This is a genomic window from Halobacillus alkaliphilus, assembly GCF_900113125.1.
GTDB classification, from domain to species: domain Bacteria; phylum Bacillota; class Bacilli; order Bacillales; family Halobacillaceae; genus Halobacillus; species Halobacillus alkaliphilus.
Window position 1 is genome coordinate 1 of record NZ_FOOG01000027.1, and the last position, 52418, is coordinate 52418.

At 41.3% G+C, this 52418-nt stretch carries 50 protein-coding genes, 1 pseudogene and 1 other annotated feature; of the genes and pseudogenes, 26 read left to right on the forward strand and 25 right to left on the reverse strand.

Features of this window, described 5'->3' with window-relative positions; all coding sequences use genetic code 11:
* Positions 1–448 precede the first annotated feature (448 nt).
* Positions 449–1417: an ABC transporter substrate-binding protein gene (locus tag BMZ06_RS13710; protein WP_089752661.1), complete on the reverse strand. Its 969-nt coding sequence runs from the start codon at positions 1415–1417 to the stop codon at positions 449–451.
* A 195-nt stretch (positions 1418–1612) separates the two neighbouring features.
* Here BMZ06_RS13710 and BMZ06_RS13715 point away from each other — a divergent pair, with 195 nt between their 5' ends.
* Genes BMZ06_RS13715 through BMZ06_RS13725 form a run of 3 tightly spaced genes read left to right on the forward strand, consistent with a single transcriptional unit; the run spans position 1613 to position 4677 of the window.
* Positions 1613–2668: a FecCD family ABC transporter permease gene (locus BMZ06_RS13715; RefSeq protein WP_089752663.1), complete on the forward strand. Its 1056-nt coding sequence runs from the start codon at positions 1613–1615 to the stop codon at positions 2666–2668.
* Positions 2665–3675, forward strand: coding sequence for a FecCD family ABC transporter permease (locus BMZ06_RS13720; protein WP_089752665.1), 1011 nt, complete (start codon positions 2665–2667; stop codon positions 3673–3675). Before BMZ06_RS13715 ends, BMZ06_RS13720 begins: the two co-directional genes overlap by 4 nt.
* A 15-nt stretch (positions 3676–3690) precedes the next feature.
* Positions 3691–4677, forward strand: a complete 987-nt coding sequence (locus BMZ06_RS13725) for an NAD(P)/FAD-dependent oxidoreductase (RefSeq protein ID WP_089752666.1) — start codon at positions 3691–3693, stop codon at positions 4675–4677.
* A gap of 65 nt (positions 4678–4742) precedes the next feature.
* Here BMZ06_RS13725 and BMZ06_RS13730 read toward each other — a convergent pair whose 3' ends face one another.
* From BMZ06_RS13730 to BMZ06_RS13755, 6 genes are all read right to left on the reverse strand, one after another.
* Positions 4743–5075, reverse strand: a complete 333-nt coding sequence (locus tag BMZ06_RS13730) for a hypothetical protein (RefSeq protein WP_089752668.1) — start codon at positions 5073–5075, stop codon at positions 4743–4745.
* A gap of 83 nt (positions 5076–5158) precedes the next feature.
* A complete protein-coding gene (locus tag BMZ06_RS13735; RefSeq protein WP_089752670.1) occupies positions 5159–5605 on the reverse strand; it encodes a DUF4385 domain-containing protein in 447 nt (148 codons plus the stop codon).
* Positions 5606–5621: 16 nt separating this feature from the next.
* The gene (gene glsA, locus BMZ06_RS13740) at positions 5622–6566 is read right to left on the reverse strand and encodes a glutaminase A (protein WP_089752672.1); all 945 of its coding nucleotides are present in this window, start codon (positions 6564–6566) and stop codon (positions 5622–5624) included.
* A 173-nt stretch (positions 6567–6739) separates the two neighbouring features.
* On the reverse strand, positions 6740–7765 hold the full coding sequence (locus BMZ06_RS13745; protein WP_089752760.1) for a cytochrome d ubiquinol oxidase subunit II: 1026 nt from the start codon (positions 7763–7765) through the stop codon (positions 6740–6742).
* Between the two features lie 33 nt (positions 7766–7798).
* The gene (locus BMZ06_RS13750) at positions 7799–9127 is read right to left on the reverse strand and encodes a cytochrome ubiquinol oxidase subunit I (protein ID WP_089752674.1); all 1329 of its coding nucleotides are present in this window, start codon (positions 9125–9127) and stop codon (positions 7799–7801) included.
* A 117-nt stretch (positions 9128–9244) separates the two neighbouring features.
* On the reverse strand, positions 9245–10015 hold the full coding sequence (locus BMZ06_RS13755) for a class I SAM-dependent methyltransferase (protein ID WP_089752676.1): 771 nt from the start codon (positions 10013–10015) through the stop codon (positions 9245–9247).
* Positions 10016–10224: 209 nt separating this feature from the next.
* Positions 10225–10453, forward strand: a binding site (T-box leader).
* Positions 10454–10557: 104 nt separating this feature from the next.
* Here BMZ06_RS13755 and ileS point away from each other — a divergent pair.
* The 4 genes from ileS to BMZ06_RS13775 all read left to right on the forward strand — a co-directional run bounded on the left by ileS (position 10558) and on the right by BMZ06_RS13775 (position 18422).
* The gene (gene ileS, locus BMZ06_RS13760; protein ID WP_089752678.1) at positions 10558–13647 is read left to right on the forward strand and encodes an isoleucine--tRNA ligase; all 3090 of its coding nucleotides are present in this window, start codon (positions 10558–10560) and stop codon (positions 13645–13647) included.
* 255 nt (positions 13648–13902) lie between these two features.
* A complete protein-coding gene (locus tag BMZ06_RS13765; RefSeq protein ID WP_089752679.1) occupies positions 13903–15264 on the forward strand; it encodes a sigma-54 interaction domain-containing protein in 1362 nt (453 codons plus the stop codon).
* Positions 15265–15686: 422 nt separating this feature from the next.
* Entirely contained in the window at positions 15687–17090 is a 1404-nt protein-coding gene (locus BMZ06_RS13770) for a YjiH family protein (protein WP_089752681.1), read from the forward strand.
* Between the two features lie 12 nt (positions 17091–17102).
* Positions 17103–18422 carry an aspartate aminotransferase family protein gene (locus BMZ06_RS13775; RefSeq protein ID WP_089752683.1) on the forward strand — a complete coding sequence of 440 codons (1320 nt, stop codon included), beginning with the start codon at positions 17103–17105 and terminating at the stop codon, positions 18420–18422.
* Between the two features lie 110 nt (positions 18423–18532).
* Here BMZ06_RS13775 and BMZ06_RS13780 read toward each other — a convergent pair whose 3' ends face one another.
* Complete coding sequence (locus tag BMZ06_RS13780) at positions 18533–18796, reverse strand: hypothetical protein (protein ID WP_089752685.1); 264 nt, start codon at positions 18794–18796, stop codon at positions 18533–18535.
* A 678-nt stretch (positions 18797–19474) separates the two neighbouring features.
* Complete coding sequence (locus BMZ06_RS13790) at positions 19475–20461, reverse strand: hypothetical protein (protein WP_089752689.1); 987 nt, start codon at positions 20459–20461, stop codon at positions 19475–19477.
* Positions 20462–20639: 178 nt separating this feature from the next.
* Here BMZ06_RS13790 and BMZ06_RS13795 point away from each other — a divergent pair, with 178 nt between their 5' ends.
* Complete coding sequence (locus BMZ06_RS13795; protein WP_089752692.1) at positions 20640–21074, forward strand: DMT family transporter; 435 nt, start codon at positions 20640–20642, stop codon at positions 21072–21074.
* Between the two features lie 95 nt (positions 21075–21169).
* Here BMZ06_RS13795 and nadA read toward each other — a convergent pair whose 3' ends face one another.
* Genes nadA through nadB form a run of 3 tightly spaced genes read right to left on the reverse strand, consistent with a single transcriptional unit; the run spans position 21170 to position 24669 of the window.
* A complete protein-coding gene (nadA, locus tag BMZ06_RS13800) occupies positions 21170–22276 on the reverse strand; it encodes a quinolinate synthase NadA (protein ID WP_089752694.1) in 1107 nt (368 codons plus the stop codon).
* Positions 22263–23126 carry a carboxylating nicotinate-nucleotide diphosphorylase gene (gene nadC / locus BMZ06_RS13805; RefSeq protein ID WP_089752696.1) on the reverse strand — a complete coding sequence of 288 codons (864 nt, stop codon included), beginning with the start codon at positions 23124–23126 and terminating at the stop codon, positions 22263–22265. The genes nadA and nadC overlap by 14 nt, the downstream gene beginning before the upstream one ends.
* Complete coding sequence (gene nadB / locus BMZ06_RS13810; protein ID WP_089752698.1) at positions 23107–24669, reverse strand: L-aspartate oxidase; 1563 nt, start codon at positions 24667–24669, stop codon at positions 23107–23109. Before nadB ends, nadC begins: the two co-directional genes overlap by 20 nt.
* Positions 24670–24765: 96 nt before the next feature.
* On the opposite strand from nadB, the gene BMZ06_RS13815 reads away from it, so the two are divergent.
* Positions 24766–25929 (forward strand): IscS subfamily cysteine desulfurase, encoded by a 1164-nt coding sequence (locus tag BMZ06_RS13815; protein WP_089752700.1) that lies wholly within the window; start codon positions 24766–24768, stop codon positions 25927–25929.
* Positions 25930–25945: 16 nt separating this feature from the next.
* On the opposite strand, the gene BMZ06_RS13820 is transcribed toward BMZ06_RS13815, so the two are convergent.
* Entirely contained in the window at positions 25946–27265 is a 1320-nt protein-coding gene (locus tag BMZ06_RS13820) for a TrkH family potassium uptake protein (RefSeq protein ID WP_089752702.1), read from the reverse strand.
* 196 nt (positions 27266–27461) lie between these two features.
* On the opposite strand from BMZ06_RS13820, the gene BMZ06_RS13825 reads away from it, so the two are divergent.
* From BMZ06_RS13825 to BMZ06_RS13835, 3 genes are all read left to right on the forward strand, one after another.
* The gene (locus BMZ06_RS13825) at positions 27462–28280 is read left to right on the forward strand and encodes an ABC transporter ATP-binding protein (RefSeq protein ID WP_089752704.1); all 819 of its coding nucleotides are present in this window, start codon (positions 27462–27464) and stop codon (positions 28278–28280) included.
* Between the two features lie 90 nt (positions 28281–28370).
* Complete coding sequence (mscL, locus tag BMZ06_RS13830; RefSeq protein ID WP_089752706.1) at positions 28371–28862, forward strand: large conductance mechanosensitive channel protein MscL; 492 nt, start codon at positions 28371–28373, stop codon at positions 28860–28862.
* 436 nt (positions 28863–29298) lie between these two features.
* Positions 29299–30540 (forward strand): MFS transporter, encoded by a 1242-nt coding sequence (locus BMZ06_RS13835; RefSeq protein ID WP_089752709.1) that lies wholly within the window; start codon positions 29299–29301, stop codon positions 30538–30540.
* 34 nt (positions 30541–30574) lie between these two features.
* On the opposite strand, the gene BMZ06_RS13840 is transcribed toward BMZ06_RS13835, so the two are convergent.
* Together BMZ06_RS13840 and BMZ06_RS13845 are read right to left on the reverse strand one after the other, a co-directional pair.
* Positions 30575–31003, reverse strand: coding sequence for a BrxA/BrxB family bacilliredoxin (locus BMZ06_RS13840; protein ID WP_089752712.1), 429 nt, complete (start codon positions 31001–31003; stop codon positions 30575–30577).
* A gap of 11 nt (positions 31004–31014) precedes the next feature.
* Positions 31015–32163: a conserved virulence factor C family protein gene (locus tag BMZ06_RS13845; RefSeq protein WP_089752714.1), complete on the reverse strand. Its 1149-nt coding sequence runs from the start codon at positions 32161–32163 to the stop codon at positions 31015–31017.
* Between the two features lie 285 nt (positions 32164–32448).
* Here BMZ06_RS13845 and BMZ06_RS13850 point away from each other — a divergent pair, with 285 nt between their 5' ends.
* The 3 genes from BMZ06_RS13850 to BMZ06_RS13860 are packed head-to-tail and all read left to right on the forward strand — an operon-like array spanning position 32449 to position 34807.
* Positions 32449–33369, forward strand: a complete 921-nt coding sequence (locus tag BMZ06_RS13850) for an ABC transporter ATP-binding protein (RefSeq protein WP_089752716.1) — start codon at positions 32449–32451, stop codon at positions 33367–33369.
* On the forward strand, positions 33362–34339 hold the full coding sequence (locus tag BMZ06_RS13855; protein WP_089752717.1) for an ABC transporter permease: 978 nt from the start codon (positions 33362–33364) through the stop codon (positions 34337–34339). Before BMZ06_RS13850 ends, BMZ06_RS13855 begins: the two co-directional genes overlap by 8 nt.
* Positions 34340–34360: 21 nt before the next feature.
* Positions 34361–34807, forward strand: a complete 447-nt coding sequence (locus BMZ06_RS13860) for a DUF4064 domain-containing protein (protein ID WP_089752719.1) — start codon at positions 34361–34363, stop codon at positions 34805–34807.
* 101 nt (positions 34808–34908) lie between these two features.
* Here the strand turns inward: BMZ06_RS13860 and BMZ06_RS13865 are convergent, their stop codons facing one another.
* A complete protein-coding gene (locus BMZ06_RS13865; RefSeq protein ID WP_175477891.1) occupies positions 34909–35082 on the reverse strand; it encodes a hypothetical protein in 174 nt (57 codons plus the stop codon).
* Positions 35083–35203: 121 nt separating this feature from the next.
* On the opposite strand from BMZ06_RS13865, the gene BMZ06_RS13870 reads away from it, so the two are divergent.
* Both BMZ06_RS13870 and BMZ06_RS13875 read left to right on the forward strand, forming a co-directional pair.
* Positions 35204–36115, forward strand: a complete 912-nt coding sequence (locus BMZ06_RS13870; RefSeq protein ID WP_089752722.1) for a formate/nitrite transporter family protein — start codon at positions 35204–35206, stop codon at positions 36113–36115.
* 73 nt (positions 36116–36188) lie between these two features.
* Positions 36189–36881, forward strand: coding sequence for a Type 1 glutamine amidotransferase-like domain-containing protein (locus BMZ06_RS13875; RefSeq protein WP_089752725.1), 693 nt, complete (start codon positions 36189–36191; stop codon positions 36879–36881).
* Positions 36882–36940: 59 nt separating this feature from the next.
* Here the strand turns inward: BMZ06_RS13875 and BMZ06_RS13880 are convergent, their stop codons facing one another.
* Positions 36941–37411 carry a DinB family protein gene (locus tag BMZ06_RS13880; protein WP_089752728.1) on the reverse strand — a complete coding sequence of 157 codons (471 nt, stop codon included), beginning with the start codon at positions 37409–37411 and terminating at the stop codon, positions 36941–36943.
* 128 nt (positions 37412–37539) lie between these two features.
* Positions 37540–38568, reverse strand: a complete 1029-nt coding sequence (locus BMZ06_RS13885; protein WP_089752731.1) for an AimR family lysis-lysogeny pheromone receptor — start codon at positions 38566–38568, stop codon at positions 37540–37542.
* A 177-nt stretch (positions 38569–38745) separates the two neighbouring features.
* Between BMZ06_RS13885 and BMZ06_RS13890 the strand changes: the two genes are divergently transcribed.
* Positions 38746–39510, forward strand: a complete 765-nt coding sequence (locus tag BMZ06_RS13890; RefSeq protein ID WP_089752733.1) for a MerR family transcriptional regulator — start codon at positions 38746–38748, stop codon at positions 39508–39510.
* Positions 39511–39557: 47 nt separating this feature from the next.
* On the opposite strand, the gene BMZ06_RS13895 is transcribed toward BMZ06_RS13890, so the two are convergent.
* Positions 39558–40613 carry a class I SAM-dependent methyltransferase gene (locus BMZ06_RS13895; RefSeq protein WP_089752735.1) on the reverse strand — a complete coding sequence of 352 codons (1056 nt, stop codon included), beginning with the start codon at positions 40611–40613 and terminating at the stop codon, positions 39558–39560.
* Between the two features lie 267 nt (positions 40614–40880).
* Here BMZ06_RS13895 and BMZ06_RS13900 point away from each other — a divergent pair, with 267 nt between their 5' ends.
* Together BMZ06_RS13900 and BMZ06_RS13905 are read left to right on the forward strand one after the other, a co-directional pair.
* On the forward strand, positions 40881–41660 hold the full coding sequence (locus BMZ06_RS13900; protein ID WP_089752736.1) for a LysM peptidoglycan-binding and 3D domain-containing protein: 780 nt from the start codon (positions 40881–40883) through the stop codon (positions 41658–41660).
* A gap of 743 nt (positions 41661–42403) precedes the next feature.
* Positions 42404–43000 (forward strand): 3D domain-containing protein, encoded by a 597-nt coding sequence (locus tag BMZ06_RS13905; protein ID WP_089752737.1) that lies wholly within the window; start codon positions 42404–42406, stop codon positions 42998–43000.
* A gap of 371 nt (positions 43001–43371) precedes the next feature.
* Here the strand turns inward: BMZ06_RS13905 and BMZ06_RS13910 are convergent, their stop codons facing one another.
* A complete protein-coding gene (locus BMZ06_RS13910; RefSeq protein ID WP_089752741.1) occupies positions 43372–43935 on the reverse strand; it encodes an NADPH-dependent FMN reductase in 564 nt (187 codons plus the stop codon).
* Positions 43936–44054: 119 nt separating this feature from the next.
* Between BMZ06_RS13910 and BMZ06_RS13915 the strand changes: the two genes are divergently transcribed.
* The 4 genes from BMZ06_RS13915 to BMZ06_RS13925 all read left to right on the forward strand — a co-directional run bounded on the left by BMZ06_RS13915 (position 44055) and on the right by BMZ06_RS13925 (position 47301).
* Complete coding sequence (locus tag BMZ06_RS13915) at positions 44055–44549, forward strand: GNAT family N-acetyltransferase (RefSeq protein WP_089752743.1); 495 nt, start codon at positions 44055–44057, stop codon at positions 44547–44549.
* An 84-nt stretch (positions 44550–44633) separates the two neighbouring features.
* On the forward strand, positions 44634–44786 hold the full coding sequence (locus tag BMZ06_RS20765; RefSeq protein ID WP_175477892.1) for a hypothetical protein: 153 nt from the start codon (positions 44634–44636) through the stop codon (positions 44784–44786).
* 262 nt (positions 44787–45048) lie between these two features.
* Positions 45049–45849, forward strand: coding sequence for an SDR family NAD(P)-dependent oxidoreductase (locus tag BMZ06_RS13920; protein ID WP_089752745.1), 801 nt, complete (start codon positions 45049–45051; stop codon positions 45847–45849).
* A gap of 288 nt (positions 45850–46137) precedes the next feature.
* Positions 46138–47301 (forward strand): AI-2E family transporter, encoded by a 1164-nt coding sequence (locus tag BMZ06_RS13925; RefSeq protein ID WP_089752747.1) that lies wholly within the window; start codon positions 46138–46140, stop codon positions 47299–47301.
* Between the two features lie 29 nt (positions 47302–47330).
* Here BMZ06_RS13925 and BMZ06_RS13930 read toward each other — a convergent pair whose 3' ends face one another.
* The 4 genes and pseudogenes from BMZ06_RS13930 to BMZ06_RS13945 form a co-directional block, all read right to left on the reverse strand.
* The gene (locus tag BMZ06_RS13930) at positions 47331–47891 is read right to left on the reverse strand and encodes a cysteine dioxygenase (protein ID WP_089752750.1); all 561 of its coding nucleotides are present in this window, start codon (positions 47889–47891) and stop codon (positions 47331–47333) included.
* 27 nt (positions 47892–47918) lie between these two features.
* Positions 47919–48785, reverse strand: a pseudogene (locus tag BMZ06_RS13935) (DMT family transporter); the annotation flags it as partial.
* Positions 48786–48919: 134 nt separating this feature from the next.
* Positions 48920–49384 carry a GNAT family N-acetyltransferase gene (locus BMZ06_RS13940; RefSeq protein WP_089752752.1) on the reverse strand — a complete coding sequence of 155 codons (465 nt, stop codon included), beginning with the start codon at positions 49382–49384 and terminating at the stop codon, positions 48920–48922.
* 227 nt (positions 49385–49611) lie between these two features.
* Positions 49612–50616: a YeiH family protein gene (locus BMZ06_RS13945; protein WP_089752754.1), complete on the reverse strand. Its 1005-nt coding sequence runs from the start codon at positions 50614–50616 to the stop codon at positions 49612–49614.
* Positions 50617–50733: 117 nt separating this feature from the next.
* On the opposite strand from BMZ06_RS13945, the gene BMZ06_RS13950 reads away from it, so the two are divergent.
* Entirely contained in the window at positions 50734–51630 is an 897-nt protein-coding gene (locus BMZ06_RS13950; protein ID WP_089752756.1) for a LysR family transcriptional regulator, read from the forward strand.
* A gap of 26 nt (positions 51631–51656) precedes the next feature.
* A complete protein-coding gene (locus BMZ06_RS13955) occupies positions 51657–52121 on the forward strand; it encodes a GNAT family N-acetyltransferase (RefSeq protein ID WP_089752758.1) in 465 nt (154 codons plus the stop codon).
* A gap of 47 nt (positions 52122–52168) precedes the next feature.
* Here BMZ06_RS13955 and BMZ06_RS13960 read toward each other — a convergent pair.
* Positions 52169–52418: zinc ribbon domain-containing protein (locus tag BMZ06_RS13960; RefSeq protein ID WP_139205833.1), on the reverse strand; the 250-nt coding region annotated here is incomplete at its 5' end.

The window sequence follows — 52418 nt, forward strand, 5'->3', positions numbered from 1 at the left end:
CTCGAAGAAGTGGCTGAATCGAATTGACTGGTATGTTTTGAAACGTCTAGCTCTGTTTAACAACAAGAAAAGACAGCGCCGAAATCTTCATGGTCATTTGGAGGAAGTAAAGAAACAAACCCAGTATCAACTGGTGTGCTTAGCCAAGTAGGGTAACCGTAATGCCAAAGAAAGAAGAACATCGGAAAGCCGTATGAGGGAGAACCTCACGTACGGTTTGATGAGGGGGAGCTGAAAGTAAAAGGGGAGAAATCCCTTTTGAAATCAGTTCTCTACTCTACCGCGGAAAGCGAGTCGTTCCCTGGAGTCCCTTTTCCACACAATATCTCGAAACTGAGTCTTACAGTAACCGGCCCTATTGTGTAATAACTTTTCTGATTAAAACCAACATAACCTTTAATAGAACCAATAAAAAAGTGTAAACATCTACGTTTACACTTTTTATTATCTATTGTGTTAGTGTCTCTGTAACTTTATCTATAGTCATGCCGTGGGCTATTACGCCATCAATGGTCCAGTGACTAGGTTCGTTCATTTGATAGACTTGATCATTTTCAACAGCGGGAGTGCTTTGCCAAACGGAACTATTTTTAAGAATTTCCAAACCAGCTTCTCCATCTTGAGCAATTAAAAAGACATGGTCGGCATCCATTTGCCCCAATTTTTCTAAGGCGATTGGGTTCCACTGCGCTTCGGCTTCCGGAAGGTTTTTAATAAACTCAGGCTGGGTCACGCCAAGGTCGTTGTATAGAACTTCTGCACCATAACGAGTGTTTTCGAAAACGTAGAATTGTTCACCTGAAGACCATACGAATGCAACTGACTCGTCACCAATGGACTCTTTCAGACTTGCTTTAGCTTTTTTTGCTTTTTGATCAAAATCAGCCAGTGCCTGTTCGGCTTCTTTCTGTTTACCAAGAATTTCGCCCATTTGGGTTAATTGTTTGCGCCAATCCGAACTGTTTTCTTCACTGAATACGTAGGTCGGAGCAATATCACTGTATTCTTCATACGTACCATTTTGCAGAGCGGATGGACTGCTGAATAAGATTAAACCCGGGTCCTGATTAATGGTTTGTTCTAATGGCAGATCCCAGGCTATTTTTGGGAGACCCTCCAATTGAGGCTGCAGATAGTCGAGAACTGTGTCACCAATCGACCACTGTGCCACAGGTTGCTCTCCAAGAGCTACTAAAGGATCTTCTAAGTAAGGGGCGAGAATGCGTTCAGGGTTGGAGGGAATGGTTACTTCTCCCATCTCATGAGTCAACGTTCGCTCTTCGTTTGATTGTTCACCTTGATTTTCGTCTGAAGAGTTTTCTTCTGAGGACGTAGTGTCTTCATTATTATTACATGCCGTTACTGCAATAAGCATAATCAATAGACTGAATAACAAAAGGGACTTTGATCTAAGCATGAATTTCCTCCTAAAAAGATATTCTAATAACTCCGATAAAGGTAATCATTTTCATTGGAATTGTCAAGGTGAAACCTGCCGCACCTGACTTGAACTACTAGAATATTATCGATATAATACGTAGTGATAATGATTCTCAATTTTAATTAAATAGATACATAAAAATGATGCTGGTGATAGAGAGGGTTTACTGCCGTGAGCGAAGAGGTTGAGCAAAATAAAAATATTAAAAAAGATATAGAAGGATTAACCTCTAAGTTCTTCCAGGCTGGACTTGTATTTCTTCTGGCCACTGCTGGATTATTCCTGGCTCTTGGATTATCCGTTTCGTTAGGGGTAACAGATATACAATTAAAAACGGTATGGGAGTCTATATTCGCTTTTGAGCCAGAAGTCACTAATCATCAGGTCATCCGTGAACTGCGTTTGCCTCGTGCGTTTAGTGCGGCTCTAGTGGGCAGCTTTCTTGCTGTTTCAGGAGCTGTCATGCAGGGGTTAACTAGAAATCCGCTGGCTTCTCCTTCCATTATGGGTGTTACGCACGGGGCTGCTTTTGCTCTTATAATTGCGTTAGTTTTTTTCCCATCTATGACGAATCTGGGGATGACCATTTCAGCTTTCATAGGGGCGGGACTCGCCGTACTTATTGTATTCGGTGTAGGGTCTTTTTCAAAAGGCGGATTGACTCCTGTAAAACTTGCCCTTGCCGGTGTAGCTGTAGGTGGAATGCTGAGTTCTCTATCTTCTGCCATTTCTCTTCATTTTCAAGTGGCTAAGCAAATGAGTTTTTGGTATGCCGGAGGGCTAACGGCTACAGACTGGCTGTCTGTTAAAATTCTATTAGTTGTTGGAGTTGCGGGCTTAACACTTGCGTTATTTCTTTCAAGAGCGGTAACAATTCTTAGTTTAGGAGAAGACGTCTCCAAAGGGCTTGGGCAAAACACTTTCGCCGTAAAGTCTTTAGGAATTGTGGTTGTTTTTCTTTTAACAGGAGCTGCTGTTTCTGTTGCAGGGACAGTTGGATTTATTGGCTTAGTGATTCCTCACATGACCCGGGCTTTAGTAGGCACGGACTATCGGCTAATTATTCCAGTATCAGCTGTGCTCGGAGGATTGCTTCTTGTGTTATCGGATATCGGAGCTCGGCTCGTAAACGCTCCTTTTGAGACACCTGTAGGAGCCATCACAGCGTGTATTGGTGTTCCTTTCTTTCTTTACCTTGCTCGTGGAGAAGGGAGGGGGATGGAATGAATAAAAAGCAGAGACGCTTTGGCTGGATTATATCTATATTAGGGGCTAGTCTACTCTTGCTATTTCTATTCAGCTTAAACATGGGGGTAGTCAACATAGCTCCCTTAGAAGTCATTCGTACACTTCTTGGGAGTGGAAGCAGCACGCAGGAAATGGTTTTATTTGATATCCGTCTACCGAAAATGATGCTTGCTCTTCTGATCGGTGCGGGCCTCGGAGTATCAGGAGCCATTCTTCAAGGTGTATCCCGTAATGACCTGGCGGATCCTGGAATTCTTGGAATTAATACAGGAGCCGGTTTTGCTATTATTGTCTACATTTTCTTTTTTCAAGGCTCGATGTCCAAATTAAGTGGGCTTGGTATTTACGCCATGCCCCTTTTTGCCCTGGCAGGGGCTTTTCTGGCTGCTTTCCTGATTTACTTATTAGCTTGGAAAAAAGGAATTAATCCTGTTCGGTTAATTCTTGTTGGTATCGGGGTGAATTCGGGCTTCAGCGCAGCTTTAATTATTTTTCAAGTGAAGATGAACCCTCAGGATTTCACTCAGGCTATGGTATGGCTTGCTGGGGATATATGGGGTGGAAACTGGGATTTTGTCGCCGCTTTGGCTCCGTGGATCATTTTGTTGACTGTGTATGCCATGTACAAAGCGTCGGTTCTGAATATCTTGAATCTTGGCGATCAGATTTCTACAGGTCTGGGAGCAGCTGTGGAAAAAGAACGTAGGGTTTTATTGGCACTTGCCGTTGCACTTGCTGGGTTATGCGTAGCTGCTGGGGGCGGTATTGCTTTTCTTGGACTGGTAGCCCCTCACCTGGCTCGAAGATTAGTGGGGCCAAAGCACGAGACGTTAATTCCCGTTACGGCTTTAATAGGTGCCCTGATTTTGCTGGCAGCTGATACAGTAGGAAAGAACTTGATCGCTCCCGCTGAGATACCTGTGGGAATTGTAGTGACCATCGTGAGCACCCCTTACTTTATATATCTACTTATGAAAACTCATTAGAAGAGGAGACCAATTATGAACGAAATGTTTGATGTAACGATTATTGGCGGAGGAACAACAGGTTTATATACATCATTTTACAGTGGTATGCGCGGTTTAAAAACAAAAGTCATTGAATATCACCAGGATCTGGGCGGGAAAGTAGCTTTCTTCTACCCTGAAAAGAAGATTTATGATGTAGGAGGGTTTCTCGGGGTCCGGGGAGAAGATCTCGTGACCGAGGTGGAAAACCAGGCGTTAAGTGTCCAGCCTGTTATCGTGACCGGCGAACAGATTCAGACGATTGATAAACAGGAGGATGGATCCTTTATCCTGACAACAGCCATTGGTGAGCAGCATTTCTCGAAAACAGTTATTGTTGCCTCAGGTTTAGGGACATTCGAGATGGAATCTCTTCAGGTAGAGGGCAGTAGTCAGTATGAGGGCAGGTACATTCACTATACTATTCAAAACGTAAATCAGTACGCTGGAAAAAAAGTAGCTGTTATCTCTCAAAGCCGAGTTGGAATCGACTGGGCACTTGCTCTTGAAAAAGTGGCAGAGGAAGTACATTTAATTAACCGCGGTAAAGAATTTAAGGCGGTATATGAACAGGATATAGAAACTCTTGAACAGTCATCCGTCCACGTTTATAGGAATCATAAGGTAGAAGAGTTAGCAGGGGACGGGCAAGTGCTCACAGGAGTTACTTTACAGGACGGAACCGAATTGGATGTTGAACACATTTTAGTCTATGAAGGACTGAATATAGAGAAAAGCCTGTATGACAGCTGGGGCCTTGAAACAGAAAAAGGGAGGATTCCTGTTGGTACGGATATGTGCACATCTATCGATGGGGTTTTTGCTGCAGGGGATGCGGCTATTTATCCAAGTAAGACGATGTTGATCGCTTCTGGATTTTCGGAAGCAATGACAGCCGTGAATAGTGCAGCCATGTTCCTGGATCCTAAAGCAAAAGCGCAGGTGTATAGTACGGTTATTTATAAGCATGCGAAAGATTAACCCGGATAAAAACCCAAAATGAGAGAAACCTTTTCTCTCATTTTGGGTTTTTAGTTAAGGAGAATTTAATGGCAGATGCCTAGATTATAGGCAGCGATCTTCAATTGGGCACCAATCGTGAGAAGCCAGACGGTAAGGTTAACTAGAGCGATTGCAGACCATTTTCGAGTATGAACAACGGATTTTCGCTTGCTAAAATAATAGGTTAAAAAAGAGATCGTAAGTATCGTAATGATAGAAGTCAATCCTAACAAACCTTTGTATTCATTTGTCCATAGAAAGTTATTAGGTAAGGGGATAATAATAGTTGGCGTATATAAGATGGAGATAAAATAAAACCCTACGATCCAAGAAGTGATCATAAAGAAAAGGCTCACCCAAAGTGAAAGTGGTTTCACTTGTTTCTCTCCTTTGAATAATTATTCCGACCATATTGGTTGGGTTAATGGTATCTTATGTTTCCCCGTTCCAAAAGTCAATATTAACCGTATGATTTCTGGTGTTCTTTTTTCTTCTCCAAATATTCTTCATCTTCTCGGGCCTGGATCCATTTTTCCTCGAAAATCTCTGCTGATTTTGCTTTTTCTTCATCAATATCCCGTTCATTAATCTCACCGTTTTCATCGTACTTTTTACCGCCTTTATAATTTGCATATCGGCGGGAGCGTGTATATCCCATCTGCAGAAATTTCCGGGCCATATCCATGCCGACGAAGTCATCATTTTTCTTGTATTCTAAGAACATTTGATAGATTTTATCTGATGATTGTCTGGCTATTTCAGGAGTTTTAAAGCGCCAGTGGGGGAGGATCTCCCCTTTGTAGGGCTCGACCATCAGGACGCCCTGTTCTCCTCGCCCTACTCTATATTTATCCGGGTTTTTACGGAAATCTGTATTTTTAAAGTCTATGGAATAATCGAATGGCAAAGAAATCTCTCCTTAATTACGTATTTTCAATTCCGAACATATTTAATTCCAGATCCTGAGACAGTTTTTTTATGAGGGCTCCGCCTGCTGTACTGTTGCCTTTTGGGCTGATCGCTGGTCCAATGACACCAACTCCCATGCGGCCTGGAATGGCACCGATAATACTGCCAGATACTCCACTTTTACAAGGAAAACCAGCTTCTACAGCATAGTGTCCTGAAGAGTTATACATACCTGAGGTCATCATAATAGCTTTGACAGTGCGAAGGTGATGAGGAGGAATTAATCGTTCTTCACTTTCGGAAGTCATTCCGCCTCTTGCCAGGAATGCGCCTACGCGCGCAAAATCCTCCGAGCACATCATAACCGAATTCATCCGAAAGTATAGTTCGAGTGCATCATCCACACTGGTAACGAGCGTTCCTGTACTTTGCATAAAATAAGCGAGAGAACGGTTTCGGGCGCTATTGGCACGTTCCGCCTGGTACACTTCTTCGCTCATTTGCAATTCGTTATTGTTTGTAATTTTTTTAAGGAAATCAAAGTAGCGGTTAAAACGGTTTTCTACGCTTTTTCCTTTGATCAGGGCAGCAATAGCGATAGCACCTGCATTAATCATCGGATTAAAGGGTTTGCTTGTATCGTAGGATTCAAGCTGGCTAATGGAATTAAAAAAATCCCCCATCGGCTCCATCCCCACTGTCTGGAAAACACGGTCTTTGCCAAAATCCTGCAGCGCGAGCATTAGCCCGATAATTTTTGAGGTGCTCTGCATGGGAATATAGTGATTGTGATCACCTGCTGAAAAAGACTCTCCTTCATTCGTTATGATGGTCACACCTAGAAGGTCCTTCATCGTTTCATCAAAATTGGGAAGGTCCATGTTTACTTGACCTGAGGAAGCATATGGTTTGCTGTCTTCGATAGCATCCTCAAGATATTCTTCAGTGAGTTTCTGCATTTAATCCTCTCCTTACCTGTTATTCGTCTCTACTTAATTCCCTTATAAATGGAAAGGATAAACTAATTAGCCCTCCTCTAATGCTCAATAGTATGAAAAAAAGGAAATAAAAGGCACCTCAGGTCATCCATTATCTGGATGACCTGAGGTGCCTTTTATTTCCTTTTAGTTGGTTAAGGTTGTTTAAGGTAGCGTCTATCTTTAAGGAACAGGCGCCAGAACAGATAAAAGGCAGGAATCAAAATTCCGAATCCAACCCCATACACAATCAGCATAGGATAGAAGGTTGATGGATTTGTGAATCCTTCTGTAACAGTGAGGTGCGGGTAGACGAGATATGGGAGGTGTGCTGAACCATAAGCATAGATAGCAATTCCATACTGGAGAATGATGGCTGTAACAGCTAGCCGTGACCAGCCGCGCACTCCGTCCTGTTTTTTAATAAATAACAAAGTGTATCCAATGATAAAAAAGAACACAGATAATCCAAACCACAGCCAGTTATCTTCGATGTTCTCTACGATCCAATTTGCTTCTGCAGGGAATGTCCCAATCGTTAACATAGCAATAGCGATGGATACGGGACCAAGCCAAATGGCATGCTTGCGAAATGTCTGATAGGCTGACCAATCATCAGCTTCCTTGGAATAATCCATAAGGAAAACGGCTGAAATAAAAAGCTCGGTGGAAAGACCGAATGCAATATGCATATACAAGGTCGGGTGAGTAAGCAGCTCAGCGTAATGAAGGACCGGTAGATCATTTTCAAAATCCACAAATCCACCGAGTGTGATCGGTAAGATACTTACAAGAAGTGCGGGAATAATTAACCCGGAAAATCCTGAGGTCAGCCGCATAAGTTCCCTGTACTTTTGAGTGTGGTGTTCAAAAACCATAAACGTTGTTCGAATTGTCAGCAGCAGTAACCCAATGCCAACGGGCACAAGAAGAATACTCCCAAGTAAAGTTGTTGCAAAAGGAAAGAACGTAACCACGGAAACCACGAAGATGACCAAAAAAACATTTGTAACTTCCCAGGTAGGGGATAAAAAGCGGTTCGCGATTTGCGAAGCACTTGTCTGATCGTTTCTTCCGTAAATCATTCCCCAAAATCCTGCTCCAAAATCGAGGGATCCAAGGATGGAGTAGATAAAGAGTAAGCTCCATAATATCGTAATGGCGAGCGTCGAGGCTTCCATCATAAATCAGCTCCTTCATAGGTGAACGTGGATTTAATGCACTGCATCCAAGTCCTTGCTTGCAGGGTTTCGCTTGAAATAAGATCGCAATACAAAACCGGTGATAAATAATAAAGTGATATATAGTGTTAAAAATAATCCAAGTAAAAATCCAACACTGCTTGATTTAGTCGCTGCTTCGCCTGTTCGGAGTACGTCTGTGATGGTCCAGGGCTGTCTTCCGATACAGCTGAAGCACCAACCGGTTTCAATCGCAATCATCGCAAGCGGTCCGCTGACTGCAAGAATAGCCAGAAGCCATCCGGGAAATTCTTTTTTTAGTACATGTCTCCAAAATATAGCGAAAAAAGCGACGACAATTAAAAGCGAACCGATACCGACCATGACGTTAAATAGTACATGTACATACAGCGGGGGCCACAATTCCTCAGGAAATTCATTCAGGCCGAGAACTTCTGTATCCAAGCGGTCTCCAGCCAAGAAACTGAGAGCGTAAGGAATTTCCACGGCATATTTGACCCGCTGGTCTTCCAGTGATGTATAGCCTCCAATGGATAAAGGTGCGTAGCGTGTGGTTTCGAATAAACCTTCAGCTGCAGCGAGTTTTCGCGGGTTATATTCGTGCAGCATTTGAGCCGTTTCATGACCGTTTATAGCAGTAGCCAGGGACATGATTGCACCAAAGTACAAAGCGATAGTCAGAGCTTTTTTGTGATAATTACGCTCTTTACTAGACAGGCCTTTTCTCATTAAACGGAGAGCTGCAATGGAAGCAATGATAAAAGCAACCGTCATATAAGCAGATAAGGTCACATGGATGGCAGTCACACCAAAGCTTGGGTTAAAGAAAGCAGCCCATGTATCGACATCCGTAACACTTCCGTCCGGGGTTATGTTAAAACCGGCTGGCGTATTCATCCACGCATGGACGTCTGTAATTAAAATTGCCGAAGCGGTTGCGCCAAGAGCAACCGATATAATGCTGATAAATCTTAAAACAGGCGGCAGCCGATCAGCTGCATATAAGTAGATCGACATGAAAACGGCTTCTATTAAGAATGCGAAAATCTCCATCTGGAAAGGCAGGGCAATCACTTGTCCGACTATTTCCATGAAATTAGGAAAGAGCAATGATATAAGAACACCGACAATCGTACCGGAAGCAATTGAAACCGCAAGTATAATGGCGAAACCTTTGGTCCACCTTCTTGCCATTAGTGCATAATCGGAATCTTTTTTAATGTAATGCAAAACTTCAGCTATGATAATCATCACAGGGAGTCCCACACCGATTGTGGCATAGATAATATGAAACCCTAGGGAAGACCCAAACAGTACACGGGCCATAACAACGATATCCATGAAATATTCCACCTCCAATAACTATCCATCATTTATTTCCTTAATATCTTTTTATATACAAAATAAGGGGATTTCGAGTGGAAAAATAAAAAAAGACACCCACTAAGTTAGTGAGTGTCAGGCTTTTTGACAGAGAACCATCCATTCATCAATAGAAAAAGATTCTACGCTACCTCCTTTAAGTACAATGGAAAAGTAAGAAGAAATTTCAGTTTCCGCTTGAAGGAAATACTCTTCTACAAGCTGCTGACTGGTTTTATCATGTAGTGTTCGCTCCAGCCAATCCCGGAAAGGCAGTGTTTTTTTACGCCTAACTTCTCTATTTACTTGAAACCCTGCAGGCTGAATCATTGTTTTCCATTCTGAAACTTTCCAGGCCCGGTTGTGACTGGAATCACGCATTTGTTCGAACGTGTTGTAGAAAAGGTCGAGGTAATCTTCCTCAGGGGCTATATTGTCGATCATCAAAAACTGTCCCCGCGGTTTCAGTACCCGATAAGCTTCTTTTATAAATTTCTCTGGCTCTGAAAAATGGTGAGGAGCTATTCTGCAGCAGACCACATCAAAGCTTTCATCAAGAAATGGGAGACTTGAAACATCCGCAATAATATAGGAAAGGTTTTTTATACCGCTCAAGTGCCGTGCTGTGTTTTGCAGCATATCTTTAGTGAGGTCGCTTGCCACAACATGATCCATCCACCGGCTCATTTCTCGGGCTACGTGTCCGCCGCCAGTCGCCAGATCAAGCCCTTTCCAATTTGGTTCAGGATCCAGCCATTCCGTAATTAAGTTTAAGTCTTGCTGGTTGTTATGGGTAGCACTGGTTACATAAGATTCTTTGTTTTTAGAAAAGGTAGATTGCACCCTTTTTTTCATTTCTTCAGACATCCCGCCACCTTCTTTCTGGTTTGTTATTAGTGTACTCTCCAGAAGGGAAAAACGGTAATACTGGATTTTAATCCAATCTGATAAGTAAAATAAATCAAAAAACAGTCTCATTGATGGATCGTATAAATTCCCCGAAAAATGGGCAGGATGGTGGGTGAATATCTTTTGACAATTCAAGGATTTCCATGTACGATATGGAGAAACTACGTATTTTTTCGTTGACGAGAAGAGTAGGCTGTAAATGCTGTCCCCAGAGAGTCGCTGTTTGCTGCAAGGCGATGACAGGTTAGAGCTGAAGATCATCTCTGAGAAGTTTCGCTGAAATGAAGTTAGAGTAGGTGAAACCGGCAGACGGCCGTTATCCGTTTTATGAACCGAGAGCCGTGCAATCGCTGCGCGGAATATGGGTGGTACCGCGGATTAACATCCGTCCCTGTTTTTTTGCAGGGGCGGATTTTTTATATTTAAAAAGGGATTTTTCCCTGAAGTCTTTAATTGATGAGTTTATCTAGATAAAAATAAAAGGGTAAGAGGTGGAACGAATGCGCAGTGTTAATACGAAAGAAGCAGCAGTAGACCGCGAGAATCGCGTCAAGGACTATTGGAACGCTGAGAATGTATTCAATCGTTCAATGGATGAACGAGAGGGTTCAGAAACGTTTGTATTCTATGAAGGTCCTCCAACAGCCAACGGACTTCCGCACGCCGGTCACGTACTGGGCCGTGTTATTAAGGACTTTGTAGCTCGCTATAAAACCATGGGAGGTTATCAAGTACTTCGGAAAGGTGGATGGGATACTCATGGTCTCCCTGTTGAACTTGAAGTAGAAAAACAGCTTGGTATCTCCGGAAAACAGCAAATTGAAGAGTATGGTGTGGAGAAGTTTATTGAAGAATGTAAAAAAAGTGTCTTTAACTACGAGAAGCAGTGGAGAGAGTTTACGGAGTCCATCGGCTACTGGCTCGATATGGATGATCCGTATGTAACGCTTCAGAATCGATATATTGAAAGTGTCTGGTATATCCTGAGTGACCTTCACAAACGCGACTTATTAAGCAAAGGGCACCGTGTTACCCCTTACTGCCCAAGTTGTCAGACCACACTTAGCTCGCACGAAGTGGCGCAAGGATATGAGGACGTTAAAGATCTGTCAGCAACAGCTAAGTTTAAAGTGAAAGGATCCGAAAATGAGTTCTTCTTAGGATGGACGACAACTCCTTGGACCCTGCCTGCGAACGTAACGCTTGCTGTACATCCTGAGCTTACGTATGTAAAAGCGAAGCAGAATGACGAAGTTTATATTGTTGCTGAAGCACTGGCTGAGAAAAATATGGGTGAAGACTACGAAGTTCTATCTACTCATAAAGGCAGTGAGTTCACCGGAGTAGAATATGACGCGCCATTCCCATTTGTTAAACCGGAGCGCGGCCACTTTGTGGTAGAAGCAGATTTCGTTAACGCCGAAAGCGGTACGGGTGTCGTACACATTGCTCCTGCTTATGGTGAAGATGACTACGCTTTAGTGAACGAACACAATCTGTCGTTCTTTAACGTTGTAGATGGTCAAGGCCGCTATACGGAAGACATTCCTCCGTTTGCAGGTCGATTCGTTAAAGATTGTGACGTCGATATTGTGAAGTATCTGGCAAACGAAGGACTTCTTTTCCATAAAGAAAAGTATGAACACAGTTACCCGCACTGCTGGCGCTGTGACTCTCCGTTGCTTTATTACGCAATCGAAAGCTGGTTTATCAAAACGACAGAACTGAAAGATCAATTCCTGGAAAATAATCAGCAGGTGGAGTGGTATCCAGACCATATTAAAGATGGCCGTTTTGGTAATTTCCTTGAAAATATGGTCGATTGGAATATTGGACGTAACCGCTTCTGGGGTACACCGTTACCTATCTGGATCTGTGACTCCTGCAATCATCAGTATGCACCGCACAGTCAGGCAGATCTGCAGGAAAAAGCAATAGGTGATATCGGAGACGTAGAGCTTCATAAGCCATATGTCGATCGTGTTCAGCTAAAATGTGATCATTGTGAAGGAACGATGAACCGTGTCCCTGAAGTTATCGACGTTTGGTTCGACAGTGGCTCCATGCCATTTGCCCAACAGCACTACCCATTTGAAAATAAAGAGCAGTTTGAGAAGCAATTCCCGGCAGATGTGATCTGTGAAGGAATTGACCAGACCCGCGGCTGGTTCTACAGCCTGCTTGCTGTTTCGACCTTGTTTACAGGGAAAGCCCCTTACAAGCGTGTGCTTTCTACCGGCCACATCCTGGATGAAGAAGGCCGTAAGATGTCGAAGAGTAAAGGAAATGCCCTTGACCCAATGGATCTCGTGAATAAATTTGGAGCGGATGCTTTCCGTTGGGCTCTCCTTGCAGATAGTGCTCCATGGAACAACAAGCGTTTCTCTGAACGCGTGGTTGTGGAAGCTAAATCAAAAGTGATTGATACGCTTGTAAATACGCACGGCTTCTATACGCTGTATGCTAACATTGATGGTTACGAGTTCGATGCGAAGGAAACAGGAGAAAAAACACTTCTGGATCGCTGGGTGCTCGCCCGTTTAAATAGTGTAACAGCTACGGTTACAGAGGCTCTTGATAACTATGACTTTACGAAAGCTGCAAAAGCGCTGGAGAAATATGTCGATGAGTTGAGTAACTGGTACATTCGCCGTTCCCGTGATCGTTTCTGGCAGGAAGGAATGACTGAATCGAAGAAAGCGGCTTACCATACTTTGCACGAAGTTCTGGTTAATCTAAGTAAGCTGCTCGCACCTTTTATTCCATTTGTGGCGGATGATATCCATCATAATCTAACAGGCCAAAGTGTTCACCTGGCTTATTTCCCTAAAGTAGATGACAATCAGGCAGACAATCAGCTTGAACAGGATATGGATGCCGTACTTCAAGTAGTTGAACTGGCACGCGGTGTGCGTAATACCGAAGCGATTAAGACGAAGCAGCCGCTATCTGAACTAGTTGTCATTCCTGTGAACCCTGAACAAGGAAAAGCACTGGAGCGGTACAACTCCATCATTCGTGATGAAATTAACGTCAAAGAAGTTGTCGTCAAGCAGTCTTCTGATGATCTTGTCCGTTATGAAGTGAAACTGAATTTCCGTGCGGCAGGCCCTGTCCTCGGTAATAATGTAGGGGCAGTGAAAGGCTACCTTGAAAAGCTTTCGGATGAAGAAGCAGCTAAGGTTGTAAATGATGGGAAAGTCGTCGTACCAACAGGAGACGGAGAGGTTGAAGTACCGATGGATCTCCTAAATGTGGAACGCGTAGCTGATTCCGGATTATCCATGGGGTCCAACCAGGACTTCCACGTTATCCTTGATACGACGATCACTGAAGAACTTCGTCTTGAAGGTCTGGCGCGTGAAGTGATCCGTGTCATTCAGGATGATCGGAAACAGCAGGATCTTCCAATTGATCTGCGCGTCGATATCGCTCTTGATGGTGATGATGATGTGAAGAAAGCTATCCAGCAAAATGAAGCACTGATCCGTGAAAATGTACTCGTGAAGAACCTTACTCTAGGAGAAGCGGGTAACATGAAAGACTTTACGGTTGGCGAAAACCAAGTAAGAGTCGCGCTTCAAAAATAAATATGTATAAATAAAAGACCTGGCAGAGGGATCCTCGTGCCAGGTCTTTTTAATAGGACAAAAACGATCTTCCAATCTTATTTAAGTAAAAGGGTAATAAATTTACAAACTATTCGATCATTCTGAGTAGTCTTATGTTAACCTTAGAATAACTATTATTCACATGTGAATAACGATCGACAGCAATTTACTAGGAATGTGTGCGATTTTATTGAAGATGTATTCAAATTTGAATAATGAGGGTGATGTAGTGATATGACAGAGTGGGATGAATATAAAACGATATTTCATTCGCTTCAGGAAGATATTCTCGTCACAAAAACGGACGGGACCATTGTGAAAGTAAGCGAAGGCACAGGGGCAGTGTACGATATTAATGCAGCCGACTTAATGGGCAGGTCCGTCTACGACCTGGAAAGAGAAGGACTCTTTACACCTCTGGCTACGCCAAAAGTGGTAGAGTCGCAAGAGAGAGCAACTTTTGTTCAAACCCTTAAGGGTGGTAAGAAATTGCTGGTTACGGCTTTGCCGGTTTTTAATAATGATGGTGAGCTTGTACGTATAGTCAGTTACTCGCATGACGTAACGGAGTTAATGGAAATCAAGGCCGGAATGGAAGAGATGACGGTTGAGATGGAGCGTGTAAGAGATGAGCTTACACGGTTAAAGCAGCAGAATGAGGGAGAGTTTATCGCTAAAAGTGAACAAATGCGCAAAGTTCTCGCTACAGCCAGTCAGGTTGCGGGTGTAGACGTGAATGCTCTTCTCTTAGGTGAATCGGGGGTGGGCAAGACAGAGCTAGCTAAAATGATACATGAAAAAAGCGAGCGTTCAAGCGGTCCATTTATCGAAGTAAACTGCGGGGCCATCCCCGATTCATTATTTGAAGCAGAACTATTTGGTTATGAAGAGGGCTCCTTTACGGGAGCGACTAAAGGGGGAAAGAAGGGGTTTGCTGAACTGGCTTCCGACGGAACCTTGTTTCTAGACGAGGTAGGAGAGTTATCACTGGCAAATCAAGTAAAGGTATTAAAACTAATTCAGAAAAAAAGGTTCTACAAAGTAGGCGGCCGAAAAGAAATTCATTCCGATTTCCGCCTAATTAGTGCAACAAATAAGCATTTAAAAGAATCTGTAGAGCAAAAGCTGTTTAGAGAAGACCTTTATTTCCGGCTGAATGTAGTTCCTTTAACCATTCCTCCTTTAAGATCAAGAAAGGAAGATATTACTCCGCTTCTCCAATCCTTTCTTGATCATTTTACGAATCGTTACAAAAGAAAAAAAGTGTTAGACCGGGGTGTGCTGCATGAATTGAATAAATTGGAGTGGAAAGGGAATGTAAGAGAACTTATGAATCTGGTGGAAAGGTTAGTCGTTACTGCGCCGGACACTATTATTCTTCCTTCCGATCTCCCTGAATCCTATCAGCAGCTCATTTCCTCTTATTCAGAAATGAATAATTTTGAAGAACCTTTGGCTGTTACAATGGAAAAAGTAGAAAAAGAAAGACTGGAACAAGCGAAACAAAAATTTCATACAACGACTAAAATAGCAGAAGCTCTAGGCATCAGTCAGCCTACAGTAGTTAGAAAACTCAAAAAATACAGAATTAAATAACAAATTGGCACGATACTTGCATGTTAAAAAGGTAAGAGACTATAGTCTTTTGCCTTTTTTGTTTGGTTTTGTTAAACGCAGTTATTGATTTTTCATTACAGTGATCTTCAACTACAGGGGCGTATTCTGTAAGACTCAGTTTCGAGATATTGGTTTGTATTAAAGGTCCTGCGGGGCTGACTCGTTTTCCGTGGCCTAGCACAACGCAGGGGCGTTCGACGTTACCACACGATGTGGCGCACTTAGTCGAACATCCTTTGAGCTGAGCTCTTTCTTAGGCAACGAACCCACTTATCTCGAAAACAAGTCTTCCAAAATCGGGAGCTTAGTGAAAATCAACACGGCGCTTATTAAGGAAACAGAAAGTCATAAAAGACTTTAGCGATTAGGGTTGTTAAAAAACTTTTTAAGGAGTGGAAGCGATGGAGGTTAAGCAAAATGAAAGTTTTCAATTGGAGGAATGGAACGATCAACAGGGAAACGGGAAGCGGCAGTCCGGTCGAAATTATTTTTGGTTTATAGCTCCCTCTCTATTAGGAGTGTTATTGTTTTTATTCCCTATTCCTTACGACGGAAAAATTACAATTGGTGTCGGAATTATGGCAGAAGCTGTACAGGCAAATCTGGAGCCGATTCTCCCAAGTTTAATGACAGGAATTCTAGTGATTTCGGCTATCCTTCCAGTGATAGCAAAAACTTTGAAACCAAAATTTATTATAGATAGACCGTTCATAAAACAACTATTCTATGTGAACACATTTTGGATGGTTACTAGAATGATTGGAGCCATATTTGCTCTGATGACTCTTTTTTCCATTGGACCAGCGTTTATCATTTCTGATGTTACCGGTGGCACTATGCTTTATTCTCTCGTGCCTGTGCTCGCCGCGTGGTTTCTTTTTGCAGGTATATTAATGCCTTTATTAATGGAGTTTGGATTAATGGATTTTATCGGAACCATGCTTCGTAAAGTCATGAGACCAGTATTTAAGCTCCCGGGACGTTCTTCTATTGACGCTTTAGCTTCCTGGATGGGAGCAGGAACCGTAGGTGTCTTAATTACAACCAAACAATATGAAGAAGGTTATTATACAAAGCGTGAAGCAGCCACTATTGCAACGAACTTTTCAATTAACTCGATTGCTTTTAGTTTAGTGGTGATCAGCTTCATAGGTTTAGAAGAGTTTTTTGTACCTTTCTATTTAACGGTAGTGATAGCGGGGCTGGTTGCTGCTTTCATTTGTCCAAGAATCCCGCCATTATCAAAGAAAGCGGATACTTATTATGAGGGTACAGGCATGAGAATCTCAGAAGATACGCCTGAAGGAATGTCCAATTTTCAATGGGGGTTAAATAAAGCTCTCAGCAAAGCTTCAGAAGTTAAGGGCGTTAAATATGTAGCCAGGCAAGGAGTACAAACGGTTCTCGATATATATTTTGCATTGATTCCATTGGTGATGGCACTTGGAACAGTGGCTTTAATTATAGCTGAATTCACACCATTCTTTAACTACCTCTTCTTACCGATTGTACCTGTACTTCAGTGGATGCAAATACCTGAAGCTGCTCAGGCCGCTCCGGCCATGCTCGTTGGATTTGCTGATATGTTCCTTCCGGCGGTTATTGGAGCGGGTATAGAGAGTGAATTAACACGATTCGTCATAGCCGCCATTTCATTAACCCAGCTCATTTACATGTCTGAGATTGGAATACTGCTGGTTAAATCTAAGATACCAATTTCAGTAGGGGAACTTGCTGTTATTTTCTTGCAGCGAACAGTGATTACACTTCCAATTATCGTTATCATTGCCCACTTTATTTTTTAGGAGGAAAAATAGATGAATTCATCATTTGAAAGTCTATATGGAAGCATGTCTGATTTACTAGCCCCGAGTATGGCAAAAGACCATCCGAATCTGCCGGTTGAAAAGGAGGAGGGGTGTTACTATTACGGAACAGATGGTAAGAAATATTTGGATTTCACCTCGGGTATTGCTGTAGCTAATACCGGTCACCGTCATCCGAAAGTGGTTCAGGCCATTAAGGATAGTGCAGATAACTTAATGCATGGTCCTTCCGGAGTGATTATGTATGATTCTATTCTCAGAGTTGCTGATCGATTAAAAGAGAAATTACCTGGAAACCTGGATTGCTTCTTTTTTGCAAACAGCGGTACTGAGGCCATAGAGGGAGCTTTAAAACTAGCTAAATATGCGACTCAACGCCCTTATACGATTTCCTTTACTGGCTGTTTTCACGGCAGATCGCTGGGTGCGCTGGGAGTCAGCACCTCAAAAAGTAAATATCGAAAATTTTTGCAGCCTAATGGACTGACTTATCAGCTGCCTTACGCGGACAGCTCAGGGTGTCCAGAGGGGCAAGATGTAGGGAAGTTCTGTGCGGAAAAACTCGAAAAAGAGGTAGAATTGTTATTTGATCATCAGGTAACGCCGGAAGAAGTCGCCTGCATGATTGTGGAGCCAGTCCTTGGAGAAGGCGGTTATATTATTCCTCCTAAAGCTTGGCTGCAAAAGGTTCGTGAAGTTTGCGACCGCCATGGTATTCTTTTAATTTTTGACGAGGTCCAGACAGGGTTCGGACGAACTGGGGAGTGGTTTGCGGCTCAAACATTTGAAGTTACCCCTGATATAATGGCGATCGCTAAAGGAATAGCTTCAGGCATGCCTCTAAGTGCTACGGTTGCTTCTAAGGAACTGATGAGTAAATGGCCAATGGGGACTCACGGAACCACGTTCGGGGGGAACCCTATTGCCTGTTCAGCAGCACTTGCTACCCTGGATGTAATGGAAGAGGAACAGCTAATAGATAATTCAAGAGAACTCGGAGCATACGCCTTACGAAGGTTAAAAGAAATAAGAGAGAGACATGAAGTCATCGGCGAGGTACGGGGGATAGGACTCATGATTGGAATAGAAATTATCCACCCTGAATCAGGGGATCCGGACGGAGCTGGGATGATGAATATATTAGACACTTCTCTTGAAAAAGGTGTACTCTTCTACTTATGCGGGAAGCACCAGGAAGTTATCCGCATGATTCCACCGCTTATCGTTACCAGAGAGCAAATTGATCAGGGCTTGGCCGTATTTGAAGAGGCCGTATATGAATTCGAACAAAAATTATATGTACAATCGTAATTAAGGAAGCCTGAGCAAATCGCTCAGGCTTCCTTAAATGTGATTAAATATGAAGAATAAATAATAGAATCTAATACAAAAAATCTCTTGAAATATCCATTTCATGATTTTCAGCCAGTCTTCATTTTAAATACCCATCCATAATAACTTCTATCTGGCATACTGATTTGAATAGCTCCCTTTGGAATATGGCCCCAATCGATCTCGTAAATCGAGTCTATTTCTTGAATGGGGAGACGAATCGTATCCCAGCCGAATACTAGACTAAGCTTAAGATTACTATTAATAATTTTATAATTAACCGTTATTAAATTACCGATAACTAAAATGAGAGCAAAAATCAGAAAGAATAAGGATAAATTAACTACAACCATATAAGTTATTCATCTCCCTTCTTTATAAGAATGATTACGATTATATAAGAGTAGGGTTTCATTTTAATTGCTGCTACGACTATAAGAGATGACAGAAAGAGCAGAAATGCTTAAGAAAATTGGATGTATAATCTTGTTAAAGGCCATAACGTTCTCGCTCTTGTTGCGCAGGAAGTTTCAAACACATAAATCGAACTCTTCTCTAAATAATTTATGAATGAGCACCAAAACGGAAGGAATCCTGGGGACTTAAGAGTGAGAAATGTATGAGTGAAACGATAAATATTTTAATAACAATATAAAGTTATGTACATAAATGTAAAGAGCACACCTAAATATTAATGTAGGAATGCTCTATTTCTTTTCGCTAAGATTAAAAAATTAATTGTAAACTTTGAATTTATTTATTAGTTTAACGGAGTAACATTTCACCTGTAAAAGATTGTTTCATTAAAATTTTCATAAAGAGAGGGTTCTGGCTTTATTCCACTAACTGGCGTTTCTGTGTGGCTTTTTGTAATTTGACTCACCTGGGTTTTTTTGGCGCATTTACAATTCTTTTTTTTAGCGGTTTGCTCCATATAATGATGGACCTTTTTTTTCTGCCTCTTCAATCAGTATCCCACCCTTCTACTAGTTAAATAATGTAACTGAAAAGACCAGTTATTTTAAAGGAATTCAACCATTTTGTGTGGAACAATCTGGAAGGTCGACAGTGAAAAGTATCGTAAGAGTCGACTGGCCAGTAGTTGAATCCGTATCAACTGTCGTTTCTGATGGGTTAATTACAACGTTCTCACATGTAGGAAGTGTACAAGGAGGAGTAAAGTCGTCAATACAAGTGAAGCATTGCTTAGTGAAGGTATCATCCACAAGGCACGAAGCTGCAATTGGTGTGTCGCCACATGCATCATCTGAAGGGGTTAAAGGTACGTTAAAGATAATTTCTAGATCTACACTTTGTAACCACTCGTTTACCCTAACGCAACACTCAAGTTCTTGGTCACAAACAATTACAGTTGCTAGTTTTTCACAGTTACCTACTAATTCGCAGTTTGCGTCGCCAATACAAAATCCAGCCATAACATCATCTGCAGTTCCTTCAAAAGAAAAACAGCTAGGTAAGTCAATACTGCATTGGAATACCGAAGGAGTGGCACACTCACAGGCATCTTCACATTCATCATCTACACATACTGGGGCGCAAATTTGGCCACATCTGCCTTCATTTCCAAACTTCAGCTGAAAGCAAGCAGGAGCAAGCTCAAAATCACTTCCAAGGATGATTTGAAATCTTTGAGCAAAACCTTCACTTAATTCTCCAAAATCGTCAAGTTCATCAAACTTTAAACCGGTAATAACTCCGTCACAAGGAGCATCTCCCTCAGGACATGCGAACATTTCATTATTTTGCGAAGGATATTGGCATACCCCTTGCATGAACATGTCTGGGGGACTGTCTCCAATTGGGAATACTTCACTTACAAGACAGTTTTCAAATTCACAGGCATCAAGCTCGATAATCCAATTACTTAACGCGGAGGAGGCTCCTGTATTTCTAATTTCGTAAATTAAATTTTCCTGGTCAATAAGTTCAACTTCAAACCCATCAACACTATCTTCTAATTGACACACATCTTGCGTGGGGCGTGGTACACATCTCATTATTATAATCTTCCTTTCAAATGTTATTCTCTAATAAGATATGTCCGTTTATAGTATTTGGTATAGTTATACATCCCTTTTAATGAAAATTCGTTTGAAATCAATAAGTTGAGCTCCTGCATAGAGTTTGAAATAATTGAGCTTATATCTTGCTTGAGAATGGAGGGAGAAGTAAGCTATGCAGTGGTTATTAATGTTACTGGTTTTTATAGGTGGAATTGGAGTAGCCGTCCAGTCATCTGTCAATGGGGGGCTCGGACAGAAGATTGGTGTATTTGAAGGAGCATTTACATCCTTTTTAGTAGGGACAGTCGTCTTATTTTTAGTCATGCTCTTTTTCGGGAAAGGGAATATAATGAACGTATTTCAAGTGCCGAAATGGCAGCTTCTTGGTGGTGTGCTGGGAGCTTTCTTTGTTTCGACCATGGTTTTAGCTGTACCAAGGATAGGAGTAGGCGCTGCCATTTTTACGCTAATATCGGCTCAGCTTATTGCAAGCTCACTCATCGATCACTTCGGCTGGCTTGGTATGAAACAGATCCCGCTCGATGGTCAAAGAATAGCTGGCATGGCGCTTATGATTATTGCTATTTTGCTTTATACTAAAAATTAATTCTATCATACATAAAGAAAGGCGCTTCTTTGTTTGAAGTGCCTTTCTTTAGTTGTCGACTTTTATTCATTGTACTTGTAAATTTCTTTTAAAAATCAGGCCCTTGCCAGCATACGTTCCAGTGCTTTTTTAGCATCGGCTGCAATGTCAGAATCTACTTTAATTAGATTTTGAGGTTTCCCTTCGGCTAATGATTCCAAAGACCAGGCGAGGTGGGGGAGATCTATTCGATTCATTGTAAGACAAGGACACATCCGCGGGTTTAAAGAAATAATATGCTGGTCCGGATGTTCTTGAATAATTCGTTTCACTAAATTCATTTCCGTGCCAATAGCCCATGAACTTCCAGGAGAAGCGTTTTCGATCTGGCTGATAATATAGTTTGTTGATCCGGCATAATCGGATAAAGCGACCACTTCACGGCTGCATTCGGGATGAACAATGATGTTCATATCAGGATAGTCTTTACGTACTTGCTTAACGTTTGAAACGGTAAAGTTTTCATGAACCGAACAGTGCCCTTTCCATAAAATCACTTTCACTTCTTCGACAGGTACTTCGTGAAGCAACTCTTCTCGTATAGGATCCCATACGGCCATTTGTTCGAGGGGGATGCCGAGGTCGTAGGCGGTATTCCGTCCCAAGTGCTGATCCGGTAAAAACATAATACGCTCTTTCTGAGATAAGGCCCATTCGATCATGTCTGCTGCATTGGAGGAAGTGACTGTCGCTCCTCCGTGTTTTCCTACAAATGCTTTAATAGCAGCTGTGGAATTGACATAAGTAAGGGGAAGTATAGTGTCGTTAAACTTAGTCTTGAGCTTCTTCCACGCTTTTTCAGTTTGCGTGAGGTTTGCCATATCTGCCATCGAACAGCCGGCTCTCATGTCAGGAAGGTACACATGCTGGTCTTCCCTAGTTAAAATATCAGCGGTTTCTGCCATGAAATGTACTCCGCAAAAAACGATAGCTTCTGCTTCGTGCTGAGTTGCTGAGAGTTGAGCCAGTTTCAAAGAATCTCCTCGTACATCGGCAAACTGGATGACTTCGTCTTTCTGATAGTGATGCCCCGGTAGAAAAAGGCGCGCGCCCATTGTCTTTTTGACATTCCAAATGATGGTTTCTAATTCCTTCGTGCTCTTATTTTTGTAACGCTCAGGTAAAGTGGGGCTGGAATGCTCCATCGTTTCAAATAGATTCATAGTTTGGTCTCCTTTGTTTAATCGAAACATTTGCGCTAATATCGAGAGAAGTGGCTGAATGGGTAAGCGCTCCAAGAGATATATAATCGACTCCCGATTCGCGGTAAGCAGCTAAATTATTCAAGTGAATTCCTCCTGAAGCTTCTGTGGTAATGTCAGAAGGGACGAGCTGAATTAAAGTTCTGATTTCTTCTGGAGTCCGGTTATCAAACATAATGCAGTCGGCTCCCGCCAGGACTGCTTCCTTAACCTGAGCTTCATTTTCTGTTTCCACTTCAATTTTAACCATATGACCTAACTTGGCTCTGACTGTTTCGACGGCGTTTAAAATGGAACCAGCAAAAGCTATATGATTATCTTTTAACATGACGGCGTCGTACAATCCAAATCTATGATTTACGCCCCCTCCCATTTGGACCGCGTATTTTTCAAACATTCTTAACCCGGGTGTGGTCTTTCTTGTGTCACAAATTTTCGTTTTTTTATGATTTAGGATTTCGACGGCTTGTGCTGTAAGCGTAGAAATTCCGCTCATTCGTTGAATTAAATTGAGGATCACCCGTTCACCTTTTAGTAGATGCACAATTGGCCCTTTGATAGTTGCAATTGATTCACTTGAATGAATGGTTGTGCCATCCTGAACATTAACTTCTACTTCAATAGACGGGTCAAGCAGCTGGTAACCCTCTCGAATAATTTCCGTGCCGCAAAAAATCCCGGACTGTTTGCTTATAAAGTGAAGCTCACCGTCCAAATCTTGAGGAAAGAGGAAGTCACTGGTTACATCTCGATCCCCTATATCTTCTATAAAAAAATCTTCCAGCAGGCGCCTAACTTTTAATCTGTTCATTAAATGCCCTTCTTTCTAATGATCTTTGTAGGGTAATCTGTTGTTTCTGCCAGTTTTCCCGTTCAATAGGAAAATCACTGCGATAATGTCCTCCCCGGCTTTCCTCCCGTTCCAAGGCAGAGGCAGTTACAATCCAGGCTGTCTGCATCATAAAGAAGCGAGTGATTTGTTCGACAGTGAGCAAGTCAAGCCTGGATTCATGAAACTTCTCAAGTTGGAATGATTCCAGCCATTCCATTTGTTCGGTCAATTCTTGAGCCGAGCGGACAATTCCGACCCGATCCATCATGAAATGCTGGATTAATTCCTTTTCAGGCAATGTGGGGGAGAGGAGCATCGCGTTTTTCTTATTTTTATGAATAGGGATATGCTTTCCAGAATTACAGTTAATGTACTCGGCCAATCTTTTCCCAAAAATGAGGGCTTCCAGCAATGAATTGCTGGCGAGTCGATTAGCACCGTGAACACCGGTACAGGCTGTTTCTCCGAGAGCATAAAGTCCTTCGACGGTGGTTCGTCCAATAGAATCTGTCTGGATACCTCCCATCGCGAAGTGGGCACCTGGGGCTACAGGGATTAGGCCTTTACTTAAATCAATACCGTGCTCTTTACAAAGTACAGTAACGGTAGGGAATTTCTTCTGAAAATCTTTAATAGATGTGATGTCTAAATAAATGCTCTGTCCTTTTCTTAAGTAATCATAAATGTTCTGCGCTACTATATGTCTTGGAGCTAAGTCTTTAAGAGGGTGGACGTGTTCCATAATTCTTTCACCCGTTTCATTAATTAATACAGCCCCTTCGCCTCTCACGGCCTCTGTAATTAGTCCTTTCGTTTCTCCGTTCGAGTATAAAAGGGTCGGGTGAAATTGTATGAACTCCATGTCAGCAAGCTCTGCCCCGGCTATATAAGCTAAAGACATGCCATCTCCGGTAATTGTGTCTGCGTTAGAGGTGAATGAATAAATCTGACCACAGCCTCCAGTTGAAAGAACCACATAGGGAGCTGAAAAGGTATGGGTACAGTTCTCTTGATCTTTGCTTTTAACTCCATAACATCGGCCAAGATCATCAATAAGCAGCTCGAAAACAAATTGATTTTCATAAATAGATATATTAAAAGATAAGTGTTGAATTAGCCCCTCTACAATCCGCTTTCCGGTTTGGTCTCCACCTCCGTGGACGATTCGCCTTTGGTTATGAGCCCCCTCTTTTCCAAGAAGAAGAGCCCCTGTGTCATCAGTATCAAACTGACATCCATCCTTAATAAGTTCCTCCACGAGAGCGGGAGCTTCTTGCACCAATCGCATTACGGCCCGTGGATGATTCAAGTGACATCCGGCTTCGAGTGTATCTAAATAGTGTAGATAAGGAGTATCGCTAGGCCCGATTGCCGCTGCAATTCCTCCTTGAGCATAAGTAGAATTGCTATGTTTCAAAAAAGACTTTGTGAGAACAATCACATTTAAATCTTTGCTTAAGTGTCTGGCTAACTGTAAGGAGGCCAAGCCGCTTCCTACAATAATAACGTCTGCTTTTTTCATAACTTTCCTCCTGTTTTTTACAGGTGTATTGACACTTATATTTACATAGAATTAAACTTATGACAAGTGGTTTACGGAAAAAGGAGGGTAAAAAGAATGTCTAGCTATTTTGACTATGCCGCTACCTGTCCCATCGATGAAGAAGCACTCGAGGCTTATGTCAAAGCTTCACGTGAATTCTATGGGAACACCCGCAGTCTGCACGACTCGGGAACAAAAGCAGAAGTACTGCTATCTCATTGCCGCAAAACACTTGCGAATCTTCTCGGAGTTAATAAAGAAGGAATTTATTTTACGAGTGGAGGTACAGAAAGTAATCTGCTTGCTATGGAAGGTCTAATGAAAGCAGGTAAAGGAAATCATCTGATTACTTCTGCTGCCGAACATTCTTCTGTAAAAAATTCAGCAGAAAAATTGGAAGCAGATGGATATGAAGTCAGCTGGGTTCCATTAACGAAGGATGGAACCATTGACGTAAGCGAATTAGAAAATTTAATGCGCGAAGATACCGTGCTTGTATGTATTCAGCATGTAAATAGTGACATTGGAACAATACAGCCTATAGGAAGAATTCGAGAGGTTTGTGATAAGTGGGGGGCATGGTTACATAGCGACTGTGTGCAATCCTTCGGCAAGGTGGAGTTAAACTCAATTATACCTTGCCTGGATAGCTTTTCACTCTCTAGTCATAAAATATACGGACCTAAAGGGTCAGGGGCTTTGTACATAAGCCCATCTGTTTCTTTCCAGCCATTGCTGCCCAATGGAACTCATGAAGCCGGCGTTCGAGCTGGCACTGTAAATACCCCAGGGATCGCAGCTTTTACAACGGCTGCTGCAAAATCAATTCGAGAACTTCAGGAACGCCAGACTAAAATTAAAGCTTTAAAGCGTGAATTTTTAACTGCTTTGAAAGATATAAGATCTCAGGTCAAAGTAGTAGGCGAGTCCGGGAATTCGGTCCCGATCATTGGGTTATGTATCCATGGTTTTGAAGGTCAGTGGGTAATGCTTGAAGCCAATCGTCGCGGTTATGCATTTTCTACAGGAAGTGCCTGTCAAGTTGGGAGCGAAGGATTCCCTTCTATTCTTACGGCTGTAGGATTGAACAAGGAAGAGGCGAAATCTTTTATCCGTCTATCTTTTAGCCACGATCAGACAAGCGAGGATATACAGGGAATCGTCGAATGTCTTAAAGAAATAGCAGCCGAATATGCTGTTCTTTCCAGCCAAGTGGAAAAGCCCGCTTTCTATAAATAGAAAGCGGGCTTATATGCTAACCGGTTAATACGTCTTCGTTTGGATATTTGATCGGATCAGGTTTGTAACGGGCAAAAGCAAAAGCAAAAGTCAGGGGTCCTAACTTTCCTATGAGCATGATGAAAATAAGTGTTAATTTTCCGATTAGAGTTAAATGACCTGTTAGTCCCATAGACAAACCAACAGTGCCAAAGGCAGATACTGTTTCGAACAGTATCATTAAAAAAGGGGCATCTTCGGAGAGGTTCAAGACAAAAGTCCCAAAAAATACTACAGCTACACTGCCAACCGTAAGAGCGAGAGCACGCATGATCAGGTGGAAGTGGAAACTTCTGCGGTACAGAGTTACATGTTCTTTTTGCCTGAAAAAAGTGATGGAAGCAAGGACTATGATAAGAGCGGTGGATAGTTTGATACCACCAGCGGTAGAGGTACTGCCTCCACCGATAAACATAAGAATCAGCATGTAAAAAAGAGAAGACTCTTCCATCTGACTTATATCGATCGAATTAAATCCTGCAGTCCTTGGTGTTACTGCTTGAAAATATGCTGCTTGCAATTTCCCGAAGGTAGAAAAGTCTGCAATCGTGTCCGGATTATTGAATTCTAAAATAAAAATCATGAACAAGCTAACCAAGTTTATAAATAAGGTACCGACCAGCATTATTTTAGTGTGAAGAGAAAGGTGATAAAATTCTTTACTCTTCCACAAGTCAAAGACGACGGTAAATCCGATTCCGCCAATGATAAAAAGCAGTGTAATGATAATATTAACGAGTGGGTCCACAGCATAAGCAGAGAGGCTGTCGGACCAGATAGAAAAACCGGCATTGTTGAAAGCGGAAATGGAATGAAAAATACTTGCGTAAATACCTTTAGTCAACCCCATTTCCGGGACCCATCTTAAAGACAAAAAAATGACAGCCAATGTTTCAATGGAAATTGAAAAAATAAATAATTTACGAACCAGGCGGATAACCCCGCCCAGGGAAGTTTGATTTAAAGCCTGCTGAATTAACAGCCGCTCCTTTATTCCAATCTTTTTACCAAGTACCATGTAAATCAGTACCGCAAAGGTCATGATTCCCAAACCGCCCACCTGGATCAAAACTAAAATGATAACCTGCCCGAACAAGGTAAATGCTGTACCTGTATCTATAACGACTAACCCGGTAACCGTCATAGCTGAGGTTGCTGTAAACAGAGCATCAATGAAAGTTATTCCATTGTATGTAGCAGTGGGCAGCTTCAGTAAAAATGTGCCTAGAGTAATAAACAGGATAAAAATACTGATCAGCGTTTGAGGGGGATTCAAGTGTATCATACGGGTTTTCATGAATATCTCCTTATGTAAAAGAATGATCTTATTATAATCCAAGCTTAAAAAAGGAGAATGGTCCATTAGAACTGCTTTTAATTAACTTGCTTGTTTTTTATAAAATCTTTATAATCGTGAGTGATAATGATTTTCACTATTAGCAACTATTATAGATATTGAAAGTTTGTTTATAGATTTGAGGGAGGATTTTTGCATGGCAAAGCTGATGACTGAAAAAGTCGGTATCGCTTATGGTGACTATAATGTAGTGGAAGACTTGGACTTGGATATTCCCGAAAATCAAATAACCACCATTATAGGTCCTAATGGATGTGGTAAATCCACAATACTGAAAGCTTTAGCCAGGATCCACACTGTAAATTCAGGAAGCGTTTATTTAGATGGCAAAGCAATTAAAAAAGAATCCACTAGAAATATTGCCAAAAAAATGGGCGTCCTTCCTCAAACTCCGAAAGCACCAAGCGGATTGACTGTTTCTGAATTAGTTTCTTATGGCAGGTTCCCTCATCAAAAAGCCTTTGGCAAGATAAATGATCATGATAGAAAAATGATTCTGTGGGCTCTTTCCATTACGGGCACCGAGGAATTTGCAGATCGGCCAATTGATGCTCTTTCAGGTGGACAGCGCCAGCGTGTTTGGATTGCGATGGCCCTGGCTCAGGAGACAGAACTGCTCATTTTGGATGAGCCTACGACTTACTTAGACTTAGCTCACCAACTGGAAGTTCTTAAACTATTAGAACAATTGAATCGCGAAGAGGGGCGTACGATTGTAATGGTCATCCATGATTTAAACCACGCTGCTCGCTTTGCCGACTATATTGTAGCTTTAAAAGAAGGGCGAATCATTAAGGAAGGAACACCAGAAGAAGTAATCCACCCAAAAGTGCTGGAAGATGTATTCCAAATCGATGCTGAAGTCGTCAAAGATCCAAGAACGAACCGGCCGGTCTGCCTTACCTATGACTTGCTGGGCTCTGTTCCTAATGTTTGTCAAAAAGCCATCTTATAAATCAACCCCGGGCGTCTTCTGCCCGGGTTTTTTTATAGCTCATAGTTTGTCCTTATATCTCATAGGATAATTTCGAAGGGAGAGGACAAGATGGGGCTATTCCATGAATTTCGCCAGTTTACAGTTAGAGGCAGTGCGGTGGACATGGGTGTAGGGATGGTGTTGGGGGCAGCATTCAGCGGTTTTATTGATTCGCTCGTTACGGACATCCTGCTTCCTCCCGTAGGGTTATTATATGCAAAAGTGAATTTTGAAGAAATGTTTTTTAATTTGAGCGGAGGATTCTATCCGACTCTGTCTGCGGCTAAAGAAGCTGGTGCTGTAACCATCAATTATGGGCTGTTCCTTACAGCAGCTGTACGTTTTATGATCATATTGTTTGCCGTATTTCTTGTAGTCAGGCAGATTAATCGCTGGAAAAAACCTCATCAGCATCCGTTGCATGCCATGACAAAAAAAGAATGTCCCTATTGCTGCACGCCGATACCTTCTCAAGCGGTCATCTGCCCCAATTGTGGTTCTCAGTTAGAACAAAACTTTAATAAAATAGAGCAGCCAAAAACTCGATGGAATATTAAGTAATTAGCTTCTGTTATATCTCCGGGGTGATGTAACAAGACGAGTTGTTTCCGTAGCCGCCCTCAAAAAATTTTAAGCAACGGTCCCAAGATATCCCGAGAAATAAGAAAGGAATACCTTCGAATAGGGTGTTCCTTTTTAAATTCTCATTATAATTAACTATTCCTCAGAGTCAGACCCATTCTCCTTTCCAGGTTCAACCTCTCCAGAACTGCCTTCCGTTTCAAAATGTTCTTCTGTGTTTCCCCCATCGCGCCACAAGCGGCTAGTGTAAGTACAGAATCTAAACCTTAGGAAAACGATCATTTTTTATCAACAGGAACAGCTCTTTTAATGAACATTCTTTATTCATTTTTTACAAATATAGTAAATCCATAAGTGCAAATATTTACTTTTGGTTTGGATAACCTATAAGTATGAATCTAAATGAGGTGTATTTATGGAGAACAAAGTCAGCCGATGGTGCCTCATCAGTATGGCATCCATTCCGCTAGTAATGACGCTTGGAAATTCAATGTTAATACCCGTTCTTCCGATATTTGAAAAAAAGGTGGGGATAACTTCATTTCAATCCAGTACAATCATCACCAGTTATTCGTTAGCTGCTATCTTTCTTATACCTGTCGCTGGTTATTTATCAGATCGTTTTGGAAGGAAAATCGTGATATTACCCAGTCTAATTTTAGCTTTTATAGGTGGAGTTATAGCAGGATTTGCCTCTTGGAAAATGAGTGATCCTTTTCTATGGATCATTATTGGACGAGTTCTCCAGGGCATGGGAGCAGCTGGAGCGACCCCCATCATTCTCCCTCTCGTAGGAGATTTATACAAAGATGATGATGAGAAGACCAGTTCCTGTCTAGGATTAATTGAAACGTCCAATACATTTGGTAAAGTACTAAGTCCAATTCTTGGAGCAGCATTTGCTGCTTTCTTATGGTTCTTACCGTTTTTTTCTATATCCTTCTTTAGTCTAATATCCATTGTGCTCGTTTTCTTTTTCATTAAAGTTCCCAAAGGTGAAGAGGAAGAGCCTCAAAAGTTAAAGGAATTTCTTAAAAAAACAAAGAAAATTTTTAAACAGGAAGGGAAATGGCTGTATCCTGTATTCTTATTAGGGATCTACGCTATGCTTATCTTGTTTGGTGTCCTTTTCTTTTTATCAGATATATTGGAAAAAGTTCATGATATAGATGGCGTAAAAAAAGGTTTTGTTTTGGCTATCCCGTTATTTTTTCTTTGCATCGCTTCTTTTATAACAGGAAAGAAAATAAAAGGGGAGACAAAAACGATGAAAAGAGTCATTCTTCTGTCCTTAGCCGGGATTTCTGCAAGTGTGATTTTTGTAGGCTATGTGAATAAGCAGCTGGTTCTTCTTCTTATTGTTACGAGTATCCTAGGCATTGCCATAGGAGCTATGCTTCCCACCCTCGATGCCCTTATCACTGAAGGAATTGAAAAGGAAGAAAGAGGGACCATAACCTCTTTTTATAGTTCGTCAAGATTTATAGGAGTGGCCGCTGGTCCGCCGGTGATGTCACTTGTCATGAAAGAGTTATTAAATATCAGTTATATTAGTGCGGGCATAACCGGGGTTTTATTAATAATAATTGTTATGAAGTTCATTAAAGGGGAGAATAGTAATTCGGCTTCAAGCAATCCTGCGGTGACATCCACATAAAAAAGGCGGCCTTCCTAAGGGCCGCCTTTACGTATTAGCAGTATTGATTATAAGAAGATGTTAAGTTCTCTACAATCTCTTCTACTTCATAATCTTCAATTTCTTCCCGTGGGATGAAATGAAGGACCTGTCCATCTTTCAGTAAAGCCATAGATGGAGATGAAGGCTCATAGCCTTCTAAATATTCTCTCATTCGTGAGGTTGCTTCACGATCCTGGCCTGCAAATACAGTTACTAAATGATCGGGTTTAGAATCATTAGTAAGAGACTCTCTTGCGGCCGGACGAGCGAGACCTGCGGCACAGCCACAGACAGAATTAATAACAACGAGCGATGTTCCTTTTGTTGATGCAATGAATTCATCTACTTCTTCTGGAGTCGTTAATTCTGTGAAGCCTGCATGGGTTAATTCATCTCTCATTGGCTGGGAAATTTCTTTCATATATGCTTCATATGGATTCATAAATAATCCTCCTAGTTTGGTTTTTGTTTAGTGGCCTGGGTCATTTGGTGCCACACAGACCCTTTGGCGTCTTCGCCGCCTTCAATTCGTTCTATGGCCATATTAATTTGCATTTTCACTTCAAACTCAGGATCATCTGCTGCTTTCCTTAAAGCAGGAAGTGCGGATTCATCACCCAGTTCATATAAGAACATAGCGGCACGCCAGCGAACAATTTTATTAGGATCAGCCAGTGAATCAATCATTCGCGGCATAGCTTCTTTAAACCCTAAGTCTGAAATACAATCCCCTGCTGTCCGTCTCACTGTAACGGACTTATCATTCAATGCTTTATAAAGGAAGGGAAGAGTCTCCATTTCTTCTATCATACCGAGATAGGCAGCAGCTAACCTGCGAATGGAGGCTTTACTGTCATCCAAAGCCTTATCTAAAATGGCATAGTCTTCGGCGGTAGGGTTCATACGGTCGAGTGCGGCATAACGTACTTTCCAATCGTCATGATCCAACGTTTCAAGTGTAATCCTCGACTTCTTATCCGTCGTTTCCACATCATCCGCTTCCTGATCAAACGCTTGTTTAACCAGTGAGTCGAGTCGTTCTTGATCATAACTTGCCGAAATTTCTTCCTTAACTTGCTCCCCAATCTCTGAAGTGTCACCAAAACGCGGGCTCTGTTCTGCCCATTTACGTTCCATGATCATATTCGGGGAAGCTGGAGAAGCTTTCATTGCAGCCTCCATAAATCTTTCTGGAAGACCGACACGTTTCTCTTCTTCGCCTTCTTCAAGCTTTACTTGAATGGGAATACCACGGAACATTTGTATATATACTTTAACTTCTCCAAATGTGTCCTCTTGATTGTCTGAGGATTCACTTTCATTGAGTGCCTCAATTTCAGAAGATGAGCCAAGGGTTTTTCTTACTTCTGGCAGTATCTGTTCCCACGAGATTTTTGCATTTCGCTCCAGAGCAATAAAGTCCGTCACATGGTAAAGTCCTTTTACCCCCTCAATCTCAAATAATCTTTTGATAAAATCCGGGGCGCTGTCCAAATCGTCCCCTTTCTTATAGTTATGAGTTTCACCATCAGGTAAGTGCTCATTCAGATTGATTTTCATTGAGTTTGGGCTGGGCGTTGGTTCAATTGATACAATCTTCATTTCGATTCTCCCTCCATACTCCGTTAATTTCTAGTTTATCAAAAATAAGAAACTCCATCCATTGTTAAGGAGGAAAGTGGAGATGGATATTTGCAATATGTCTACTCTGAGAACGAAAACCGTATAAATATGAATGATGGGAAAAAGAAAGATAGTAAGGGTGCAGTAATCCTCGAAATTTCCCGGGAAATATCCTTGCGTTTATGTAATTAATTATAAAAATATGAAACAACTTGTCTATTTCGTACGTAGTAGAAAAGTGAGAATAATTAAGGAGGGATTTATTTGTCTCAATCTGTCATGCAGTTGAAGAACGTCAGTAAAACGATAAAGAATAAAAAGATTATTAAAGGGCTGGATTTTGAAATTTACAGCGGAGAAGTATTTGGCTTCCTTGGTCCTAACGGAGCAGGTAAAACGACCACGATCCGAATGATGGTTGGTTTGATGGATATGACGAACGGAGACGTAATGATCCAGGGGCACAGTGTCAATAAGGATTTTAAAAAAGCCATACGCCACGTCGGCGGGATCGTGGAAAACCCGGAAATGTACCCTTTTATGAGCGGTTGGAAAAACTTAGTGCACTATTCCCGTATGATTCCGGGAATTAAAGAGGAACGAATACAGGAAGTTATTCGACTGGTTGGACTGGAAAACAGAATCAAGGACAAAGTAGGTAAATATTCATTAGGGATGAGGCAGCGGCTCGGCATTGCGCAGGCACTTTTACATAGCCCTTCCATTCTGATTTTAGATGAACCGACTAATGGTCTGGATCCTGCAGGAATTCGAGAAGTTAGAGCTTACATTCGTCGTATGGCTGCTGAAGAAGACGTAGCGGTTATTGTTTCCAGCCATATCCTCTCAGAGATGGAAATGATGTGCGATCGGATTGGAATTATCAAAAATGGAGAATTAATTTCCATCCAGTCCGTGGAAGATGCTCTCCAGCAAACAGATACAAGGGAGGTTTCACTTGAAGCATCTCCAGTCGATCGGGTCCATGAATTTTTGAAGCAAAAGCTGGACTCGCCTGTTCAGCTGCATAGTAATACAGTGACCTTCAGCAGTACACGTGAAGAGATTCCAGGAATTATAAGTGGACTAGTTAAAGAAGGAGTAGATATCTACAGTGTAAACGTCAATCGTTCGACGTTAGAAGACAAATTCCTGGACTTGATAGGAGAGAATTCCATTGAATAACTTTATACAACTAGTACGAAATGAACAAATGAAGCTTTATTCCCAAATAGCCACTTGGATTATGCTTATTATTCTCGGGGTATTGGTTATTGGGTTCGGTGTACTTATGAAAGTTGATAATACTATGATTAGTGGAGAAGGCCCTACAGGGGAGAACTGGAAGCAGGAGCTGCAGGAACAGAATACTCAGCTGAAAGAGGAGCAGCAAGGGCCACTAGACCCTGGTGAAGAAAGGGAGGAGATTAAATATCCAGGGTACACAGATATTGAAATGAATGAATACCGTATCCAAAACGATATTAAGCCTTCCGGATATGATGTTTGGGATTTCCTGCAAACCAACCGTAGTTTAATATCAATTATCAGCTTGTTTACAATTATCGTGGCCGCCGGCATGATAGCTAATGAGTTTAAGTGGGGAACTATAAAGCTGTTATTGATTAGACCTATTTCCAGAACCAAAATTCTGCTGTCTAAATATGTCTCTGTGCTCTTGTTCGCCGGGGCAATGCTAGTCTGTTTGTATGTTCTGTCATTTATCGTAGGGGCAGCTTTCTTTGGAATTGACAGCATTTCACAGACTTATTTATTCAGACAAGCAGGAGAGATTCAAGAAGCGTCGATTTTTCAGCATACTGTTTCTATGTATTTGCTTAGTTCTGTAAACTTGTTATTAATGGCAACTTTCGCTTTTATGATCTCCGCGGTCTTTAGAAATAGTTCTTTGGCCATAGGGGTGGCTATCTTCTTAATGATGGCAGGAAACTCCATTGTTCTCTTTTTAATGGAAAAGGAATGGGCAAAATACATTCTATTTGCCAATACGGATTTAACCATGTATCTGGAAGGCACTCCTATGTTCAATGAACAAACACTAGGATTTTCTGCTGCCGTGTTATTCGTGTACTACGTGATTTTTGTTATACTTGCCTGGGTCTTCTTTACGAAAAGAGATGTGGCAAGCAATTAACCAAATAAAGGAGAGAAAAAAATGAAACGAACAGCTGAAATCGTACTTACTGTAATTGGAATCGTATTGTATGGTCTGCCTATTCTGTTGAGCGGTATTTTCTTAAGTAATAAAGATAACCCTCAGTTCAGGCAGGAATTGGAGAATATTATGAATTCCTCACAGGAAATGGAGGGCAGTGGAACGATTAATGTAAATCAGATGCTTGATGCTATGGGCACATTTACACTGGTCGTCATGATCGCCGCGCTAGTGGCAATTGCTTTAGGGATTTTATCCATTGTTTTTCTTAAAGGAGATAAGAAACCAAAAGCAGCAGGTATTATTTTAATTGTGACAGCGATTATTATGACATTTGGAACGGTAGGGCTCGGTATATTTGCCGGGGTAGCATACCTGATAGCGGGTATTGTGGCGCTCGTTAGAAAATCAAAGAAACCTACGGACAGCAGCATTGAGAGTTATTAAATTTGGAGAAAGAGGGGCAGGGCGTATAGTCCTGCCCTTTTTTTAGTTTATGAGGCTTCTTTAGACATAAAAAAACGCTGGACTAACCAGCGCTTTTTCAGTTAATCCAGGTATCGATTCATTACATCCACATCGGCAGGTTCCCTATTATAAACCGATCCCTCTTGAGGTCTAAAGCCACTTCCTCCACAAACCTTACAAGTATATCTCCACTCTTCATCATCCATAAGTAAACCTTCTCCATCACAAGCAAGGCAAAATTGATCTCTCGGCATATCCATACTCCTTTGCAAAATTATGGTGTAGCCTTAATGTGCACTACTATAATAAAAGTTATTCGGAGTAGGATTATTTGGACGAGATAATGGGAATATCAGAATCATTGGAGGGATACATGTGGCTAACAATGAAGAAATGATAGAAGAAGAACACGAAACGAAGGAGACAGATACTTCTTCCAATGGAAAAATTGATCGGCCCGGCCGGCAGTTTTATATTCCATCTCAAATCGTAGATGAGTTTGGGGAAAAAGGCCGCGACCATTTAAATAAACCATTTCGCGCCCAATTTTTACTGGCGATCACGGCAGGATCGTTTATGACATTTGGAGCAATATTTTCAGTATTGCTTGCTATAGGCGTGGAGACAGAGGGGATATATCATTTGCTTTCCGGTTTAGGGTTTGCAGCTGGTTATGCGATGGTGTTTATTTCAGGGTCCGTATTATTTACAGAAATCAATGTACTGCTTCCCTCTTATCTTTTTAATAAAGCAGGCTTAATGAAAGCCAATATTTATAAGTTCTGGGCATCTACTTATATAGGGAATATACTTGGTGCAATTATGGTAGCAGGTCTTATTCAAATGTCTGCGTCATTATCAGATCCATTCTACACCGAGCTTTCGATGTATTTGGACAAGAAGATGAAATTTATGGACCATGGAGTTAAAGGCTGGTTTGAAATCTTAGTTTCAGGTATTATAGCCAACTGGTTGATTGGGATGGCGGCCTTTCTCACTACTGCTGCTCGTGATATTACAGGTAAATTCCTTGGAACCATGCTCCCGGTTGTTTTATTTGTTGCCGGTAATTTCCAGCACAGTGCTGCCAACATGGGATACTTTAGTATGGGCATCTTGTCTTCGGATAAGTACGAATGGTATGAATACATTTTATTTAATCTCATACCAGCAAGTATAGGTAACCTGATTGGCGGAGGAATCTTAGTGTCGCTATTGTTCTCATACGCTTACAAGGAAGATATTCAGACATCCTTAGGCAAGCCAAAAAGCAAACGAAGAAAGTAATTATCTACCCGCCTCAGGTCATCCAAATACTGGATGACCTGAGGTGGGTGAAAATGTTAAAGGAGGTTCGGGAGTGAGACAAATCGTTGCCATGGGTGGTGGAGGATTTTCTATGGAAGATGATAATCCTGGCCTTGATCAATACATATTACGACAGTCCGAAGTGAGTAAGCCTTCCATCTGTTTTATTCCTACTGCAAGTGGAGACGCAGATGAGTATATTGAAAAGTTTTACCGTTTCTTTGAGAAAGAGGATTGTAACCCAAGTCATTTGTCATTATTTAATCCTCCCCATAAACTGAGGGAGTTTGTATTAGACAAAGATATTCTTTACGTCGGCGGAGGTTCGACTAAAAACCTGCTGGCGCTGTGGAAAGAGTGGGGCCTAGAACAAATCATCCTAGAAGCCTGGGAACAAGGAACTGTCCTGGCGGGTTTGAGTGCAGGGGCTATCTGCTGGTTTCAAGAAGGATTGACTGACTCTTTTGGCGACAAACTAAGGCCTATTGATTGTCTGGGGATTATTGAGGGAAGCTGCTGTCCCCATTATGACGGAGAAGTCAACCGTCGTAAGGCTTATACAGAGTTAATTACAAATGAAGAAATAAAATCGGGTTACGCTCTGGATGATGGAGCAGCACTTCATATTGTGGAATCAGAAATACATAAAGCAATTAGTTCCAGAAGAAGTGCGCAAGCCTACTATGTTTACAATAAAGGTGGAAAAGCCGTAGAAGAAAAGATTCCGATTACTTATTTATCCTAAAATAAACCACCTCAGGTTATCCAGAATATGGATGACCTGAGGTGGTATTTTATCTAACTTTATTCAAATAATAGAATTTCGGGATCTTTACGGTAGGAATGGACGAGCATGGCGTGAAGCTGTCCTCGATGATGATACATATGCGCAACGATTTGCAGAAGCCATTCATACCGGGTATAAGTTACTCCCCACCATGAGACGGTTTCTGTATGAAGCTCTTCCTCCGTATAATTCTCATATTGTGTTTTTAGTTGAGAAAAGTGGTCGAATAACCTTTCGAGAATCTCTTCTTTTGATTGTAAAGAATAGGATTGATAGAGGGCATTCATTTCTTCTTCAGATGCACTCTCAGCAATTTTTCCATCAGCTGCCGGGATGATCGAAAGGTGTTCCAGCAGCTCTCCAATTGAATATTTTTCTTCAGTCGGCCGTAAAGCGAGTTCTTCCTCGGTTAATTGTCCGGCTATTTCAGAAATAGACGCAATGACTACTTCTAATTGGTGAAAGGCACTTTGACAATACATATTCATATTATCCAACCTCTTTTGCAATTTTATTGTAACTTCATTTATTCTACACTATTCTAATAAATTCCTTTAAAGGAAAAATAAACTATATTTTTCTATTCCATAAAAAAGAAGCTGTCTGCATTCAGCTTCTACACGACCTTAAGCACCCGCTTCATATAATAATCTGGTAACTGGGCAAAGAAAAGATCGTTATATTCATAAATAAATCTGTTTTTCGCTTTACGCAAAAGCTGTAAATTCCTCTCCGCTAAACCTAGGTAAGATTGTTGAAAAGGAGTTAAAGAGGGTAATTTGGAAAGGATGTCAATAGCTTCCTTTCGTTGACCGCGTGACAGTAGTAAATGAGCATTTTCGGTTGGATCATTGGAAATAACTTGTTCAGACTTCTGGTGAAACGCAGCAATAAATGGAATGGTATGATCACGGGTCACTTGAGATGCATGCGAATAACCATTAGTTTCGGCGATGGTTATCGTTTTTTCTGCATAATCCATAGCTGCTTCGTAATTTTCAAAGCTATAGCATAAAGCAAGATTGTGGTGCATCATTATTTGTTTTCTTGGAGCAAGTCCGGCATTTATATACTTGTAGGCAAACTTCCTTGCCAGGACTAAATGATTGGCTTTCCAATAATGTTGGAACGTGAGTTCATCGAAACGCAGTTTCATGTAATAGTGAAACAATGGCTCATTGATCGTAAATAAAGCGGTTTGAATTTCCTCAGTGAACTTATCCATTCCTGCATATTTTTTTATGTCATAATGTGCATAAACAAGAAGGAAAAGATGAAGGCACTTAAGAGAAGGATGCTCGAAATAAAGTTCTTCAATGGACTTAATATCGTTAATCCTTAAAGGTTGTTTTTTTCGATCCAGAATTATGCGATAGAGCTTTGCAATGTCTTCATGCATATAATTTTCATTTAGGTGACCTTCAAGTTCCTCGAAAAAATCATTCATATATAAGAATTCTGCTAATGCTAATTGATCTTCTAACAGGGAAGGCCTGGAGCGTTGACAGAAGAACCTGGTGAACTCTGCTGCTTCTATGCTGTTTCTTTCTTTTAAATAATCATAATAAACCTGATAAACCGGGGACGTATGGTGAATATGGATACTATTTAATTTAGCTGGTTGAATAACCTTGTGGATAGGCATGAATCCCCCCGCCCTCATTTGTTTATTTTCTTTATTATAGCTTTTTTCTAGCGTAACTCAAAGTTTTGTGCCCAGATGATGGAAGATAGTCGAGTGGCACTTTTTATAAAAATATATAAATAAACCATTGACCCTTACGCTGCGTCATACCATAGACTTTGAATTGAGGTGATCGGCATGTATAAAGTCAAGGAGGTAGCAAGGTTGACAGGTGTTAGTGTGCGAACCCTTCACCACTACCACGATATTGGTCTTTTGAGACCTTCGGAAGTGAAGTCAAATGGCTATCGTTATTATAGTGAAAAAGAAATAACGAGACTGCAGCAAATTCTTTTTTTCAGAGAGGTGGACTTTTCATTATCTAAAATCAAAAAAATTTTAGACGCTCCTGATTTTGATCAAGAAAAGGCGTTGCGTCACCATAAGAAAATTTTAATAGAGAAAAGTAGACGTTTAGAACGAATCATTTTATCCGTAGAGCAGACACTCCAATCCTTGAAAGGAGAAAATCAAATGACTAACCATGATCGTTTTCAACCATTTGATAAAAGTCAAATTGAACAACATGAAAAAATGTATGAGCAAGAAGTGAAAGAACGCTGGGGAGAAACAGAGGCTTATCAGGAATCTAAAAGAAGAACAAAGTCATACTCGGAAAAGGATTGGAAAAACATCCAAGAAGAAGGAACAGAGATTGACAGACAAATTATCGGACGTATGGATCAAGGACCAGATGATTTAGAAGTGCAAAGACTTATAGATGAAAAGCGAAAGCATATATCGAAGTATTTCTATGATTGTCAGCTAGAAATATTTAGAGGTCTTGCAGATCTGTATGTAAGTGATCCAAGGTTCACGAAGAATATCGATCTATTACAGCCTGGGTATGCAGAATTTTTACGGAAAGCGATGTACATTTACTGCAATAGGATGAAAGATTAAACACTGAAAGGGACTAATTTATAGTCCCTTTCAGTGTTTGGTATGGACTAACGAGGCTGGCAGACTAGTCCATTATGGACTTTAATGTAGCCATGTCTTAAAATATCAAAGCCGTTTTCATACATATATAATCCCATCTGCTCTACTGTCATAAGTTCACGATACGTATGATTCATCACATCCGCCATAATACGATAGTATAAGCGTGACCGAACTTGATTTCTAGGGGTGGTCATAATAGCATAACCCCCCGGCTTAAGGAATCGTCGGTGCCAGTCAGCTACCTCATGTTTATACTCATCGGGAAAGTGTTCCAGTAATCCAACAGAAAGCACGATGTCAAACTCCTTATTAAAATCAAGGTTACGAATGTCCTCGACTACATATTCTATGTTTAAGTCATCTTTGTAATAGACAGCAGGATGTCCTGTGCGTGGGTTTTCACCTAAAAATGGATAGCTATCCGGGAAATCTTTAAATCTAGTTGTCTTACAATATTCGTCATAATCCACCATCACAATTTCTGCCCCTGGATACATCGCTCCAAGCTGCATGGCCTCATAACCTTCAGCGGCTCCTAAAAATAATATGCGAGGCCTGGTTAAGTGAAGTCCTTCAAATAGTGCACGCTTCCCCCTGGGATCCCAAATTCCGTCCTGGACGCGGTGAATGTAATTCCAAAGTTGAAGTTGGATGACTTCTCCAAGGGCTTGCTTAACTTCAGCAGGTTTAAAAGTACGGAGACTTTTTAGGAAATGATGTTTGGAATTCCCTATTTCCTTGGGAACATCTTTAATAAACCATTCATGAAAAGATTTGTTAAATAACGTCCAGGAAGTGTGGGGATCCATATCTCGACTGTTTGTCGCCTCCCATTCCAGTCTTTCTTTGGCAGAAGCCTCCACTTCATAAGGCTTTCCTACATTACTCCAGGACAATTGAGACCAATCCCTCACCGTATTTAAAGTTACAAACTTATTGTAGTCTTTTTCAGAGAGTTGACGTAGATCAGTACGATACTGACGGTGAAGATGAGTAGTCCCGATATGTTGTTCAGAATAGGGTTTTGTATGGTTCTGTGCCCGTGACTTTTCCTGTAACATGAAATCCCCGCCTTTTTCAGAATAGTTTTATTTATTATAAACAATAATGATAACGCTTACAATATTTGGTTATTAAACCCTATTGTGACGGGTGGTTTCGCCAAAATAAACGGAAATATTACAGCCGTGTAAAAAGAGTGTAATATTTGATATATAATTGTTGTCATCCTGTTATTGTTGTTTGCTTCCGAGATGGGTAAAGTTAGAGTTGTTATTTTAGACAGAGATAAAAAAATAATTCGACTGTTAACTAGGGAGGCATTAATTATGAAAAAAACATTATTTTCAATAGCAGCGATCTTAATGATTATGGCATCTACAACAATTACAGCTAGCGCACAGGAAACTGTGGTTAATAGAGGAGATACACTTTGGGGCATTGGTCAAGAATATGGGGTGTCTGTTGAAGACATTAAAGACATCAACGGTCTATCTTCCGACTTGATCCATCCTGGACAAACTATTCAAATCAGTGAAGAAAGCAATAATTCAAATGAATCAACTTCAAGTGATGAACTATACACAGTTAATTCTGGAGACACTCTATGGGGTATTGGTCAGGATTATTCAGTAAAAGTAGATTCATTGAAATCCTGGAACGATCTATCTTCTGATATTATTCATCCTGGACAAGAATTAGTTGTTGAAGGAACTCAAGCTGCTTCTACAAACAGTGAACCAGTAGAGGAAGAAGAAGCGAAAGAAGAAACTAAAGAAGAAACTTCTAAATCAAATGAGACTTCTGGTGATGATGTAGCTAAAACATTAACAATGGAAGCTACTGCTTACACGGCATTCTGTGAGGGGTGCTCTGGTACTACTTACACGGGTATCGACCTAAGAGCGAACCCGGACCGTAAAGTTATTGCTGTGGACCCGGACGTTATTCCATTAGGTTCTGAAGTTTACGTTGAAGGATACGGTAAAGCTGTTGCCGGAGATATCGGCGGCGCTATTCAAAACGACCGCATTGACGTATTCATCCCTAACCAGGACGATGCTCTGGATTTCGGACGTAAAGACGTAGAAGTAACTGTATACGAATAAGTATGACTTCTCAACTGAATAATAAATAAGATAATACAACGATGTCCATTTGGGCATCGTTTTTCTTTTTTTAAGGCACTGTTAAAGTTTATTGTTGATTTTTCATAAGAGGCTTATTGCGAAATAGAGCTGGATAGTTCAAGACTCAGTTTCGAGATAAATTGAGTCCGTTACAATAATAAGAAGGGAGCTGGTGGGGAAATAACTCGTCTTATACCATCACCCAGACACTCGAGCCATAAGCCGTTCATCAACGGATTGGAAAACCGCCATCCTTTTGAAGCTCGGCTTATGCTGGTCGTTTCTTTCGGGGTGATTCCACATTTGAACACTTTCCTATGGCCCTCCACGAGGTAGGGTCGATCGACGTTGCCACGGGACGGGGCTATCTTAGTCGATCCTCTTTTTACCACCAGCTTCCTCGCTCGTTTTACTCCCCGCGGGATCTCCCCTAGTCCCTTCTCCCACGGAAAGCGAATCGTTCTCCGCAGGACCTCACTCTCTAACTAAATATCTCGAAACTGAGTCTTCAAATAATGGCAGCTTTACTTCAAAATCAACACGGAGGTTAAGCGGAACCTATTTATTTTTGTGGTAAATATTACATGTGTGTGAAACAAATGTAATCTCTGAAAAATGATTGTTGTCCGCCTGTTATTGAGATAAAACTGTGAGGTGTTAAGGTAGGAGATGTGATTTTAACAGAGGCGATCATCTGTTTAGCAAATAAGGAGGCAATTATCATGAAAAAATCAATTCTTTCAATAGTAGCAACTTTTGCAATTATAGGGACAACAACCATTACCGCAAGCGCAAGTGAAGTAGTCGTAGATAAAGGTGACACCCTTTGGGGCATCGGCCAGGAAAAAGGGGTTTCCGTTGAACAGCTTAAAGAAGCAAACGATTTATCATCTAACCTGATTTTCCCGGATCAGACGCTTACAATCAACGGTGACACAGAAAATAATACAGAAGAAAACGAAGAAAATCACTCAGAATCTGAAGATGTACAAGCATCTGGTTCTGAAGAGTCCACTGGTGATGATGTAGCTAAGAAACTAACGATGGAAGCTACCGCATATACCGCATTCTGTGAAGGCTGCTCTGGTACTACCTATACAGGTATCGACTTAAGAGCGAACCCGGACCGTAAAGTTATTGCTGTGGACCCGGATGTTATTCCACTAGGTTCTGAAGTTTACGTTGAAGGATACGGTAAAGCTGTAGCGGGAGATATCGGCGGCGCTATTCAAAACGACCGGATCGACGTATTTATTCCTAACCAGGGAGACGCCCTCGATTTTGGTCGTAAAGACGTAGAAGTAACCGTATATGAGTAAGTTTTAAAAAATATTTTATCCTTATAAGCCTTGCAGAATGAAATTCTGCAGGGTTTTTATATTGTTTTAAATAATAAAGAGATAAGTACAACAACCTATTAATCGAATTTATAAATTAAATTACCGGTATGTTTTACTTCTAAACATACATTTCCATTAAATCAATGAGCTGAATTTTAAAGATAAATGTTCCTGATTTCGTGTGGGAAAATGGGGGTTGGAAAGGACTCGCTTCCCGCTCCACACATCTCGAAGCTAGTGCCTTCTTCAATTCCGCCTATCGTTTACTTAAATAAGTATCTTGGGAAGATCAACTACGACGTTTAACGGCGCATAGTAAAAAAAGATTCCTTTATAAAACAGGAATCTTTTCAGGAAATAGTAATACTGCTGTATTGCTTATCTGCAAATTTGAGAAATTCGTCAACCACTCCGTCAATAAAATCAATCGTGCCCTGATCTGTAATTAGTCCTTTGTCATCCACCTTATGCTGTATCTGTCCGACAAGGATTTCATTCCCTGGCAGGACATTTGCGGACATACCTGGAGAATTGAGAATTTGACGTAGGTGCATCTGTGCCCGCACCGTGCCAAGCACACCCATCGTAGCACCCGCTATGAAAGTAGGCTTACCTTTCATCTCCTTGTCACCACGGGAAAGCCAGTCTAAAGCATTTTTTAGTACGCCAGGGATTGAATGGTTAAATTCTGGAGTTACGATTAAAAAAGCATCTGCATCTGATAATTGAGCTTTAAAATTTTGCACAGATGCAGGGGCTTCATGTTCAATATCTTGGTCGTAATGAGCTAAATCACGGATAGGAATAACTCTAACGTCCATATGGTTCTTATATCGATCTTTTATAAAGTTGGTTAACTTCATATTATAGGAATCTTTTCGAATACTCCCAACAAGAGCAGCTACTTTTAACATGATAACGTCCTCCTCGTATTGTGCTCCATTTCTATTATAAGAATAGGTGCAAGGGGTTTCTAATTTTTTGCTCAATATTGGCAAAAAGTGGGTATATAGCGGGTAGGAGGGATACAGCTATGGATTTAGTACAATTGCAGCCATATACATCACAGCATCACCGGAAACTTACTCAGCTATCCTTACCAAAAGAGCAGACTCACTATACAGAAATGCCTGAGGATTCAGTGGAGTGTGCTGCTGGCGATCCTACAAGACACCCTGTAACCATTCTTGCGGATGATGTACCAATAGGGATGTTTGTTCTACAGAGCGGTCCAGTAGTGTCCGAATACACGCCTCATAAAAACGCTCTTCTTCTAATAGCGTATATGATAGATTATTCCCAGCAGGGAAAAGGGTATGCCACTGAATCTTTAAAAAAGCTCCCCTATTATGTTCGAGAGCATTATCCAGAAATCGAATATATTGTTCTGGCCGTTAGTGTAAATAATTACGCTGCTCAAAATGTGTATAAGAAAAATGGGTTTTATGATCAAGGAGAACGGATATCGGGGAAAAAAGGTCGGCTGATGATTTTTGAAATGAAAGTAGAAAAAATGTTTGAAGAATAGTTTTTCTTGGAAATTTTAAGTTTTAGTCTAACCCACCAGGGGAAATATATTTATAACCCTAAATAGAAAAGGAGGTACACCACTATGACTCTGCTATATTCAAAAGCCCGCGAAATGTTTGAACAAGATTACAAAAACAGTCCTGAAGCTAAAAAAGATTTTCAGACGAAAGGTATGAAGCGCACGCGGTCTGGAAAGGCGTTGTTTTCTTTCCGTAAGCAGAATAAGAAGAAATAATTAAAACAGTGGTGACGGTAGCTATGAGAAGAAACTACAAAAGAATAAACCTGTCGGATCTTACGAAAAAATTAGTTCCGTGGTGGGTCAGCGTTTAGTGGCATTTTATGTCTCAGAAACGCTGACTTTTTTATGTGAAAAGGTCCGGGTTGGTAGCTATTTATTATTTTTGAATAATTAAAACAGGAGTATTCTTAAATAATGGAAAGGGTTTAATCAGGTGAGGGGAAGGTTATCTGATAACAAAGGAGGCTGCAAAATTATGTCGGTTTTTTCAAATGATGCTTTAATTGGGGAACATATTCTGATTACGGGAGCCACAGGCGGAATTGGTTATGAAGCAGCTAAAGAAGCTGTCCGCACAGGGGCACATATAACGATTACTGGGAGAAACGAAGAGAAGTTAGAGGCGTTAAAAGAAGAGTGTAAAAGACTTAATTCAGAGGTAGAGGTTTTGGTAGGTCCAGCAGATATAAATATGGAGGATGACCGGAAACAGTTAGTCCGAAATGCGAAGGAGTCCATAGGTCCGATTACGGGTCTTGTTAATTCAGCAGGTATCGGAGGAGGAGCCCCGCTCGAAGATCTTACAGAAGAGCAACTGCGTAAACCTATGGAATTAAATTATTTCTCTACTGTCCTGCTTACTCAGGAAGTTTATAAAGATATGAAACAACAACGACGTGGAGCCATTGTTAACCTATCTTCTTTATCAGGTCTGCGAGGTACTCATAGCAATATTGCTTATAGTTCCTCTAAATTCGCTGTAATTGGCTTTACTCAGTCCCTCGCTATAGAAGCTATTGAATATAATGTGCGCGTAAATGCCATTTGTCCGGGTTTCGTTGATACATCAATGGGACGACAGGCGATCGCTAACATTGGGAAGCGAGAAGGTCGGAGTTACGAAAAGCAAAGACAACTTTCTGAGGAAGCACTCCCTTCTGGAAGGATAAGCACCCCGGAAGAAGTAGCTCGTTCAATTGTATATTTGTTAACGGATGCCTGCGAGAATATCGTTGGTGAATCGTTAAAAATTTCAGGCGGAGGAGTTATGAGGTAATATTTTGTATTACATTTTGAAGACAAGCGTTTGCTTGCTGGTTTAACCGGGAAATTAATAAACATACACAAATTAGGAGGAGGTTTCTCCAAATGGGACGCTTAATTAAACGAATTATTAAATTTGGTCCGATCGTCTATCCGGTCATTCGTAAGTTTATGCGAAAACGCAAAGGGAAATATTAGGAACGTGCCTATCTTCATAGGCGCGTTTTTTTACTATTCTATGATAAACTGGAAAAAAGATAAGACCACTTAAACAGTTACCACGTATGAAGGGGATATGAACATGACTCGTTGGGACTCAACACCGGTTATCCGTTTTTTTGGAGGCCGTAATTTACTGTACATATTAGGTGTTATATTAATCATCGGTCTTAATATCTTAGTCTATTCTAGTGTGGATTTCATCTTTGAACCTATCCTCGTGTTTATAAAGACGGTAGCTTTACCGCTCATATTGTCCATTGTCGTATATTATTTATTGCGGCCCATTATTAACTTAATGGAATCATTGAGAATTAAACGTATATGGGCTATATTAATTACTTTATTATTAGTTATAGGGTTAATTACGTTACTGGTTGTTTTGATCATTCCTTTTCTGGAGAAACAATTTCTAAGTCTCGCGGAAGAATTGCCTGAATACCTGAATGCCCTGGTGATTTCACTTGATCAGTGGCTGCGTGACTCCTTTTTGGGAAGCTATTATAGCAATCTCTTTCAGGATATAGACGGACTCCTTAACCAGCTCCCTGAAAATATGTCGTCTTATGCCGTTCAGACCGTGGAGGGCATTACGAACTTTATTACGACACTTACAACTGTGCTCGTTGCTTTAGTTACATTGCCATTCATCTTATTTTATTTACTGAAAGATGGACATAAACTTCCGGCTAAAATGTTAAGTTTCTTTCCTCCGAAGGTTCGCCCGGAAGTGAATAGTGTATTTAAAGGAATTGATCATCAGCTAAGTGCCTACATTCAAGGGCAAATCATAGTCAGTTTCTGTATCGGTATCATGATGTATATCGGTTTTGTAATTATTGGTTTAGATTATGCTCTCCTACTTGCGGCTATAGCCAGTGTAACAAGTGTCGTTCCCTATTTAGGGCCGGTAATTGCGATTACGCCAGCCTTAATTATTGCTATCGTAACGTCACCGTTTATGGTATTGAAGCTTGCTTTCGTATGGACTGTCGTTCAGCTGTTAGAGGGTAAATTTATTTCACCTCAGATTATGGGGAAAAGTCTTCATATCCACCCGGTCACGATTATATTTGTCCTTTTAACGGCAGGTCATTTATTTGGAGTAGTGGGCATACTTGTGGCTATTCCAGGCTACGCTATCCTTAAAGTGTTTGTATCTCACATTTTCTATTGGCTGCAGCTCAGGTACAATCGTTTCGTGGAGGACGGGAATAAATATAAACTCCCGGAGCGAAGGTATTGATCGAAAAATCGAAAGGACTACAGTTTAGGTCAATGGAAGTGTTTAAGTCTAATTTCTTTGATTTTCTGGCGCGTTTCTTCCGGCCACCAGGCCCCGCAGTCACTTGAAACGATGCAAGCTGCACATGTCTTTAAATCATACACCTTCATTCCTCTGATCGGAGGGGAATAAAGATGAAGAGTAATCAGAGGGTTAGTTCCTTCACGTCCCATTTTATGAACCCCATGTCGGGGGGCGAATAACAGAACACCTTCTTTTTTGGTTTCTGAAAAAACAGCTTTTGGCAAATACCCTTTTTCTACTTTGAAAATCGTATGTCGGGTTGCGCCGCTTAGGACCTGGATCCACCCTGTGGAATCGCCATGGTCATGAGGCGCACATTCAATGTCAGCCCAGTTCATTACGAGCAGTTCAACCTGCTCATCCGCGTATAAAAGCTGACGGTAATAAGGGCGTGGTCCTGGGGCTTCCAGCCACGCTTCTGCCTCCCTTTTCTGAACTTTAAGTTTTAATAATGCCTTCTTTAATGCTTCATCAGAATAGGATGACATACTGCCTAAGATATTGCTCGCGCGATCCTTTATATCCATAGATCTCCCTCTTCTCCATTTTAGGTCTCAGCTTCTTTTAAAAAGAAAACGAAGTCTTCCTTGAACAAGCAATACACCAAAGATGATGAGGAACCCCCCGGTAATGGAGAGCCAGGAAAAATTCTCCTTTAATAATAGAATGGCTGCGATTAGAGTAGCCAGTGGTTCCAAGTATAAAAAAACAGATACCTGAGATGCTTCCATAATTTCTAATGCTTTGGCTCAATACCAGTAAGCTAAAGCCGATACAAATACCCCAAGAAATAGTAAATGGCCCCAATAGTAACCTTCAAGATTAACAAGTTGATGCCAGCCGTGATTCCTTACTAGAAAAGGCAGCGTTAATATAAACCCGCACATACTCATATAAAACGTAATAACTATAGATGGTAATGGAATAGCGAGTTTCTTGAGCAGAACCGAATAAACCGCCCAGTTGAATGTACTCAAAATCATTAGGAAGTAACCAATACTTAAAGCAAAACTGAATGATTGGCCACTTCCCAGAGTGGTAATAAATAAGACCCCGGAGACGGCTATAGCAATTCCGGCTGTTCTGGCTCGAGTGAGGGGCTCTTTTAAGAAAACAATAGATAAAAGAACCGTAAAAATGGGTGAAAAAGCAATCAGCCAGCCAGCATCGGAAGCCTGTATGGTCAGCAGGGCTGAAGCCTGAATGACCTGGTGAACAAATACTCCGAGGACACCAAGTGATAATAAATGAGGAATATATTTAAACGGTACACTTATGTGTTCTTTTAAGAGATTGATTAAACAGAATAGAAAGATGCTGCCGATTCCGAATCTCACGACGAGAAGGGAAAAAGGGTCGAGCACCTCCAATACAGCTTTAGTAGAAACAAAAGAAACTCCCCAGAAAGTAATGGACAGTGTAGCATAGAGGGATGCGGTTTAACGGGTGTTAGGGAAGGGCATGCCCCGCTTCCTTTCTGTCAAGTGTACTTTAATACACTATATGCTTGGGGCGGACAGGCATCCCAATAATTTTAAAAAGTGGCAGTGCGCAATTAGTTTGCCTCTGATATTGGTCTTTCCAAGCGGGTAAGAAACATACCTGGTGTTACTTCTTTTTCATGGGTAGGATGAAAACCGTGACTGGTATAGAGGTTGATGGCGGGGGTGTTTTCACTGCCTGTATATACATAACAGGGCATAGAGGGATAAGTTCCGATTACATTCCGGAGGAGACTTTGACCAATCCCCTTACGAAAGTGTTCAGGGTGTACCATAAGACGGTAAATATCTATATAATGATCTTCTGTTTTATAAGAAATCGCTCCAACCAGGTCCGTCCCTATATAGGCTACTATAAACGTTTCCCCTGATTCCATAATTGAGGTTACGTTATCTTCGCAAGGAGGAAGATCAGGGAAACCTACAATAGCAGCTTCTACTTGATAAGAGAGGAATTGGAGACGTAGAATACTGTCCGCTACATGCAGCTTAGAGGGTGAAACTTTAAAGAGATTCAATGTAATTATACTCCTTGTACCTTTGACTTTGACTCTTATTTCATTTTATCAGAGAAAGACGATATTATAAAAACGGTTTCAAGTTATGAGTAATGAAAAGCAAGGGTAGGACTAAAAAGAAATCCTGTATATCGTGAGGATTCTTCCATAAAAAACAGGCGCGGAAATGCTGCCAGAATAAAAAAAGGTGTCCTTCTAAGAATAGGACACCTTTTTGTGCAGGTTTATTAAATGATCCAATAAGTGAGTAATGATAACAAGACCGAGGTAATAATCATAAGGAGCATCGGTTTTAAAGCCTTACTCCTTACATCTTCTAAACTGACGCTAAGACCAAGGCCGACCATCGCCATTGTTAAGATAAAGGTTGTACCGAAAGATACCCCGTCTAAAACGGCTGAAGGAATAGTGAACCAATTTCCTTCTATATAACTTCCAAACAGGCTCATACCTATAAAGCCCAGCAGGAACCAAGGAAAAGCAATAGATGTCTCTGAATCTTTATTCCCTTTTTTGTTCATGATCCAAACGAGGATCAAGCTGAGGGGAACGAGCAGGAAGACTCGTCCGAGTTTAGCAAGTAATGCCATTCCTAGTCCGCTCTCCCCTGCGGGTGCACCAGCGAGAGCTACATGAGCTACTTCGTGGAGACTTAACCCGGCCCACATCCCGTATGCTTCCATATCTAATGGAAGCAGTGGGCGAATCAGCGTATAGCCAATTGCAAACAATGTACCAATAATTGATATTATTCCTGCGCTAACCGCCGTATCCTCTTCCTTCGCTTTAAGAATTGGTGATACCGCTGCGATGGCAGAAGCACCGCAGACCCCAGTACCTATTCCAAGCAGTAAGGATAAAGAAGTGTCAGCTTTCGTTAATCGCGCCAATAGGATCATAATTCCTATCGAAAATCCGATAACAACGGCGTCACGTAGTAATAAGGGAAGACCTTCACTTAAAATGACGGATATATTTAACTTCAATCCGAATAGGATAATGGCCAGTCGTAGTAGTTTTTTCGCTGAAAATTGGACTCCTTGGCGTATTCGTTCTGGGTAACCGAAGAAATGGCGGTAAAGGACTGCCAAAAGAATAGCGGCTGCGAGGGGGCCAATTTGACGGATTAAAGGAAGGGATGAAAGCAGAAAACCTGCCCCAGCAAGTATTGCGGTGAACCCCATTCCCGTAAGGAGTGGTCGAAGTGAGATCGAACCTGAAAAATGTTTCATCTTTCAACCTTCTTTTCGCAAGATTTTCACCTCATATACTATACGTCCCGTCATGACATTAGTAAAATAAAACTTTATAATACAAATGATTAATATTATTAATGATAGGGTGATTAAATGGATTTTGAAGCGATGAAGACATTTGTAGCAGTCGTGGATCAACAAAGCTTCACGAAAGCTTCCAAAATGTTAAATCTTTCTCAGCCCACAGTAAGCTTTCATATTAAAAATCTTGAAAAGTATTTTGAAGCGGATCTTATTGATCGTTCACCTAAACGGTTTATAGTGACTCAGACAGGTGAACTTGTGTACCAGCGTTCCCGGCAGATCCTTGGACTTATTGACAAAACAAAAGCGGAAGTGCTTGAATTCCACAAGCAACTGAGGGGGAAGCTTCATATTGGGGCGAGCTATACGGTAGGCGAATATATTTTGCCCACAGTCTTAAAAAAGTTTGACCATTATTACCCAGCGATAGATCTAGAGGTGCAAATCGCTAATACGGAGCATATTAACCGGGCGATCCAGCTCCATGAATTGGATATCGGACTGGTGGAGGGACAGGTGAACCATCAAGGGCTTAGATCTGAACCTTTCCTGGAGGATGAAATGGTCGTTATTGTCCCAGAAGATCATCCTCTTCGCAAAGAGTCTTCTATTACCTTCCAGCAATTGCAAGATCAAACCTGGATTACAAGAGAAGGAGGTTCAGGCACAAGAGCAGTGCTGGACTCTATGCTTGAATCGTATAACATAAGACCGCAAAAATTGATTACGATTGGGAGCAACCATGGTGTGGTTCAAGCTGTGAAAGAAGGTCTTGGACTTTCTTTGATATCGAAAACCGTAGTAGAACACACAGCAGCAGAGCCGTTAATTATGAATCTTCCTTATATAAAAACCACAAGCCGGTACTTTTCTCTGGTCATGCCGACTAATGAAGAAGAGATTTCCAAAAATGTTCAGCTGTTTGTGAAACAAGTGAAAGACCTTTATCGTTTAAGCGGGAAATAACAATAGCTGACTCGGGGGGATGAAGTGTGGAAATACGAAGTTATTCACCTGAAGATATAGAAAATATACATTCAGTAATTCAAAGGTCAGTACGTGCTGCGTGTGCGTATTATAAAGCTGATCAAATCGATGCATGGGCTTCTGCGCTGGATGACAAACAAATGCTGCATAACAGATTGGCTAAGTCGGATGTGAAAATCGCAGTGAGTAATGGCGGCAGGACGTTAGGAGTGGCCAGTCTATTGAACGATGGTGTATTGGACCTATTCTATGTTGAACCCGATTGTCAGCGGAAAGAAGTGGGTAGCAGGCTGCTTCTCGAAATTGAAAAGTCAGCTTTAACGAACCGAATCAACTTCTTAGAAACAGAGGCAAGTGTGATTGCTTTTTCATTCTTTAAAGGCAAAGGTTTCAAACAAATTCGTTCTCAACATAAGCTGGTGCAGGAAATCAGTTTGAACTACCCCCACTTACTCGCTGACGCTCCTTGAAGTTGGGGGATTCCTAAGAGCACGAACCTAACGGTTCGTTCAAATGATTAGGCTAGCCCCGTCGCACCGACGGTTGGAAGGATTCTTTTAATTTCCTTCGATATATTGAAACTCGCATTTAGATCGCGGTCGTGGCGGGAGCCGCAATTCGGGCAGTTCCACGTTCGAACAGCGAGATTCTTTACCTCATTGTTTTGGTATCCGCACTTGGAACACAGCTGAGAACTCGCAAAAACTTTTGATACGGGTACCAATTGTTTTCCGTACCATTCGGCTTTGTATTCGAGCATAGAGGTG

Bases quoted from the DNA above. Each gene is read 5' to 3' on its own strand.
- BMZ06_RS13710 (WP_089752661.1), bottom strand. From the start codon at position 1,417: ATGCTTAGATCAAAGTCCCTTTTGTTATTCAGTCTATTGATTATGCTT.
- BMZ06_RS13720 (WP_089752665.1), top strand. From the start codon at position 2,665: ATGAATAAAAAGCAGAGACGCTTTGGCTGGATTATATCTATATTAGGG.
- BMZ06_RS13725 (WP_089752666.1), top strand. From the start codon at position 3,691: ATGAACGAAATGTTTGATGTAACGATTATTGGCGGAGGAACAACAGGT.
- glsA (WP_089752672.1), bottom strand. From the start codon at position 6,566: ATGCAGAAACTCACTGAAGAATATCTTGAGGATGCTATCGAAGACAGC.
- BMZ06_RS13745 (WP_089752760.1), bottom strand. From the start codon at position 7,765: ATGGAAGCCTCGACGCTCGCCATTACGATATTATGGAGCTTACTCTTT.
- BMZ06_RS13750 (WP_089752674.1), bottom strand. From the start codon at position 9,127: ATGGATATCGTTGTTATGGCCCGTGTACTGTTTGGGTCTTCCCTAGGG.
- BMZ06_RS13755 (WP_089752676.1), bottom strand. From the start codon at position 10,015: ATGTCTGAAGAAATGAAAAAAAGGGTGCAATCTACCTTTTCTAAAAAC.
- ileS (WP_089752678.1), top strand. From the start codon at position 10,558: ATGCGCAGTGTTAATACGAAAGAAGCAGCAGTAGACCGCGAGAATCGC.
- BMZ06_RS13765 (WP_089752679.1), top strand. From the start codon at position 13,903: ATGACAGAGTGGGATGAATATAAAACGATATTTCATTCGCTTCAGGAA.
- BMZ06_RS13770 (WP_089752681.1), top strand. From the start codon at position 15,687: ATGGAGGTTAAGCAAAATGAAAGTTTTCAATTGGAGGAATGGAACGAT.
- BMZ06_RS13775 (WP_089752683.1), top strand. From the start codon at position 17,103: ATGAATTCATCATTTGAAAGTCTATATGGAAGCATGTCTGATTTACTA.
- BMZ06_RS13780 (WP_089752685.1), bottom strand. From the start codon at position 18,796: ATGGTTGTAGTTAATTTATCCTTATTCTTTCTGATTTTTGCTCTCATT.
- BMZ06_RS13790 (WP_089752689.1), bottom strand. From the start codon at position 20,461: ATGAGATGTGTACCACGCCCCACGCAAGATGTGTGTCAATTAGAAGAT.
- BMZ06_RS13795 (WP_089752692.1), top strand. From the start codon at position 20,640: ATGCAGTGGTTATTAATGTTACTGGTTTTTATAGGTGGAATTGGAGTA.
- nadA (WP_089752694.1), bottom strand. From the start codon at position 22,276: ATGAATCTATTTGAAACGATGGAGCATTCCAGCCCCACTTTACCTGAG.
- nadC (WP_089752696.1), bottom strand. From the start codon at position 23,126: ATGAACAGATTAAAAGTTAGGCGCCTGCTGGAAGATTTTTTTATAGAA.
- nadB (WP_089752698.1), bottom strand. From the start codon at position 24,669: ATGAAAAAAGCAGACGTTATTATTGTAGGAAGCGGCTTGGCCTCCTTA.
- BMZ06_RS13815 (WP_089752700.1), top strand. From the start codon at position 24,766: ATGTCTAGCTATTTTGACTATGCCGCTACCTGTCCCATCGATGAAGAA.
- BMZ06_RS13820 (WP_089752702.1), bottom strand. From the start codon at position 27,265: ATGAAAACCCGTATGATACACTTGAATCCCCCTCAAACGCTGATCAGT.
- BMZ06_RS13825 (WP_089752704.1), top strand. From the start codon at position 27,462: ATGGCAAAGCTGATGACTGAAAAAGTCGGTATCGCTTATGGTGACTAT.
- mscL (WP_089752706.1), top strand. From the start codon at position 28,371: ATGGGGCTATTCCATGAATTTCGCCAGTTTACAGTTAGAGGCAGTGCG.
- BMZ06_RS13835 (WP_089752709.1), top strand. From the start codon at position 29,299: ATGGAGAACAAAGTCAGCCGATGGTGCCTCATCAGTATGGCATCCATT.
- BMZ06_RS13840 (WP_089752712.1), bottom strand. From the start codon at position 31,003: ATGAATCCATATGAAGCATATATGAAAGAAATTTCCCAGCCAATGAGA.
- BMZ06_RS13845 (WP_089752714.1), bottom strand. From the start codon at position 32,163: ATGAAGATTGTATCAATTGAACCAACGCCCAGCCCAAACTCAATGAAA.
- BMZ06_RS13860 (WP_089752719.1), top strand. From the start codon at position 34,361: ATGAAACGAACAGCTGAAATCGTACTTACTGTAATTGGAATCGTATTG.
- BMZ06_RS13865 (WP_175477891.1), bottom strand. From the start codon at position 35,082: ATGCCGAGAGATCAATTTTGCCTTGCTTGTGATGGAGAAGGTTTACTT.
- BMZ06_RS13880 (WP_089752728.1), bottom strand. From the start codon at position 37,411: ATGAATATGTATTGTCAAAGTGCCTTTCACCAATTAGAAGTAGTCATT.
- BMZ06_RS13885 (WP_089752731.1), bottom strand. From the start codon at position 38,568: ATGCCTATCCACAAGGTTATTCAACCAGCTAAATTAAATAGTATCCAT.
- BMZ06_RS13890 (WP_089752733.1), top strand. From the start codon at position 38,746: ATGTATAAAGTCAAGGAGGTAGCAAGGTTGACAGGTGTTAGTGTGCGA.
- BMZ06_RS13895 (WP_089752735.1), bottom strand. From the start codon at position 40,613: ATGTTACAGGAAAAGTCACGGGCACAGAACCATACAAAACCCTATTCT.
- BMZ06_RS13900 (WP_089752736.1), top strand. From the start codon at position 40,881: ATGAAAAAAACATTATTTTCAATAGCAGCGATCTTAATGATTATGGCA.
- BMZ06_RS13905 (WP_089752737.1), top strand. From the start codon at position 42,404: ATGAAAAAATCAATTCTTTCAATAGTAGCAACTTTTGCAATTATAGGG.
- BMZ06_RS13910 (WP_089752741.1), bottom strand. From the start codon at position 43,935: ATGTTAAAAGTAGCTGCTCTTGTTGGGAGTATTCGAAAAGATTCCTAT.
- BMZ06_RS13915 (WP_089752743.1), top strand. From the start codon at position 44,055: ATGGATTTAGTACAATTGCAGCCATATACATCACAGCATCACCGGAAA.
- BMZ06_RS20765 (WP_175477892.1), top strand. From the start codon at position 44,634: ATGACTCTGCTATATTCAAAAGCCCGCGAAATGTTTGAACAAGATTAC.
- BMZ06_RS13920 (WP_089752745.1), top strand. From the start codon at position 45,049: ATGTCGGTTTTTTCAAATGATGCTTTAATTGGGGAACATATTCTGATT.
- BMZ06_RS13925 (WP_089752747.1), top strand. From the start codon at position 46,138: ATGACTCGTTGGGACTCAACACCGGTTATCCGTTTTTTTGGAGGCCGT.
- BMZ06_RS13930 (WP_089752750.1), bottom strand. From the start codon at position 47,891: ATGGATATAAAGGATCGCGCGAGCAATATCTTAGGCAGTATGTCATCC.
- BMZ06_RS13945 (WP_089752754.1), bottom strand. From the start codon at position 50,616: ATGAAACATTTTTCAGGTTCGATCTCACTTCGACCACTCCTTACGGGA.
- BMZ06_RS13950 (WP_089752756.1), top strand. From the start codon at position 50,734: ATGGATTTTGAAGCGATGAAGACATTTGTAGCAGTCGTGGATCAACAA.